Origin of the sequence: Bacillus salitolerans, from assembly GCF_042680805.1 — a bacterium.
GTDB classification, from domain to species: Bacteria; Bacillota; Bacilli; order Bacillales; family SA4; genus Bacillus_CJ; species Bacillus_CJ salitolerans.
This window is the reverse complement of record NZ_JBHUEM010000045.1, coordinates 189690-242124: the sequence shown is the minus strand read 5'-3', so window position 1 is coordinate 242124 and position 52435 is coordinate 189690. Positions and strand designations below refer to the sequence as shown.

55 protein-coding genes, 2 pseudogenes and 1 riboswitch are annotated in these 52435 nt (G+C 36.4%); of the genes and pseudogenes, 50 read left to right on the top strand and 7 right to left on the bottom strand.

What is annotated here, in order from left to right; translation table 11 throughout:
- Window positions 1–277: 277 nt before the first annotated feature.
- Entirely contained in the window at window positions 278–1099 is an 822-nt protein-coding gene (locus ACFSCX_RS19005; protein ID WP_377929819.1) for a DUF2935 domain-containing protein, read from the bottom strand.
- A 124-nt stretch (window positions 1100–1223) separates the two neighbouring features.
- Here ACFSCX_RS19005 and ACFSCX_RS19000 point away from each other — a divergent pair, with 124 nt between their 5' ends.
- From ACFSCX_RS19000 to ACFSCX_RS18910, 19 genes are all read left to right on the top strand, one after another.
- Window positions 1224–2114 (top strand): superoxide dismutase, encoded by an 891-nt coding sequence (locus tag ACFSCX_RS19000; protein WP_377929818.1) that lies wholly within the window; start codon window positions 1224–1226, stop codon window positions 2112–2114.
- A 140-nt stretch (window positions 2115–2254) separates the two neighbouring features.
- Window positions 2255–3412 carry a serine hydrolase gene (locus ACFSCX_RS18995; protein WP_377929817.1) on the top strand — a complete coding sequence of 386 codons (1158 nt, stop codon included), beginning with the start codon at window positions 2255–2257 and terminating at the stop codon, window positions 3410–3412.
- Window positions 3405–4004 (top strand): nucleoside recognition domain-containing protein, encoded by a 600-nt coding sequence (locus tag ACFSCX_RS18990; RefSeq protein ID WP_377929816.1) that lies wholly within the window; start codon window positions 3405–3407, stop codon window positions 4002–4004. Before ACFSCX_RS18995 ends, ACFSCX_RS18990 begins: the two co-directional genes overlap by 8 nt.
- The gene (locus ACFSCX_RS18985; protein ID WP_377929815.1) at window positions 4001–4531 is read left to right on the top strand and encodes a spore maturation protein; all 531 of its coding nucleotides are present in this window, start codon (window positions 4001–4003) and stop codon (window positions 4529–4531) included. Before ACFSCX_RS18990 ends, ACFSCX_RS18985 begins: the two co-directional genes overlap by 4 nt.
- Before the next feature lie 100 nt (window positions 4532–4631).
- Window positions 4632–5360, top strand: coding sequence for a pseudouridine synthase (locus ACFSCX_RS18980; RefSeq protein ID WP_377929814.1), 729 nt, complete (start codon window positions 4632–4634; stop codon window positions 5358–5360).
- A gap of 441 nt (window positions 5361–5801) precedes the next feature.
- Window positions 5802–6323 carry a thiol-disulfide oxidoreductase ResA gene (gene resA / locus ACFSCX_RS18975; RefSeq protein ID WP_377929813.1) on the top strand — a complete coding sequence of 174 codons (522 nt, stop codon included), beginning with the start codon at window positions 5802–5804 and terminating at the stop codon, window positions 6321–6323.
- Between the two features lie 219 nt (window positions 6324–6542).
- Window positions 6543–8159: a cytochrome c biogenesis protein ResB gene (gene resB, locus ACFSCX_RS18970; RefSeq protein WP_377929812.1), complete on the top strand. Its 1617-nt coding sequence runs from the start codon at window positions 6543–6545 to the stop codon at window positions 8157–8159.
- Between the two features lie 16 nt (window positions 8160–8175).
- Complete coding sequence (ccsB, locus tag ACFSCX_RS18965) at window positions 8176–9363, top strand: c-type cytochrome biogenesis protein CcsB (RefSeq protein ID WP_377929811.1); 1188 nt, start codon at window positions 8176–8178, stop codon at window positions 9361–9363.
- Between the two features lie 72 nt (window positions 9364–9435).
- On the top strand, window positions 9436–10152 hold the full coding sequence (locus ACFSCX_RS18960) for a response regulator transcription factor (RefSeq protein WP_377929810.1): 717 nt from the start codon (window positions 9436–9438) through the stop codon (window positions 10150–10152).
- Entirely contained in the window at window positions 10149–11921 is a 1773-nt protein-coding gene (locus tag ACFSCX_RS18955; RefSeq protein ID WP_377929809.1) for an ATP-binding protein, read from the top strand. Before ACFSCX_RS18960 ends, ACFSCX_RS18955 begins: the two co-directional genes overlap by 4 nt.
- Window positions 11922–12023: 102 nt before the next feature.
- A riboswitch (cobalamin riboswitch) is annotated at window positions 12024–12209 on the top strand.
- A gap of 117 nt (window positions 12210–12326) precedes the next feature.
- A complete protein-coding gene (locus tag ACFSCX_RS18950) occupies window positions 12327–14090 on the top strand; it encodes a DUF4430 domain-containing protein (protein WP_377929807.1) in 1764 nt (587 codons plus the stop codon).
- A complete protein-coding gene (locus tag ACFSCX_RS18945) occupies window positions 14056–14694 on the top strand; it encodes a class D sortase (protein WP_377929806.1) in 639 nt (212 codons plus the stop codon). The genes ACFSCX_RS18950 and ACFSCX_RS18945 overlap by 35 nt, the downstream gene beginning before the upstream one ends.
- A 23-nt stretch (window positions 14695–14717) precedes the next feature.
- Complete coding sequence (locus ACFSCX_RS18940) at window positions 14718–15428, top strand: DUF4430 domain-containing protein (protein ID WP_377929805.1); 711 nt, start codon at window positions 14718–14720, stop codon at window positions 15426–15428.
- A complete protein-coding gene (locus tag ACFSCX_RS18935; RefSeq protein ID WP_377929804.1) occupies window positions 15389–16303 on the top strand; it encodes an energy-coupling factor transporter transmembrane component T in 915 nt (304 codons plus the stop codon). The genes ACFSCX_RS18940 and ACFSCX_RS18935 overlap by 40 nt, the downstream gene beginning before the upstream one ends.
- The gene (locus ACFSCX_RS18930) at window positions 16291–17976 is read left to right on the top strand and encodes an ABC transporter ATP-binding protein (RefSeq protein ID WP_377929803.1); all 1686 of its coding nucleotides are present in this window, start codon (window positions 16291–16293) and stop codon (window positions 17974–17976) included. Before ACFSCX_RS18935 ends, ACFSCX_RS18930 begins: the two co-directional genes overlap by 13 nt.
- Window positions 17952–18635, top strand: coding sequence for an ECF transporter S component (locus ACFSCX_RS18925; RefSeq protein ID WP_377929801.1), 684 nt, complete (start codon window positions 17952–17954; stop codon window positions 18633–18635). The genes ACFSCX_RS18930 and ACFSCX_RS18925 overlap by 25 nt, the downstream gene beginning before the upstream one ends.
- A gap of 118 nt (window positions 18636–18753) precedes the next feature.
- Window positions 18754–19305 carry an RNA polymerase sigma factor SigX gene (gene sigX / locus ACFSCX_RS18920; protein ID WP_377929799.1) on the top strand — a complete coding sequence of 184 codons (552 nt, stop codon included), beginning with the start codon at window positions 18754–18756 and terminating at the stop codon, window positions 19303–19305.
- Window positions 19280–20533 carry a hypothetical protein gene (locus tag ACFSCX_RS18915; protein WP_377929798.1) on the top strand — a complete coding sequence of 418 codons (1254 nt, stop codon included), beginning with the start codon at window positions 19280–19282 and terminating at the stop codon, window positions 20531–20533. The genes sigX and ACFSCX_RS18915 overlap by 26 nt, the downstream gene beginning before the upstream one ends.
- A 95-nt stretch (window positions 20534–20628) precedes the next feature.
- Window positions 20629–21627, top strand: a complete 999-nt coding sequence (locus tag ACFSCX_RS18910; protein WP_377929797.1) for a M23 family metallopeptidase — start codon at window positions 20629–20631, stop codon at window positions 21625–21627.
- Between the two features lie 272 nt (window positions 21628–21899).
- Here the strand turns inward: ACFSCX_RS18910 and ACFSCX_RS18905 are convergent, their stop codons facing one another.
- On the bottom strand, window positions 21900–22148 hold the full coding sequence (locus ACFSCX_RS18905) for a 4Fe-4S domain-containing protein (RefSeq protein ID WP_377929796.1): 249 nt from the start codon (window positions 22146–22148) through the stop codon (window positions 21900–21902).
- A gap of 396 nt (window positions 22149–22544) precedes the next feature.
- On the opposite strand from ACFSCX_RS18905, the gene ACFSCX_RS18900 reads away from it, so the two are divergent.
- The 5 genes from ACFSCX_RS18900 to ACFSCX_RS18880 all read left to right on the top strand — a co-directional run bounded on the left by ACFSCX_RS18900 (window position 22545) and on the right by ACFSCX_RS18880 (window position 26896).
- A complete protein-coding gene (locus ACFSCX_RS18900) occupies window positions 22545–23588 on the top strand; it encodes a YpbB family protein (protein WP_377929795.1) in 1044 nt (347 codons plus the stop codon).
- Window positions 23585–25129: a RecQ family ATP-dependent DNA helicase gene (locus tag ACFSCX_RS18895; protein WP_377929794.1), complete on the top strand. Its 1545-nt coding sequence runs from the start codon at window positions 23585–23587 to the stop codon at window positions 25127–25129. The genes ACFSCX_RS18900 and ACFSCX_RS18895 overlap by 4 nt, the downstream gene beginning before the upstream one ends.
- On the top strand, window positions 25104–25691 hold the full coding sequence (locus tag ACFSCX_RS18890) for a CPBP family intramembrane glutamic endopeptidase (RefSeq protein ID WP_377929793.1): 588 nt from the start codon (window positions 25104–25106) through the stop codon (window positions 25689–25691). The genes ACFSCX_RS18895 and ACFSCX_RS18890 overlap by 26 nt, the downstream gene beginning before the upstream one ends.
- 4 nt (window positions 25692–25695) lie before the next feature.
- On the top strand, window positions 25696–26346 hold the full coding sequence (locus ACFSCX_RS18885; RefSeq protein WP_377929792.1) for a LysM peptidoglycan-binding domain-containing protein: 651 nt from the start codon (window positions 25696–25698) through the stop codon (window positions 26344–26346).
- Window positions 26347–26437: 91 nt separating this feature from the next.
- On the top strand, window positions 26438–26896 hold the full coding sequence (locus tag ACFSCX_RS18880) for a DUF2663 family protein (protein ID WP_377929791.1): 459 nt from the start codon (window positions 26438–26440) through the stop codon (window positions 26894–26896).
- A gap of 59 nt (window positions 26897–26955) precedes the next feature.
- Here ACFSCX_RS18880 and cotJC read toward each other — a convergent pair whose 3' ends face one another.
- The 3 genes from cotJC to ACFSCX_RS18865 are packed head-to-tail and all read right to left on the bottom strand — an operon-like array spanning window position 26956 to window position 28034.
- Window positions 26956–27525: a spore coat protein CotJC gene (gene cotJC, locus ACFSCX_RS18875; RefSeq protein ID WP_377929790.1), complete on the bottom strand. Its 570-nt coding sequence runs from the start codon at window positions 27523–27525 to the stop codon at window positions 26956–26958.
- 21 nt (window positions 27526–27546) lie between these two features.
- A complete protein-coding gene (locus tag ACFSCX_RS18870; protein ID WP_377929789.1) occupies window positions 27547–27807 on the bottom strand; it encodes a spore coat protein CotJB in 261 nt (86 codons plus the stop codon).
- A complete protein-coding gene (locus tag ACFSCX_RS18865) occupies window positions 27804–28034 on the bottom strand; it encodes a spore coat associated protein CotJA (protein ID WP_377929788.1) in 231 nt (76 codons plus the stop codon). Before ACFSCX_RS18865 ends, ACFSCX_RS18870 begins: the two co-directional genes overlap by 4 nt.
- A 236-nt stretch (window positions 28035–28270) precedes the next feature.
- Between ACFSCX_RS18865 and ACFSCX_RS18860 the strand changes: the two genes are divergently transcribed.
- The 7 genes from ACFSCX_RS18860 to ACFSCX_RS18830 all read left to right on the top strand — a co-directional run bounded on the left by ACFSCX_RS18860 (window position 28271) and on the right by ACFSCX_RS18830 (window position 34520).
- Entirely contained in the window at window positions 28271–28903 is a 633-nt protein-coding gene (locus ACFSCX_RS18860; RefSeq protein ID WP_377929787.1) for a CBS domain-containing protein, read from the top strand.
- Window positions 28904–28963: 60 nt separating this feature from the next.
- Complete coding sequence (locus ACFSCX_RS18855; protein WP_377929786.1) at window positions 28964–29368, top strand: hypothetical protein; 405 nt, start codon at window positions 28964–28966, stop codon at window positions 29366–29368.
- Window positions 29365–30132: a metallophosphoesterase gene (locus ACFSCX_RS18850; RefSeq protein ID WP_377929785.1), complete on the top strand. Its 768-nt coding sequence runs from the start codon at window positions 29365–29367 to the stop codon at window positions 30130–30132. Before ACFSCX_RS18855 ends, ACFSCX_RS18850 begins: the two co-directional genes overlap by 4 nt.
- Window positions 30133–30231: 99 nt before the next feature.
- A complete protein-coding gene (locus tag ACFSCX_RS18845) occupies window positions 30232–31140 on the top strand; it encodes a MerR family transcriptional regulator (RefSeq protein ID WP_377929784.1) in 909 nt (302 codons plus the stop codon).
- A gap of 124 nt (window positions 31141–31264) precedes the next feature.
- The gene (locus ACFSCX_RS18840; protein WP_377929783.1) at window positions 31265–31855 is read left to right on the top strand and encodes a genetic competence negative regulator; all 591 of its coding nucleotides are present in this window, start codon (window positions 31265–31267) and stop codon (window positions 31853–31855) included.
- Between the two features lie 303 nt (window positions 31856–32158).
- Window positions 32159–33436 (top strand): Glu/Leu/Phe/Val family dehydrogenase, encoded by a 1278-nt coding sequence (locus ACFSCX_RS18835; RefSeq protein WP_377929782.1) that lies wholly within the window; start codon window positions 32159–32161, stop codon window positions 33434–33436.
- Between the two features lie 94 nt (window positions 33437–33530).
- A complete protein-coding gene (locus tag ACFSCX_RS18830; RefSeq protein WP_377929781.1) occupies window positions 33531–34520 on the top strand; it encodes a YpdA family putative bacillithiol disulfide reductase in 990 nt (329 codons plus the stop codon).
- Window positions 34521–34642: 122 nt separating this feature from the next.
- Here ACFSCX_RS18830 and ACFSCX_RS18825 read toward each other — a convergent pair whose 3' ends face one another.
- Window positions 34643–35614: an asparaginase gene (locus ACFSCX_RS18825; RefSeq protein WP_377929780.1), complete on the bottom strand. Its 972-nt coding sequence runs from the start codon at window positions 35612–35614 to the stop codon at window positions 34643–34645.
- Window positions 35615–35762: 148 nt separating this feature from the next.
- Here ACFSCX_RS18825 and prsW point away from each other — a divergent pair, with 148 nt between their 5' ends.
- The 10 genes and pseudogenes from prsW to fni all read left to right on the top strand — a co-directional run bounded on the left by prsW (window position 35763) and on the right by fni (window position 43913).
- Window positions 35763–36434: a glutamic-type intramembrane protease PrsW gene (gene prsW, locus ACFSCX_RS18820; protein WP_377929779.1), complete on the top strand. Its 672-nt coding sequence runs from the start codon at window positions 35763–35765 to the stop codon at window positions 36432–36434.
- Between the two features lie 145 nt (window positions 36435–36579).
- Window positions 36580–36819 (top strand): annotated as a pseudogene (locus tag ACFSCX_RS18815) (peptidoglycan-binding protein); the annotation flags it as partial.
- Between the two features lie 693 nt (window positions 36820–37512).
- A pseudogene (locus tag ACFSCX_RS18810) lies at window positions 37513–37890 on the top strand (cell wall hydrolase); the annotation flags it as partial.
- A gap of 12 nt (window positions 37891–37902) precedes the next feature.
- Window positions 37903–39246: a germination protein YpeB gene (gene ypeB, locus ACFSCX_RS18805; protein ID WP_377929778.1), complete on the top strand. Its 1344-nt coding sequence runs from the start codon at window positions 37903–37905 to the stop codon at window positions 39244–39246.
- Between the two features lie 93 nt (window positions 39247–39339).
- Window positions 39340–39999 (top strand): flagellar brake protein, encoded by a 660-nt coding sequence (locus ACFSCX_RS18800; RefSeq protein WP_377929777.1) that lies wholly within the window; start codon window positions 39340–39342, stop codon window positions 39997–39999.
- 51 nt (window positions 40000–40050) lie between these two features.
- Window positions 40051–40230, top strand: coding sequence for a YpfB family protein (locus ACFSCX_RS18795; RefSeq protein ID WP_377929776.1), 180 nt, complete (start codon window positions 40051–40053; stop codon window positions 40228–40230).
- A gap of 72 nt (window positions 40231–40302) precedes the next feature.
- Window positions 40303–40992, top strand: coding sequence for a (d)CMP kinase (gene cmk / locus ACFSCX_RS18790; RefSeq protein ID WP_377929775.1), 690 nt, complete (start codon window positions 40303–40305; stop codon window positions 40990–40992).
- The gene (locus ACFSCX_RS18785; protein ID WP_377929774.1) at window positions 40979–41560 is read left to right on the top strand and encodes a lysophospholipid acyltransferase family protein; all 582 of its coding nucleotides are present in this window, start codon (window positions 40979–40981) and stop codon (window positions 41558–41560) included. Before cmk ends, ACFSCX_RS18785 begins: the two co-directional genes overlap by 14 nt.
- 155 nt (window positions 41561–41715) lie before the next feature.
- Window positions 41716–42858, top strand: coding sequence for a 30S ribosomal protein S1 (rpsA, locus tag ACFSCX_RS18780; protein ID WP_377929773.1), 1143 nt, complete (start codon window positions 41716–41718; stop codon window positions 42856–42858).
- A 14-nt stretch (window positions 42859–42872) separates the two neighbouring features.
- On the top strand, window positions 42873–43913 hold the full coding sequence (gene fni / locus ACFSCX_RS18775; RefSeq protein WP_377929772.1) for a type 2 isopentenyl-diphosphate Delta-isomerase: 1041 nt from the start codon (window positions 42873–42875) through the stop codon (window positions 43911–43913).
- A 183-nt stretch (window positions 43914–44096) separates the two neighbouring features.
- On the opposite strand, the gene ACFSCX_RS18770 is transcribed toward fni, so the two are convergent.
- Window positions 44097–44228, bottom strand: a complete 132-nt coding sequence (locus ACFSCX_RS18770; RefSeq protein ID WP_377929771.1) for a YpzI family protein — start codon at window positions 44226–44228, stop codon at window positions 44097–44099.
- 129 nt (window positions 44229–44357) lie between these two features.
- On the opposite strand from ACFSCX_RS18770, the gene ACFSCX_RS18765 reads away from it, so the two are divergent.
- From ACFSCX_RS18765 to spoIVA, 9 genes are all read left to right on the top strand, one after another.
- Window positions 44358–44957, top strand: a complete 600-nt coding sequence (locus ACFSCX_RS18765; RefSeq protein ID WP_377929770.1) for a YphA family membrane protein — start codon at window positions 44358–44360, stop codon at window positions 44955–44957.
- 1 nt (window position 44958) lies between these two features.
- Window positions 44959–45855 carry a YIEGIA family protein gene (locus ACFSCX_RS18760; RefSeq protein WP_377929769.1) on the top strand — a complete coding sequence of 299 codons (897 nt, stop codon included), beginning with the start codon at window positions 44959–44961 and terminating at the stop codon, window positions 45853–45855.
- Window positions 45852–46037 carry a capping complex subunit for YIEGIA gene (locus ACFSCX_RS18755; protein WP_377929768.1) on the top strand — a complete coding sequence of 62 codons (186 nt, stop codon included), beginning with the start codon at window positions 45852–45854 and terminating at the stop codon, window positions 46035–46037. The genes ACFSCX_RS18760 and ACFSCX_RS18755 overlap by 4 nt, the downstream gene beginning before the upstream one ends.
- A gap of 155 nt (window positions 46038–46192) precedes the next feature.
- Complete coding sequence (der, locus tag ACFSCX_RS18750; protein ID WP_377929767.1) at window positions 46193–47503, top strand: ribosome biogenesis GTPase Der; 1311 nt, start codon at window positions 46193–46195, stop codon at window positions 47501–47503.
- Window positions 47504–47560: 57 nt separating this feature from the next.
- Complete coding sequence (locus ACFSCX_RS18745; RefSeq protein ID WP_377929766.1) at window positions 47561–48595, top strand: NAD(P)H-dependent glycerol-3-phosphate dehydrogenase; 1035 nt, start codon at window positions 47561–47563, stop codon at window positions 48593–48595.
- A gap of 95 nt (window positions 48596–48690) precedes the next feature.
- Window positions 48691–48936 carry a stage VI sporulation protein F gene (locus ACFSCX_RS18740; RefSeq protein WP_377929765.1) on the top strand — a complete coding sequence of 82 codons (246 nt, stop codon included), beginning with the start codon at window positions 48691–48693 and terminating at the stop codon, window positions 48934–48936.
- Between the two features lie 431 nt (window positions 48937–49367).
- Complete coding sequence (locus ACFSCX_RS18735; RefSeq protein WP_377929764.1) at window positions 49368–49568, top strand: DUF2768 domain-containing protein; 201 nt, start codon at window positions 49368–49370, stop codon at window positions 49566–49568.
- A gap of 26 nt (window positions 49569–49594) precedes the next feature.
- On the top strand, window positions 49595–50314 hold the full coding sequence (locus ACFSCX_RS18730; protein ID WP_377929763.1) for a hypothetical protein: 720 nt from the start codon (window positions 49595–49597) through the stop codon (window positions 50312–50314).
- Between the two features lie 469 nt (window positions 50315–50783).
- Entirely contained in the window at window positions 50784–52262 is a 1479-nt protein-coding gene (spoIVA, locus tag ACFSCX_RS18725; RefSeq protein WP_377929762.1) for a stage IV sporulation protein A, read from the top strand.
- Window positions 52263–52435: the final 173 nt, after the last annotated feature.

Here is a 52435-nt window from a genome sequence, read left to right as displayed (position 1 = left end):
TCTTCTTCTTCACTCTAACCACCTCCTATTCACCAGAATCGACACTTTTAGTGTACTTTTATAACCTAGTTCGTGTCCAAATGAATAAGGGGGCTTAAAAGAAACCACGTTAAAATGTCGAATAACTCCTGTTAATGGAGACATTCTGTTCAAAAGTCCTTAGAAACCAATGAGATAAAAGACTATGGAGAACTTTCTCCACAGCCTGAGGGACCCGGTGGATTCTTTTTTTGTTTTAGACATACTGTTATGCTCCTAGTAAATTATTGAGAATGGATTAAGGTGAATTAGTCCTAGGTTTAGTTGGATCACATGAAGGCTGTTTCACAACATTTGTGGACTCTGATAACTTAGTTAAATAATAACATTCCTCTCTCGCCATATGGTCTGCCATTAGTGGTGACAATACACTCAATGTCTGTTTCGTAAGCTCCATTTCCTCTAATTCTCTCAAAAAGACATTAAAAATGGTTAATTCTAAATCTACATCATGGTGAAATTTTGATAAGGCTGGAAAGGTAGATAAATTTGTTCGGAGAAAACCAGCCAATTCGACTGCTTTTAAGTAAAAATCTTCAAATTGTTGTGAAAAGGCCTTACTTTTCATTTTTAAATCTTTTTCTGTAGCATCTAACCGATCATTAATGGCACCAGCATGACCAGCGGCATCTAGCAACCAAATTAAGTCGTGATGGAGCGGATGAACGACTGGTGGAACCGTCTCCTTTGTAAGATAGTCAAGGATTCGTAAAAACTCATCAAGTTCATTTACCATATGATTAATGAAAGAAGGAGGCAATGAAATGGTTATCTGTTTAAGTAGCAATTGTTCAATAATTGATAGTTTGAATGTTCGAAGTTGCAACGCTAATTGTTTAGATACTGTTGCCAGTTTTAAAATGTCAGAGTTAGATAGAGATTGTCTTGAAGTTTGGAGTAATTGATCAAATGTATGGATATACTGGGTTGCCATCTCTATTGACTCTTTTTCAGTTGGCGAGAGGGAATCACGAATAAAGCGGCCATGATCACCGAGTATTTGTAACCAAAACCGTAGCTCAAATAATGCAGTCGCTTGATAGTTTTTCAATAAGTCCACTCCTTTCCATACATTCTATGATGCTAAAACGGCAGTATGTAAGTCCAGTTCGGAAAATGGTGTAGGCACTTTTTTTTTCATCGTGAATAATATACTTAGCGTGAAGAAATTAGGGAGGGGTATGATGGAAAATCAAAAAGTGTTAACGTATTTTGAAGATGTAGCTGAGTGGGCGAAAAACATAAAAAGGATTCTTCAAGAAAATAATCTTGATTCTAATCCTTTAAGTCGAAGAATATCGAATCTTCTCTCACAGCTTGAAGAAATGAAAAAAAACCAAGAGAATCTGCCACATTATGTAGGGTTTGTTCAACAAGAGGTTGAAGGGTTGTTCATTGATACAGAGCGTATAGTTGATCAAGGTGTTAGTCGAAAGCTTCATAGCGGACGTGTTCCAATTGGTGAACATACACTGCCACCGTTACCATATCCTTATGATGCATTGGAACCATATATTTCAGAGGAAATTATGAGACTACATCATGATACACATCATAAAAGCTATGTAGATGGTTTGAATAAAGCTGAAAACATGATGGAGAAAGCAAGAGAATCGAAAAACTATGATTTATTAAAGCATTGGGAAAGAGAAGCTGCTTTCCATGGCTCTGGTCATTATCTACACTCGATTTTCTGGTTTGTAATGAAGCCTAATGGTGGTGGAAAGCCATCTGGTGCATTAGCTAAACAAATCAATCATGATTTTGGAAGCTTTCAAAATTTCAAAGAACACTTTTCTGAAGCAGCAAAAAAAGTAGAAGGCGTCGGGTGGGCTTTACTCGTTTGGTCACCTCGATCACATCGTTTAGAAATACTTCAAACCGAAAAACATCAACTTATGACTCAATGGGACACGATACCTTTATTAGTTCTAGATGTATGGGAGCATGCCTATTATCTTCAATATAAAGCTGATAGAGATAAATATGTGGAGAACTGGTGGAACATCGTGAACTGGGACGAAGTAGAAAAACGTTATAAGGAAGCATCGAAATTGGTGTGGCAACCATATTAAACGCGATTCTATCGCGTTTTTCAATTAGATGCCTATATATATATAGTAATTTTATTCACTTCTCTAAAAATTTCAGGTCATAAGCGGACATGTCTCGCATAAACTTGTACAAACAAGTAAGAAGCGGGGGAGATACATAGATGAGGATGAGAACATCGCTTATATACATAATCATTTTGGTTTTTTTTATTTCTGTTATTCCTACAAAGAAAGGGATAACGGCCCCTGGGGTAAGTGCTCAAAGTGCAATTGTCATGGAACAAGAGTCTGGTAGAGTAATCTTTGGGAAGCATGAGCATGAAAAACGAAGAATTGCTAGTATCACTAAAATAATGACCGCCATTTTAGCAATAGAGTCAGGAAAGATGAATGAAAACGTAGTCGTTAGTAAAAATGCAGAGGGTACTGAGGGATCCTCTCTATATTTAATTGCAAATGAAAAAATTAAACTGGAAGACTTGGTTTATGGATTAATGTTACGATCTGGAAACGACGCAGCCGTTGCTATTGCAGAGTTCGTGGGCGGAAGTGTCGATGGTTTTGCCTATATGATGAATCAAAAAGCTGAAGAAATCGGAATGAAGAATAGCCATTTTAGAAATCCACATGGATTAGATACACATGAAGATCATTATTCAACGGCATATGATATGGCCATACTGACAAGGTATGCCATGGGAAACGAACATTATCAAAAAATAGCCGGAACAAAAGTTTATAGATCGCCCCATCCAGAAGAAAAATGGGACCGTGTATGGAAGAACAAAAATAAATTAGTGACAGGCTTGTACCCCTATTCAACAGGTGGGAAAACAGGTTATACGAAGCGTGCAAAGAGAACTTTGGTGTCTACTGCTTCTAAGGATGGAATGAACTTAATAGCCGTCACATTAAATGCTCCAGATGATTGGAATGACCATATTTCCATGTTCAATTATACATTTAATCATTACGAGCTAGTTAAGGTTTTAAAGGAAGGAAAATTACGTAAGATTGAGGACACCTTTTATCAGAATAAGATTTACTATAAACATGATTTTCTATATCCCGTCGTGAATGATGAGGAAGAACAAATAAAAGTGAAGATTAGCCTCGTTAAACCAGATTCAAAAAAATGGAAAGAAGCAACTGATATTCCTGTTCCAATAGGCAAAGCCTCGATTTATTTAGGGGATAAGCTAATTGGTGAACAGTCTATATTCTTTGATATTGATAGTATGCCAGAGTCTAGGAAATCGTTTTTTGATTGGTTTAAGAGCCTGTTTTTCACATTTCTAGGTGTAGAGTTATATGGTTAATATTATTTGGATGTTACTAACGGTAATAGGGATCATCTTTGCTATGATAAATGGGACAATGGAGCAAGTAAATGAAGCAGTATTTACTGGTGCAAAGGAAGCGGTTACCATTTGTATTGGATTTATTAGTATTCTTGTATTTTGGCTTGGATTAATGAGAATCGCTCAAAATGCAGGACTACTAGAGTCTTTAGCAAGATTGTTTAAACCAATCGTTCGTAGGTTATTTCCAGACGTTCCGATTGAACACCCCGCAATGGGGTATATTTTATCAAACATGATTGCCAATATGTTTGGTCTTGGAAATGCAGCGACTCCAATGGGAATAAAGGCAATGGAACAGCTGAGGGAGCTAAACGGTGGAAAAGATTCTGCCAGCAGGTCAATGATTACCTTTTTAGCAATCAATACATCAAGCTTAACCCTCATCCCGACTACTGTGATCGCCATTAGAATGCAATATGACTCGGCAAGCCCTACAGAAATTGTTGGAACAACATTAGTTGCAACTATTCTATCTACGATCGGTGCCGTTCTAATAGATCGATATTTTTATCATCGCAGGATTAAGAAAGGAAGGAATTCAAGATGACCATCATAACTACAATTTCCTTATGGTTAATTCCTGTTATTATCGGTTTTGTATTAGTTTATGGAACGTTAAAAAAAGTTCCTACGTATGAAAGCTTTGTGGATGGTGGAAAAGAGGGCCTGACTATTGCATTCTCTATCATTCCTTACTTAGTCGGAATGCTTGTTGCCATCTCAATTTTTCGTGCATCCGGTGCCATGGAATTCTTTACAGGATTAATAGAACCACTCTTTACCATGATAGGAATCCCGGTTGAGATCGTTCCACTTGCTCTAATAAGACCAATATCCGGAACCGCAGCTCTAGGGCTTACGAGTGATATTATCAGTACGTATGGACCGGATTCATTTCTTGGAAGACTTGCATCCACTTTGCAGGGAAGTACAGATACAACGTTTTATGTGTTAACTGTCTATTTTGGTGCAGTTGGAATAAAGAAAATGGGCGATGCCCTAAAAATTGGATTGCTAGCGGATTTAGTAGGAATCATCGCGGCAATTGTTGTTGTAACCATTGTATTTGGGTAAGCTCGTTTAAAAAACGAGCTTTTTTTATTTTCTTACTAATTAGCTGATTCTTGTGTAATATAGATGGACAAGATAATATGTAGTGTGAGGTGAAAAAAGAATGGAACGTTTACAAAAAGTAATTGCTCAAGCTGGTGTTGCTTCGAGAAGAAAAGCAGAAGAACTCATAACAAATGGACATGTTTCAGTAAATGGAAAAGTTATGAAAGAACTTGGAACAAAAGTATCTACTAATGATAAAATTGAAGTGAACGGTGTTCCTATTGAGCGTGAACAACCAGTTTACTATATGTTGTATAAGCCAACGGGTGTCATATCAAGTGTCTCGGATGACAAGGGAAGAAAGGTTGTTACGGACTTTTTTCCACATGTTGATAAACGAATATTTCCAGTTGGAAGGTTAGACTACGATACATCCGGTCTTCTTCTACTAACGAATGATGGAGAATTTGCGAATCTTTTGATGCACCCTAAGTACGAGGTAGATAAGGTTTACATTGCTAAACTAAAGGGAATTCCGACTCGAGAACAACTAAAATCTCTTGATAAGGGAATTAAGCTAGAGGATGGAATGACAGCTCCTGCCAAAACAAAGTTCATTTCCTCAGATCGGAAGAAAAACACAGCGATTGTTCAAATTCTTATACATGAAGGTAGAAATAGACAAGTTAGAAGAATGTTTGAAGCAATAGGCTGTCCGGTGATGAAATTAAAAAGGGAACGATATGGATTTCTGACACTAATTGGCTTAAATCCGGGTGAAAAACGAGAATTAACTCCACACGAGGTGAAGCAATTAAGAACAATGGCTTCCCAACCTAGAAAATAGTAATAGATGTCACATAAGGTTCAAATTCTCGGTAAATGATTAATGAATTGAAATGTTATAATATAGTAATGATTAGAATGAGAATAGTAGCATATTACTGTTCTTTTCTTTTTTAAGGAACATGATTGAATATCTCATAACTATAGATTATTACGATTATACCGTAAAAAATCATTCCAAAGACAGGCAACATGGTTTTAGATTTTTCCCGTTCCAACTGGCGCTAAGACCCCCACTCCAAAACGTTAGATGAATCGAGAAGTTTAAGTGGGGGATAAGCGCCAGTAAGAACCCTGTATAGGAATATAGACTAAAGTCGCCAACTCCTGTGGCACGTCTGTGTGACCCACTGTGTGGGCCTCAACCAATCAGTGGGGGATGAGGAAAACCCCCACTGATTGAAGTTTCACTTTATTAGTAGTTGTAAAGGGAGAGTTATGAATGAAGAATAGACGACTCATAATTCGGTCTGTCATCTTAATCGTTTTAGGTGCAGCCTTATGTTATACGTTGTATGCTAACTTTTTTACAAGTAAGGAAAAAGTAAGAGTTGGAAGTCAAGCTCCGAATTTTGTGCTTCTAGATTTAGAGGGTAACGAATATGAACTTGAAGATTACAGAGGTAAAGGCGTGTTTCTTAATTTCTGGGGTACATATTGCAAGCCTTGTGAAAAAGAAATGCCTTACATGGTGAATCAATATAAACATTTTAAAGAGCAAGGTGTGGAAATTTTAGCTTTAAATGTTAATGAGGCGCCACTTGTCATAAAAAGATTTGCTGAGCGTCACCAATTAAATTTTCCAATTCCTATTGATAAGGGCGAGCAAGTATTGAAAGCTTATGGTGTAGGTCCGATTCCAACTACATTTCTAATTGATAAGGATGGGAAGGTAGTCAAAGTAATTACAGGGTCTATGACAGAGAAAATGGTGCATGATTATATGAATATGATTAAGCCATAAAGTAAATCTTTAATCAGTGAGTTGAGTCCTCACCCCACTGGTTGAACCCAACAGGATGTTGTGAAAATAGACATGGCTACAGGAAGTGGCGGTTTTAGTCTCTTTTTAACCAAGTTTATCCCCCGCCAAAGCTTCTTCGATACCTCTACTCATTGTTTTAGGGGGGATAAACGTGCGTAAATGTAGGATAAATACTAGTTTTTCTTGAAGGTGAGAGAGATGGAAAATATAAAGTGTGAATGTGGACATGTAAATCCACTTGGGACAGTACTTTGTGAATCATGTGGGAAACTACAGGAGGATACAGCGTCTACCAAGTTAGTAGACATGAGATATGATGGTAGTGCCCGCAGATCTCAAGTCTATAAAAAAACATTTGTTGATAAAGTATGGAATTTCTTTTCATCCGTGAAGGTTGGTGTATGGCTAATCTTTATTACATTAGCAGCATCTGCTTTAGGGACAATTTATCCCCAGCAAATGTATATCCCGCCAACAGTTAGCCCTGAAGAATTCTATAAGGATCAATATGGCTGGACGGGTGAGCTTTATTATATTCTTGGATTTCATGATTTATATGGATCATGGTGGTATATGATTTTGATAGCATCGATTGGAATATCATTAGTCATCTGTTCATTGGATCGTGTTATTCCTCTGTACCGTGCTTTAAACAATCAAGGTGTAATTCGTCATGAGGGGTTTCTAAAGAGGCAGAAGTTGTTTGGGAAATCAACAGTTAATGATCCTGAACAAACACTCTCGAAGATACATGAGAAACTGAAAGGGCGAAGATACAACATCCGAATGGAGAATGGAAGTCTCCTAGCTGAAAAGAACCGGTTCTCTAGGTGGGGGCCGTATGTGAATCATATTGGACTTATTATATTTTTAATAGGAGCCATGCTTCGTTTTGTTCCTTCTATGTATTTAGATGAAGTCCTTTGGATTAGAGAAGGGGACACTGAAGTGATTCCTGGAACAGAAGGGAAATACTACTTGAAGAGTGAAGCCTTTATACTTGAGTTATATGATAAAGAAAAAGATCCTGAGGTATTTAATGCAGCGTTGGAACGGGTTGGAAACGTAGTAAAGAATTATCAAACAGATGCGATTCTCTATAAACGTACAGACGAAATTGTACATGGTGCTGAGCCAGAGCTTGAGATGATTAAGGAGTTTCCAATTCGTGTAAATGAACCGTTAAAGCATGACGGCTATGCACTTTATCAAGTGGATTATAAATTGCAAGAATTTAATACAATGTCGTTTAATTTAATCAAAAAAGAAACCGAAGAAAGTTTTGGTACATTAACAGTTAATTTATTTGATCCTGAATCAGAATACGACCTAGGAAATGGATATCGTGTGGAGCTCATGAGTTATTTTGCAGATTTCTACTTTGATTCAGATGGAGATCCAGCATCAAAATCAAAAGTGCCAAATAACCCAGCCTTTGTATTTAAGATGTTTACTCCAAAAACTCCTGAAGGTGAAGTGAGTTTTGTTGCCATTCGAGAGAATATTGAACCACTTGGTGAAAACCAATATAAAATGCAGTTTGCTGGGATTGAAACGAAAAATGTATCAGGTCTAACTGTCCGAAAAGATCATACACTTTGGATCCTAGGCATTGGCGGAGCTATCTTCATGATTGGTGTCATTCAAGGGATGTATTGGAACCATCGCAGAATTTGGATTAGCAAACAAGGTAACAATGAATATTGGATTGCTGGTCATACGAATAAAAATTGGTATGGATTAAAGAAAGAACTAGAGTTAGTATTAGATGGAACAGATATTGCTGTTCCAATTGATCAATCAGAAGATTCTTAGGTTAAGGGGGATTGTAGTGGTTGCCTTAAGTAGTAATTTTTTATATATAGCTTTTATTCTTTATTTGGTCGCTACATTTATTTTTGGTGGAGCCATTCGTGACAAAAAAAGTGAAACAAAAGAAAATCGTTGGAGCAAAATTGGTATTATTGTAACAATTGGTGGATTCCTAGCACAGCTTGGATATTTTATCACAAGATGGATCGCATCTGGTCATGTTCCTGTGAGTAATTTATTTGAGTTTACAACGTTCTTTGGAATGGCACTAGTGTTATCTTTTATTGTCATTTACTTTATTTATAAAAGTAGTGTTCTAGGTTTATTTACGCTTCCTGTTGCTTTATTAATTATTGCTTATGCAAGTATGTTTCCTCGTGACATTGCACCATTAATTCCAGCATTACAGAGTGATTGGTTATTAATTCATGTTACGACGGCTGCACTTGGTGAGGCTATTTTAGCTGTCAGTTTTGCATCAGGACTTATCTATTTAATAAAGATGGTAGACCAGACGGTGAAAAGTAAAAGTACTTTTTGGTTAGAATTTGTACTATATAGTATTTTGAGCGTTTTTGGTTTTATCCTGTTAACAGTAGGGTTCTCGTCAGTTAAGTATGAAGCAGTCTTTACGTATACAGACCCGAACTTAAATCAGGAAGTAGAGTTAGTGTATAATATACCTCCTGTTATAGGACCATCTGGTGGTAAGGAACTAACAACAGAAACGATGCACCCTCTTGTTAATGCACCTGAGTGGATGAAAGGCAAAGACGCACCTAGAAAATTAAACACGTTAGTTTTATCTCTTTTAGCTGGTATCGTTCTATATGGAATACTACGATTAGCACTTCGTAAGAGAATTGCTGCCGCACTTCAGCCGTTAGTTAGAAATGTAAACCCTCAACTAGTAGATGAAATTACGTATCGATCAGTTGCGATTGGGTTTCCGATATTCACTCTAGGGGCTTTAATATTTGCCATGATATGGGCTCAAATAGCCTGGACTAGATTCTGGGGATGGGATCCAAAAGAAGTATGGGCACTAATTACGTTTTTATTTTATGCAGCGTTCCTGCATTTGCGCTTATCTAAAGGATGGCATGGTGAAAAATCAGCATGGTTAGCAGTTGGTGGCTTTGCCATTATTACATTCAATTTAGTAGTAGTTAATTTAGTACTAGCAGGCTTACACTCTTATGCCTAATGAATAGCCTTCACAATCGTGAAGGCTTTTTTATAAAAACGGTTTATACTTTTAAAAAGAGGTGTGGAAAAAATGGGACAGGTTGTTAATATTCTAGTAGTGGACGATGAGGAACGTATTCGCAGATTGTTAAAAATGTACTTAGAAAGAGAAGGATATCAAATTGAAGAGGCTGAAAATGGAAAAGAGGCACTCGAAAAAGCATTAGAGAATAACTATGATCTTATTCTTTTAGATTTGATGATGCCTGAGAAAGATGGAATGGAAGTTTGCAAGGAGTTGAGGGAAAAAAAGGCTACACCAATTATTATGTTAACAGCTAAAGGAGAGGAAGCCAATCGAGTTCAAGGATTTGAGGTAGGAACGGATGACTATATTGTCAAACCCTTTAGCCCAAGAGAAGTTGTTCTTAGAGTAAAGGCTCTTTTAAGAAGATCCTCAAAAGCGGTGTACATGCAGAATGATACAAATACGAAGGATGTACTTGTATTCCCTCATATAACAATAGATAACGATGCACATCGAGTAACAGCAGATGGAACAGAAGTCGGATTAACACCAAAGGAATATGAGTTATTATACTTTCTGGCGAAGTCACCAGATAAAGTGTATGACAGAGAGCAGTTATTGAAGGAAGTTTGGCATTATGAATTCTTCGGAGATCTTCGAACTGTCGATACACATGTGAAAAGACTAAGAGAGAAATTAAATAAAGTATCTGAATCAGCAGCTAGAATGATTGTAACGGTTTGGGGTGTTGGGTATAAATTTGAGGTTGTAGAAGAATGAAGCTCTGGAGAAGTGTGGTAGGAAAACTATGGATGACGATACTATTACTCGTATCATTCGTACTACTTATGCTAACCATCATGCTCCTCGAGTTTTTCGAACAATACCATGTGAATGAAGCGGAAAAAGATCTTACCCAAGTAGCCAATAAAATTGCCAAGATCATGGATACATACGGAGATAACGAACTTGCAAAATCGATTTCAGCAGAGGTAGTTGACCCGTTAACGAAGGTACTGATAGTAGATGATGAGGAACACTTTTGGTATTCAACTTCAGGTGACGAAATGGTTGAAATACCGCTGTCATATATTAAAGAGGATCCAGTACTTTCAAAGGTTTTCACTGACCAACGAACGGTTACGATGAAAACGGAACTCTCATCCTTTAAGATGGAGAATGACACGTATTATGAAATTATCATAGTAGGGGTTCCAATCGAATCACAGCCTAAAAGTGCTGTATTTCTATACCAATCCCTCTATGCAATTGAACAAACAACTAAACAAACGACTAAACTCATTTTCTTAGCAGCTGGAATAGCTTTTATGCTAACCACCTTCTTTGCCTTTTTCCTCTCAACGAGGATTACCTCTCCATTAATAAGGATGAGAGAGGCTGCTTTCCAAATGGCGAAAGGAAGATTTGAAACGAAGCTTCCTATTCTAACAAGAGATGAAATAGGCGAACTTGCCGTTGCCTTTAATAAAATGGGTACACAATTAAAATTAAATATTGACGCACTAAGACATGAGAAAGAACAATTATTTAGTATTTTAAGCAGTATGGCAGATGGAGTGATTACGCTAAATCGTAATGGTATGATGCAAATTTCAAATCCACCTGCAGAGAGGTTCTTACAAGCATGGTACTATGAACAAGGAATGGAATCTAGATCAGACATTGAGGTTCCGATAGAAGTAAAAGAACTTTTTGGACGTGTAGTTTCATCTGAACGTGAACAACTAATAGAGCTCAGCTTTCAAGGGCGTAATTGGGTTATTGTAATGGGCCCTTTGTATAATGGAACACAAATTCGTGGTGCTGTGGCGGTTATCCGTGACATGACAGAAGAAAGAAGACTAGATAAATTACGAAAGGACTTTATTGCAAACGTCTCGCATGAGCTACGAACCCCAATATCTATGCTACAAGGATATAGCGAAGCCATCATTGATGATATCGCAGCAACAGAACAAGAGAAAAAGGAAATTGCTCAGGTTATTTATGATGAATCCCTTCGAATGGGTCGATTAGTAAATGAATTATTAGATTTAGCTCGAATGGAAGCAGGGCATATACAGCTTCAAGAGGAACATACCAATATAAAGGATTTTGTAGACCGAGTGGTTCGTAAGTTTCATGGTTTAGCTAAGGAGAAGTCCATTTCCCTTACTTATACCTGTCAAAACTGTCAGGATAGTTTTATCCTTGATCCCGATAGAATGGAACAAGTGTTTACAAACCTCATTGATAATGCAATAAGACACACATCCACAAATGGGGAAGTTAATGTACGGGTTACACTCTTGTCAGATGGACTAAAAGTAGATGTTCAAGACTCTGGTACGGGGATTCCAAATGAAGATTTACCTTTTGTGTTTGAACGTTTTTATAAGGCTGATAAAGCAAGAACAAGAGGGAAAACAGGGACGGGACTCGGACTTGCGATCGTAAAAAATATTATTGAAGCACATAAAGGAAATATCTCGGTTCATAGCAAAATAAATGAAGGTACGACATTTTCTTTCTTTTTACCTCGAAAATAGTTGATTTGAGGCTACTCTTGGCGAATGTTCTTGTTTCATGAGAAACCAAAATGAGATTTGTCATAGACAAAATATGAATCTATTTGTTAAAATGAATGTAATTTCATAGTGTATAAAATAGGTATTAACATGTGATGATGTTAATTTAAAAGGGAAGTTCGGTGAAATACCGACGCGGTCCCGCCACTGTAATTGGTAGTAATCTACAATATGTCACTGTCAGACGATGGGAAGGCGTAGATTATGTTGATCATGAGCCAGGAGACCTGCCTGTTTTTCACACCGAAAGCCTACGCGGATAGGAGGGTGTTAAGTCGGCTTTTTTCCTTGATTGCCTCTTAACAGAATCATCCCCTCCCAGTGGGGATTTTTTTTTGGATTTCTAATGGTAAGGGAGAGAAGGAAATGATAGTAAGTAGAAGTTTGAAAGTTTTTACCTTGTTATTTCTAATGATAGCCTTTGTATCGAGTGGCTACCAGCCAACAATATTTGCAGCTGAAAATACAAGTATCGTTTCAATCGTAGGTTCACAAGAAAGTGGTACGTTAGAGAAAGAGGTTAGTTTTCCAGAAGGAGCTACAGCATTTGATGTTCTTAGTGATGCTGTTGGTGCAGAAAATGTACTATTTGAAGAAAGTGAATATGGGAAATATATTACATCCATTAATGAAATAAAGGCAGAGGGTACTCATTATTGGGGGCTTTATATTAATGGTATTACAGCGCAAGTGGGTGCTGATAGTTATATAGTTCAAGATGGAGATAAACTTACCTTTCAATATATTGATTGGAATGTAGCACCTGAAAAAACAGTATCATTGAATGTGATTGGAAATGATGAGAAAGGAACGATGAAAGAAGTTAGTGAAGTCTCTTTTCTGAATGAACCAACGGCATTTGAACTACTTCAAGTAATTCTAGGTGTAGAAAATGTTCTATTTAGTGAATCAGAATATGGAAAAATGATTACAGCTGTAAATAATCTAGCAGCAGAGGGTACTTATTATTGGGCATTCTATGTAAATGGAGAAATGGCAACTGTTGGTGCAGATAGTTATAAGCTACAATCTGGTGATAAGATAACATTCCAATATGAATCTTGGGAAACCTCAGCGCCAGAAAAGGAAAATTCAGGAGAAACTGAAACAAAACCGGAAACAAAACCAGTAGATGTTATTACTTCTGAAAAGCTACAATCTACCGTTAATCTTGCTACAAAGTATATATTAGCGAATAATATAGGTGAATGGGAAGTTATTGGGCTTAGTAAAGCAGGAAAAGAGATACCAGCATCCTATTTAGAAGAAGTTAAAAATGTGGTAACAACTAGTGAAGGTCAATTTACTAGAATAACGGATTATGAAAGATATACGTTAGGAATACTAGCAGCAGGAGGGAATCCTACAGACTTCGAAGGATATAACCTAGTTGAACATATTTATAATGGGGATGTTACGAAGCAAGGTTTAAACGGGGTTATTTTTGCTCTTCTTGCCTTAGATAGTGCTAAATTTGAAGTTCCAAAGACTGCTACTTGGACGAGAGAAAAGCTAGTTAGTTCTCTCATAGAGAATCAAAATCAAGATGGTGGCTGGGCATGGGATGGCAGCGAAAGCAGTGATATAGATACGACAGCAATGGTAATAACGGCACTTGCTCCCTATAAAAATCAAGTAGATGTCAACTCCAAGATTGATCTTGCTGTTCAATATCTATCAGCACAGTACTTAGATTCAAAAGTTAACAATAGCTCTACGGCTGCTCAAGTGATTATTGCATTAACAGCCTTAGGAATGAATCCAACGAGTGAACTTTTTTCAAACAATGGTCAGTCAATCGTGAGTTACTTATTAACCTTCCAAAACGCTGATGGTGGCTTTGACTATCAAGGAGGAGAGGTAAGTGACGTATTCTCAACTGATCAAGCCTTTAGAGGAGTCGTAGCATACCATTTATTCCTAAATGGTGAGGGCTCACTTTACAACTTACCATTGAAAACTACTGATAGTAACGACGAGACAGTGGTGGAACCTCAGCCAACACAAGAAGGAAAACCATTACCAGAAACAGCTACTAATGCATATAACATTATTCTTTTAGGTTTACTACTTTTACTAATTGGAGCTGTTATGTATGTTTCAAATAGAAAAAAACAAGGTACTATCTAAACTGAAAACTAAATCTCCCCTCTTGTTTATGGCAGGAGGGTTTCTTTTTATATTAATTGGATGCTTTGACCTATGGTCAAAAGCAGAATCCCAAGTCAACGCTTTAGAGCATGCAAATCGAGTTGTACAAAAACCAATTGTACAATTACAAATATCAGAGGATTTTCATGATAGAGTACAAGATACTAATTCTAATTCAGTTGAGACTAATAGTAAGGTATTAGGAATCTTGTCACTCCCTTCATTAGCCGCTAATTTGCCAATTGTAGCGGGAATTGATGAAGACGCACTAGACGTAGGTGTCGGCCATTACCCTGGGACCGCTTTACCTACCGAAAATGACCAAATCGTTTTATCTGGACATCGAGATACGGTGTTTAGGAGATTGGGGGATCTAGATATTGGAGAAGAAGTTATTCTTCAATTAGAAGAGGGAAAATTCTCATATAAAATAACGAAAACGAAAATTGTTGATAAAGATGATCGGACAATTATTATTCCAACGTATCCAACAGAAGAACTAGTTTTAATAACTTGCTATCCATTTCATATGATTGGTAATGCGCCAAAACGATACATTGTATATGCCACACCTACCTATTAATTAAAAATGAGGGATGATTAGGAATGAGAAATTGGTTCACTTCTATGTTTGTATGTTTCCTTTTACTAACTGGCTGTGGAAATGTACACAATGAGGACTATATAGCAAGAGAACATGTAACTGATAGTGTGAGTGATCAACCACAATCTCCTGTACTAAAAGAAACATTGGATTCAACTGTTTCTGATAAGGAAAACAGCGAATCGGAAGAAATGAAAGACCATCCAGGATCAGAGGAAGAACAGAACAATCAAAAACAAGAAAATCAAAAAACGGAGTTGCCAAAAGAGCAAGCTGATACGAGTTCAACTTCATCATCCAATAATAAAGAACAATCTAAAGATTCCAAGGTGACTAAACAAGACACACCAACTGAAAATAAAACTCCTACAACAGTAAAAAAAGATTATGTTACACTTTCAATTACTGGGAAGGATGGGGAAACAATTTTCGCTAAAACCACAGTCCCTATAGATGAAGGAGATACTGTGTTAAGTGTCTTAATGAAAATTGCAAAGGAGAAGGGAATACCAGTCAGTGTTAGAGGTAGAAACGCAAATGCTTATATAGAAGCAATAAACAACCTTTTCGAATTTGATCACGGTCCTATGAGTGGGTGGGTATTTAGAGTCAATAATCAGGTTCCTACAAAAAGTGCTGGAATCTATAATGTTGTAAATGAGGATGAAATACGTTGGGTATATACGGAAAATCTCGGAGAAGACGTGGAATAAAAAAATACTATTTTCAATCGATTCACCCAGTAGGAAGTTTCTTATACTATATAGGTGCAGCGTTATATCTTACTATATTTTTTCATCCGCTTTATTTATTCTTTTCTATCCTTATCATAATTGTAATAAATCTTGTTCATGGAAATCGAAAGAAACTACTTCGTACACTCCCTTTTCTGCTCTTGATGGGTTTGGTTATTTTCATCATGAATCCTTTTCTTAACCGAAGAGGATCACATCTATTATTTTATTTTTACAGTTATCCTATTATGCTTGAAGGAGTTCTCTATGGTTTTATGCTAGCTCTTTCATTAATGGGAATGATTATGTTGTTTTTTTCCTATCAAATCATAATTGATCATAAAAGGTTCTTATTTTTATTTGGGAAATTGTTTCCACAGACTTCCTTATTGGTTTTACTTAGTCTTCGCTTTATCCCAATACTAAGAAGAAGGTTAAGTGAGATCATGATTGTACAAAAACGGCGAGGAATTGTTCTTGGAGGGCAGAAGTTAAAGGGGAAGATACAGAATGGCTTACTATATATACAAGTTCTGTTAACTTGGTCTTTAGAAGAAGCTATACAAACCGCAGATTCAATGGCGGCAAGAGGATATGGACTAAAGAAAAGATCATCCTATGATCATTTCCAATGGAAAAAACGGGATACGATATATGTTGTTACTCTCGTTATTTTACTACTCATTCCTTTGGTGGGCATGTTATTTCTTTCATATGGAAAACTAATAATATATCCAGAATTAAGTAATGTTGAAATGGGCCCACAGCAATACATTCATTTATTGTTTTTTTGTTGTTATTTATTATTACCTTTATTAGTTGAAGGACGCGAGTGGATACGATGGAAATCATAACGTTTAATCAATATAATTTTACTTTTCCTAATGAAATGAAGCCAACCTTAAATAATGTTTCATTAAAGATTCATCAAGGTGATTTTGTTGTAATTTGTGGACCAAGTGGATCCGGAAAATCAACACTTTTAAAACAAATAAAAACACAAGTTGCTCCATACGGTCACAGATCTGGTGAGCTTTTATATAAAGGAGCACCGATTGCTGATATTGATTTAGAAATGTCTGTTTCCGATATAGGATTTGTATTTCAAGATCCTGAAAATCAGATCGTAATGGAAGATGTTTTACATGAATTAGTGTTTGGATTAGAAAACCTAGGATTAGCTACGTATGAAATGAAACGGAGAGTAGCAGAGCTTATTCAATTCTTTGGACTTCAGGACATTTTGGAGATGAAAACCTCCAATATATCTGGTGGACAAAAACAAATTCTAAATATTGCTTCGGTTTTATTAATGCAGCCGCAAATTCTATTACTTGATGAGCCAACTTCCCAATTAGATCCAGTAACATCAAAGGAATTAATTCAATTACTGAGACGATTAAACGAAGAATTTGGAATGACGATTGTAGTTGTAGAACATCGTTTAGATGAGTTTATACCGGTCGCTGACCAATTTATCATGATAGATAAAGGAACAGTGTTATGGGATGATACTCCGCGAGAAGTAATTAAAAAGTGCTGGGAACAAAGCGAGACTTACTTAACATCGTTACTCCCAACGATTCCTCAAGTTTACCTTAACTATGTTCCAACAGTAGATCAAAAAGAAATACCTTTATCAGTGAAAGAAGCAAGAGAAGCCTTCTTAAGTTTTTCAGCCCCATCTAGAAAAAACTTGCAAGATATAGATGACAAGAAGAAGCCTCCTTCTCATCTACCTATCTTATCCTGTAAAAATGTTTCATTTCGATATGAAAAAGGTGACGATGAGATATTTAATGATCTATCAATTTCAATTAACCAAAATGACTTTCTATGTATTGTCGGGCAAAATGGTACAGGAAAATCAACATTGATTAAGCTATTAGTTGGGATCCTAAAGCCTACTTCTGGAAAGGTGTATTACAAAAATAATCCAATTGGATCCCTAAAAAAAAGCGAGGCTCAGAAGTCTATTGGCTATTTGTCGCAATCACCTAAGGCTTATTTTCTTCACGATTCGGTTAAGGAAGAGCTTCAATATACAGCTAACTCCGTTGGGAAAAGCATGAAGACCCCTGAAATTAAGGAATTGGTTACGTTATTTGGATTAGAAAATCTTTTTGATCGTCACCCTCACGATTTAAGTGGTGGAGAAATTCAAAAGGTGGCATTGGCCTGTCTCTTATTTACTGATCCGTCCGTATTATTAATTGATGAGCCAACTAAGGGACTTGATCCACATGCTAAGACTGAGCTAGGAAAGTGGCTTTCGGTGTTACATCATAAAGGAAAGACCATTATAATGGTAACGCACGATTTAGAATTTGCAGCTGCCAATGCTCATACATGCGCGCTACTCTTTGAGAAAACCTTTGCTGCTGTAGAAAGAACGAGACAGTTTTTCAAGGGGAATTTTTATTATACGACTGTTCTCGGCAGACTTACGAGGAATTTAAAAGAATGGCCAGAGGTTATTACCCTTGAGGAGGTCTATCGAACATGGGATCATCCTTACTATTATTAATTATTTCTTCGATTCTTTTATTTCTTACTCTTATTGCTTCAGCTTTATTTTTAGAAAATTCCTTTATATGGATTAGTTTTCTCATGATTTGTTTAGCGATTGTTCCGTTTTTTCTAAGGTTTGAACGTAAGAAGGTGACTAGTAGGGAGATCGTTATCATTGCAATATTGGCTGCAATTGCTGCATTAAGTAGGGTGCCGTTTGCTGCGATTCCAAGTGTTCAACCAACTACTTTTGTCATTATAATTAGTGGCCTTGTATTTGGTGCCGAAAGTGGTTTTTTAATTGGGGCAACAGCAGCGTTAGTATCAAACATGCTACTTGGTCAAGGACCATGGACACCATGGCAAATGTACGCTTGGGGAATGATTGGTTTTTTTGCAGGCGTTTTTAGGAATCACCCTTTTATGAAGAAAATATTCGGTCAGAGTATTTTTGGAATTGTAGTTGGATTTGCATTTGGTTGGTTTATGAATTTGTGGTTTATTGTAGGCTTTATGGATTCAATTGATTGGAAAGTAATTCTCGTCTATTTTTCTTCCAGTTTTTACTTTGATCTTAGGCATGCTATTTCTAATGTCGTATTCATACTACTATTTAGTAAAAGTTGGGAAAAGATATTAACAAGGTTTAAAACAAAATATGGGATTTTAGTATGAGAAAGGTAAGAATATATGAAAATATTCTTCCTTTTTTTTTCATTTGATACTAGTATAGAAATGGAGTGTAACTTTTTAATCACAAATACGACTAATGTAATGAACGGGAGGGTAAGACATGAACACCGTTTTTCAAGAGCTCTATGAAAAATATCATCACGATTTGTTTCAGTTTCTCTTTTATATGGTAAGAAATCGTGAACAAGCGGAAGACCTCGTTCAAGAAGTATATATAAAAGTGTTAAAATCATATGATCGTTTTGAAGGTAAGAGTAGTGAGAAAACATGGTTATTTTCGATTGCAAGGCACGTTGCTATTGACCACTTTAGAAAACAAAAGGGTTGGAAGCAGCGTCTATTAGAGACGTTTGATTGGAGCACACAACAAGTGAAAGATGATAGTCCGCTTCCTGAAGAAGTGGCAATGCAAAACGATGAGATTAAGATGATGTATCAATGTCTAAACTATTGTTCAGTAGATCAGCGTACAGTAATCATTTTACGATATATCCAATCTATGTCGATTGCTGAAACTGCAGGGGCTCTTGGTTGGACAGAAAGCAAAGTGAAGACTACACAACACCGCGCTTTGAAACTATTAAAAGTTCATATGGAACAGCTTATGGAAAAGGAGGGTATGGATAGTGAAAAAATCAGAGTGGAGCGATAAGCAGCTAGAAGAACTACTTCAAAATCTACCACGAGTTAAAGATAGACAGGAGCAGCAAGAGTTATATAATAAGATTGCCTCACGGCTAGATAAAGAGCCAGCTCGATTTTCACGTAAACCTTCTTGGATCCTTCCTAGTCTTGCCACTGCTGCAGCAGTTACTCTTTTACTCGTTTTAGGATCTACATTTTTGAATAGTCCATTCGGCGGTGTGCAAGATATGGCTACAGAGAATTCAACGTCTGAATCAATTGAAGATGTCGGGATAACAGGCGCTAAAGATAAGAGTGAAAGTCGAATCATGGATAATGCAGATTCATTTGATGAAGGCTCCAAGAGTGATTCAAATAACATGATTATGATGACTGCGCCTGTCGCAAATACAAACGTTGTAACTGATTTTAGTGATCGAACGCTGATAACCATTGGAATCCCTGATACAAATGCACAGAATGTTATTCCAGTTAGTATACTTGCCCCTTTGGAGCGAGGTAATAGTCTTGAACAATTACAACAGCTGCTTCACAATATACGTGAAGAAGATATTGGACTTAGTGAAGCGATTATTAAAGGTATAACATTTTCAGAGGTTGAATTGGAAGATGGTAACAAGAAGGTTGTTGTGACAATTCCAATTGAAAATAATCTTGGTATAGGTACTGGGAGTCTAACGGAGAACGTATTTTTGCAATCCATTCAAGAAACCTTTAGATGGTTAGGCTATACAGAAGCTGAGCTTGTAACAGAGAAAGGCACAAAGGTGTTTTTTAGTCATTACGGAGAGGTAGATACGATTCCGATCCATTCAATTACGAATAAAGGCTACCATTTGTACCAATTCGATGCGTTGCAACCAATGTTCTTAGTTCCTTCACCAGACCCAAGAGAAAGTTTGGAACAAGCACTGCAAGATATGAAAAGCGAGATACCAGATTATGGACTACAGCCATCTATTCCTGCCGATATCATCATAAGTAACGTGGCGATTGAAGGGACAAATGCAACCATCTTCTTTGAAGAAGGTACTACGGTACTAAATGGTGAACCATATATTTCTATGATGCATGCGATTATGTTAACAGCAAAGGAATTTGGAATGGAGACGGTCCAATTTGAGAATGCTAACATTGAGATGATTGCAGATTATAAGTTGTCTACAGAAAATGGAGAACCCATTAAAAACCAAGTTCCCGTTTCTCCTAACCTACTTTCAATACCTGTCGAATAAGAGGTTCTTGTAACCTCTATTTTTTTTTGGTCTACTTTTTAACATGTCCTCATAAAGTGTTATCGATTGACTTACTACGTTTTAGGAGGATCATAATGCAGGACATTTCTAAAAGACTTTTAGTTGTAATAATTATGGGGTTTTGTATTGCCTGTATGTTTTTGAGTGTTAAGACGGTTAAAGCAGAACAAAATGAAAATACATATAAATTTCAGGAAACAAAAGATTGGGTCTGGCCAGCTCTTGGTGAAATCAGTGACTTATATGGTTCAAGAAGTGGTAATCATCACGGTTTGGATATAGCCGCTCCAACAGGAACCGAGACCGTTTCAGTTGAGGATGGAATTGTCACTAAATCATATTATTCTTTTTCATACGGACATGTAGTGTTTATCTCACATCCAAACGGCTTTGAGACAGTTTATGCCCATTTAAATAAGCGATTTGTAGTTAAAGGACAAAAGGTCAAAAAAGGAGAGTTAATTGGCCATGTCGGTAATACGGGTAGATCAAGAGGTGCACACTTGCACTTTGAAGTACACAAGGGAACATGGAATTATTCCAAATCTAATGCTATTGATCCTTTGCAAGCTCTGGATGTATCGGTATTAATCGAAATGAGAGTAAATAAAGAGATGGAAATGAAAAAGGAAGCTATCCAAGTAGCCAAACTCGAGGAAATTGATCAAAAGCAAGATCATTCTGGATGGATGATGGTTCAGCATTCAGAGGGGTTTATTCTTTCAAGTTCACTAGTGGTAGAATCATCTGATGTTGATCATTCCTTTCTTGAAAAAAGTGTAGAAATTGTTGTAACAGAAGGTATGACTTTATGGGAATTGTCTCAGGAATATAAGGTTGCCATCCAATCAATTGCTAAATGGAACAATTTAACTTCTGACATGTTAGTCCCAGGGCAGCATCTATCATTATATCCTAACATGGAGAAGGTATATATTGTGAAAAGTGGAGATACCTTGCCTAAAATAGGTAAGGAGCTTCAACTATCAGTTGAAGAAATTGTTCATCTAAATGGTTTAAAAAATGATCATGTATTTCCGAGCCAAATTTTACTTGTATCAAAAGGGACATAGCTGAACATATTCCGAATCGCTTTTTCCATGCATCTAATTGCCATTTTTATCAAAATAGATCGAAAGTATTACTTATATTTTGGGGGAAATGGCTTAGTTTTTGATGGAGTGAGACATGTATAGCCAGGGAATAATGGTCACAAAACACAGGTAGTCTAAAATGTTAATTGGAAATTTTTCAAAATCGAGCATCCTATATTGCAGATCACTTTCTGTTAACAGTTCGCAAAGAAAAAAGCCTCTGATTATCAGAGGCTTCCAAAGGATTACAACTATTCAAATTTAAGTGCGTCTCCATCAAATGGCTCATCTGCAACTTTAATTGAGTCAGTAGGACAACCTTCGAATGCATCCATCATATCTTCCTCAAGTACTTCCGGAATTTCTACGATACCTTGATTATCATCAAGGGTAACAAATGCAATACCATCATCATCGTAGTCATAAATATCTGGTGCAGCAGCACCACAAGCTCCACATGCAATACAAGTTTCTTTGTCAACAATCGTATACTTTGCCATTTGAAAAAACCTCCTGAATAATATTACACAATTAGTTTATGTTTGGATACCGCCTATTTGTGACATCTAGCTGTACTATTTATTTATCCCATATTAACATAGCCAGTAGACGAAAACGCATTCCACATTCATTATTGTAAAACTGTTTGGCCAACTTTTCAACAATAAAGTCATTGAGAATGCTTATCACACAAGGGTTTGGACCAGTTTAGCTTATTTTATAATATGTTTATAATATAACAATGTTTAAAAGCAGTAAGGATTAGCCAACAAATTAAGTCTTCTTCAAGTTGTGTCTTACACTATATTAATACCCAACACATCCAATTATAAACTAAACCATTTTCTCCAAAAGTTTGCTAAAATAGAAAGAAGAAAGTGGGAAGGGTGTATAATTTGAATCATTTAATAATGTTGGTTACTCTTCGTTGTTTAGATCAATTAAAGGGAGAGCGGTCTATTTATTCAATATTTCATTTATATAAAGGAAAACGATCATCCCAAACCCTTCAGGATGCGAATCTATACAATATTAAACCGTATTTTGGAATATTACCCCAAATATCTCGTACCGTGCTTGAGGAAATAATTGAGTATTTATACAAAAACAACTACATCGAAACATTTAAAAAGTCCTATATCATCACTACAAAAGGTAAAATGTATCTTCAAAGTGAACGAAGTCTATTTCTTAATGGGTGGCTTTATTCTCCAATCGCTTCTATCTTTTGGGACAGGCTTTGTGTATTGATACAAACCTTATCGAATATCATTCACTTTAATAACCGTTTTATTCCGATTGTAAGGGATCCAAACGTTTTGCAATGGGTCAAGAATTTTCTTACAAAACAATCACTTCCTAGAGAAGAGATAGCAAATACATTGTATCGTGAACTATATAATTGCCTAAGTAAATTAACCGATCAACAGGCTACAATTTTTGTTCGAAAATTAACAGGAAGAAAACGTATCGGTTCTACAAATGAACAGATTTCAAATTTATTATCTATTTCTTCCCATGAAGTGCAATTACAATTTATTTCAACCCTTCATTTTATATTACATCAAGTTGAAAAGAATAGGGAAGATTTTCAAATCTTAGGACAAATAATAACAGAGAAAAAACAACGTATCATGACTCTTACGGCATCAACTCAAAAAACTTACCAGTTATTATGTCGTGACTACTCAATTGATGAAATTTCGATGATTAGAAAATTGAAAAAGAATACGATAGAAGACCATGTTGTTGAAATTGCCCACCAATATTCAGAGTTTAGTATTTCTCATTTTGTGGATGATAACCAAGCTCGATTAATTGAGGATTGTATACGTACAATGAAAACAAATCAGCTCAAGGTAGTAAAAGAAGCTCTTTCAATTGATGTAAGTTACTTTCAAATAAGACTTGTTCTAGCAAAAGTAGGTGGTTCTGTATGAAACTACATGACATATTGCAAGAAAAATTTGGTTATTCATCTTTCCGTACTGGCCAGGAAGAAATAATAGGAGATGTGTTAAGTGGTCAGAATGTGCTTGCATTACTTCCAACGGGTGCAGGAAAATCACTTTGTTATTTATTGCCAGGGTATATGAGTACGGGAACAACTATTATTGTGTCGCCACTCTTATCATTAATGGAGGATCAGGTACAGCAACTTCAGTTAATTGGCGAAAAGAGAGCGGTTGCCATTAATAGCTTTTTACGGTTTGAAGAACGTCAGAAAGTATTAAATAATTTAAACCAGTATAGATTTATATACGTATCTCCAGAAATGTTACAAAACAAATATTTTATTAACAGATTGAAGCAATTAACGATCTCATTATTTGTTATAGATGAAGCTCATTGTATCTCGCAGTGGGGACATGAATTTAGAACCGATTATTTAAAATTACATGAAGTGCTCCAAGACCTAGACCATCCCACATGTTTAGCATTAACGGCAACAGCAACTGAGCAAGTCTTACAAGACATTGTTTTTGCTTTGAAATTAACCGATATTTCATTTCACATTCATTCAATTGATAGACAAAATATTTCAATAAAAGTGGAAGAACTCGCTTCAAATGACGATAAAAAAGAAAAGCTAATTCAGCTAGTAAAAAAGCTGCAAGGACCTGGAATGATATACTTTTCTAGTAGAAAGTGGGCAGAGCATATTTGTACATTGCTTCAGTCTGCTGGAGTTGAAGGCGTCGCTTTTTACCACGGCGGAATGGATAATGAGCAGAGACTTCTCATTCAGCAACAATTTATCAGTGACCAATTACAACTTATATGCTGTACCAATGCCTTTGGAATGGGAGTTAATAAACCAAATGTTCGCTATGTTATTCACTTTCATTACCCTGGTCAAATTGAGTCGTACCTTCAAGAAATTGGACGAGCAGGTAGAGATGGAGACAAAAGTACAGCAATACTTCTTTATTCACCTGATGACGATGACCTTCCTGAGATTTTAATGATGCAAGAATTCCCAAGTGTGGACGAGCTTGATCACATATTAACTATCATTAATGAACAAATAGTTCCTGGTAAAGAGATAAATGAAGAATGGCTACTCACACAATCAACTATTACAGAGACAGGGTGGAGATATATTAAGTACCATTTGGAGGATAATGGATGGATATTCAATAATCGTGTCTTAAAACAGTTGAACAAGAAAGACATTACGACTCATATCATGAATATGACCCATAAAAGAATTCAGTATAAACAGCTCAAGCTACATGAAATGAGGTCTTGGATAAAAAGTAAAACATGTAGAAGAAGGACCTATCTATCATTGTTTAATGAGAAACAGACGACCACTGTTTATCCTTGCTGTGACATTTGTGGCTATGAAGAAGAAATATATGTCAAGCAGTCGGACAAAAACTCGGAAAATAACCACTATTTGAATTGGCAACATGAATTAAAAATGATATTACTTAAAGAGAGTGGAGTACATGAAAAATCAGTCCGAAATAATTAAGCAAATGACCGACAGGGAAATTCTTTTTCATTTATATATGACGCAAGCTGTATTATTCCTAATCGCATCTATATTTGCCTTTTTTTTGTTCGATAGCCTAGAGGAAGTTTTATTCCTTTTTGAGAAGGATGGAATAGAGATCTTCGTTTATGGAGGAATTGCTGGAATATCTGTTGTATTATTAGATTTATGGCTAATGAAAGTATTTCCAATCTCCTATTTTGATGACGGTGGAATTAATAAAAAAGTGTTTGAAAACCGTTCTATTTTCCATATTTTTGTTCTGTGTTGGATTATTGCTATTACAGAGGAATGGTTGTTTAGAGGAGTGATTCAAACTCACCTTGGATTATCACTGGCAAGTATATTATTTGCCATTACACATATAAGGTATTTAAAAAAATGGTTATTATTTATCATTGTGACTGCTTTAAGCTTTTTACTAGGTTGGTTATATGAATGGACTGCTAATCTCTATGTTACGATTTTTGCTCATTTTTTAATTGATTTTTTCTTTGGGGTTAAAATACGAATGGAGTATCTGAAAGGAAAAAAGAGGTGAGGTTATGACAAATGAAAAGGATGTAAGGGATCAAGCTCAGCATCTACGGGAAAGAATGGACAATATTAAAGGGGATGAAACACCTAATCAAGATGTGCTCACGCTTCCCCCTAGAAGTAAAATTCATAAAGCGAAGGACGAAAAAAAGAAGACAAAAATAAAATTAAAGTATCCAATCATAAGAATGTTAATGTTGCTATTTATTTTGTTACCAATTGCTCTGCTTAGTATTAACTATTATTTAAATAACCAAGAACCTACTTTCAAGCCGGCGTCTAATCCGAATTCAGATTACAAGGAAGAAATATCATTAGATAAAAAAGAAGAAAAAATGCAAACTGAAACGAAGAACTCATCAAAAACGGAGTCGGTAGACCAGATAAGTCAAGATCAAGGATCGAGTGAATCTGATACAGTAAAAGAAGTAACTCAAGTGCCTGAACCCACTTCGACTCAGCAAGACAATGATGTAAAGAAGACAAATTATGATATTGTTTTTCATACAGTCAAGCAAGAAGAAACTTTATATTCGATATCGCAACATTACTATAAAAGTAGAACAGGTGAAGAGCTAATTAAGCAATGGAACAACTTAAATGGAAACGATATTGAGGTTGGTCGAGTTTTGAAAATTCCAATAAAGGCCCAAAAATAAGAATTCTCATTTAGGATTCTTTTTTTTATGACTATTTTTCTCATCAATCGAATATATATAGACAAGATATAGATTGTATAGGGGTGAGGATTTGGAAAAGTTTATCAAAGACTTTAATGATCTTACTGACGAACCAACTAAAATCATGCTTCAAAAAGTAACAGAGCATAAGATTAAATTTGATCGGTATAAGAAAAAACTCATCCTATGTACTTGGAGTTCGCTTTTTATCTTTTTATTGTTATTTGCCTATATGAATTATTTCATAATTGAACCATACTCAACGAATGCTGAAAAAATGTTTGTAGCGATTGTTCATGATTCTACTTTATTTGGACTATTTTTTTTATTACTATTTTTAGGTGGAACTGGATCTTACCTAAAAAAGAAGAAGGATAAGGCTGAAAAGGAGTACCATGATCTTAGAATAGAAATCATCCAAAAAAGTCCATTGCAATGGAAATATCCGTTTGGATGGGATGAAAGGAGTCATGTATTCCGTACAATGAAAAATGAAAAGGATATTAATTTATATCATGAGAGTAAATAGAAGCTGAATGAAACAATCATTCAGCTTTAAAGTCTATTAAATAGTACATACCTCTTTCATTAGAAAAACTTTTTCTTATCTCTTTCTTCTTTTAGGATTTCAACGGCTTCTCTAAACCTTTGTGAGTGAACGACCTCTCGCTCCCTGAGAAAGCGAAGACCGTCATTTAAATCGGGATCGTCGCTCATATTAATAATCCACTGATACGTTGCGCGAGCCTTCTCTTCAGCGGCGATATCTTCATACAAATCTGCAATAGGATCTCCCTTTGCTTGAATGTATTCAGTCGTAAATGGATTGCCTGCTGCATTGTGATAAAACAGGGCACTGTCATGGTTTACATAATGTGGAGCGAGACCTGCGGCTTTTAATTGTTCAGGCGTAGCATCCTTTGTTAACTTATAAATCATCGTCGCTATCATTTCTAAATGAGCAAACTCCTCAGTTCCAATATCAGTTAGTAATCCAATAACTTTGTCAGGAATAGTATACCTCTGATTCAAATAACGTAAGGCAGCAGCTAACTCTCCATCTGCTCCACCATATTGTTCTATCAAATATTTTGCAAGCGTCGGGTTACAAGTACTAACCTTAACGGGATATTGTAATTTTTTTTCGTAAATCCACATGTAAGTATATTCCCCCTTCGTTTATAACTGCCACGGCCACGGAGCATCATCCCAATTCCAAGGGTAGCCAGAGTAACTATTTCCATATTGCTGGAGCGGGCCATAACACGATTCTATTTTCTTTTTGAGGAGGCCACGTTGTTTTGCAAACGTATTATACTGCCTAATAGATTCATAGTCGTCAGGATGTGTATCCAAATAAAGAGTTAATTCAACTAAAACAAAGTCTACTGCTTGAAGTTCCTCCATTAATGAGTAAAACTCTGGTGGTAGTTGCTTCATTGAACTTCCTCCCTCATTGGTTTTTCATAAGGGTTGTAATAAGGATCATAGAATGCAGGCCATAATGTTCCCTTATAAAGAGCTTCTTTAGGTGAAAACTGTGGAAGGTTATAAGGCTGAAACCCAACGTAAAGATTTGGCGGAGTCGAGTAAGTTTTCACACGAATTGGTGGACATGGATCAAATGGGCCAACATATGGATAGTACTTTTTATACAATGTGTACATTGTAGACACCCTCCTTGTGATCTTGATGTGCTAGGTATCTGTCTTTATCGATAATGTCTCAATTCATTGTATGGTACTATATGAATAAAAATGTCATAGATGAGAAGGTTTTTATTACTCCCCTGTTGAATATACTTTAGAAGCTACATAACATAATAGGTACTGAATTAAAGGTGAGGGCTGGGGTTGGAAATTTTCAGAAGGACATTCTGATCAAATAAAAAGGAGTGTTTTACATGTTTGTTAAAAGTATCATGATCCCTAAACACAATAGCTTTACTGTAGATTTTACCGATTCAATTGAATCTACGTTAAAAAAACTAGAAGAACACTCGATTGATGGAGTACCAGTTCTTAAAGATGGGAAGTATGTAGGGATGGTAACTCGATATCATGTATATGAGTGCTTCTTTGAATCCCCACAAACGAAAGAAACATACTTAACGGAAACAAAAGCAGGAGATATCGCAACTAGACAGGATATATATTTGCAAGGGGAAGAAATTTTCGAGAAGACATTAGTTATGTTGAAAGACATGCCAATATTAGCTGTAGTTGATGAGAATTTAAATTATTTAGGCGTTGTCACTAGATCGGATGTGTTGGAACAATTCCAAAGTGCATTTGGAATGCATAGACCAGGAGTTCGAATCGCCTTCACATCTGTTGAAACAGAAGGAAGAATCGCAAGACTTGCTGAAATTACAAAGCATTTCAATGAAAAAATAATTTCCATTGCAACTTTTGATGAAACAGATAAGCTTGTAAGAAGAATTGTCATGAAAGTTGAAAAGAAGGATAATCTTGATAAATTTATCAAAAAACTTGAAAGTGCTGGATTTAGAGTTCTAGACATTTATGAAGACTAGATGATAAGTTTAATCATGTTCCCCCCCTTGTTTACATAAATGTAAGTAAGGGGGGGTTCTATGCTTACATACATATTATATTGGTTACTAGGGTTATGTGGAGGTTTTTTGGCGGCAAATTGGATACCTCCTATTTTTGAAATAGGGTTAGGTCCTTTTATCTCTACATTAATATTGGATCCGATTACCTTTTTCTTTGGAATGGGATGTTTTTTTGTTGGGTTTTTAGCAAATGCTGCGTTAGTTCGCAATGGTATAAGAGGTACCTTATTTTTAAGTAAAGGATACAAAATCCATATTCCCAAACTAGTGATTTCTTATTTAGTCATTGCTAATTTCTGTTTAGTATTTCTATTTAATCTATCAATAGCTGTTCTCTTTTTAATTTTTTCCATAGTCTATGGTATGATTTCTTTAGATATACGTCAAAACTGGCAGTATGATGGGAAGCAGGAGGATTTATGAGTTGGTTTTTATTAGTAATTCTATTTTGTTGCATGATGCTAATCGTCTATATGTACAGAGAGGCACATCGTAATACAATTCGGTACGAACAATTGAAGTTTGATTCGTTCCCAGAGAGCTTTGGTGAATTAAAGGTTTTCTTTATTTCGGATATACATAGGCGTATTGTATCTGAAGAAATCATAGCTTCTCTAACAGGTCGAGCAGATTTAGTCATCATCGGAGGAGATATTACAGAAAAAGGGGTACCATTTTCTCGAGTTTTAGAAAATATAAATCGATTAAAGAAAATAGGACCGCTTTATTTTGTTTGGGGGAATAATGATTATGAAGTTGACTATCATGAACTAGATGCTTTATTAATCAATCATGGAGTGAAAATATTAGACAATACAGCTTTATCCTTTGAATCTACAACAGGGGAGAAGCTTGCTCTTATCGGGGTCGATGATATGAACCGTAAACGAGATCGTCTGGATCTAGCCTTATCTGACTGTGATAAGGTAGGATTTAGAATGTTGGTTAGTCACGATCCAAGAATCATGAGAAAAATAAACAACGACGATCACATTCATTTCGTTATGAGCGGACATACACATGGAGGTCAAATTAGATTGGGCCGATTAGGTTTTTATCATAAAGGTGGCATTTCTCATCATGATAAGACTGTATTACTCATAAGTAATGGATATGGAACAACATCGGTACCTCTGCGTTTCGGTGCACCTGCTGAAACACATTTCATTACAATTTCGAAAAAATAGGAATATTTTCCTCCTACAAAACTTATACAAAGTTTACACACTATCACGTGTGGGCTATAATGCTAACAAGTATAGGATTGAGTTATTGGAGGATTTAATATGTCATCGGCTGTTGGTAAATATAATATAAAGGCAGTTTCTCAAATGCTTGGAATCCAGGCTGGTACACTTCGTGCATGGGAAAGACGCTATCAAATCATTGCACCTGTTCGAAATGATGCAGGTCATCGGTTATATACGGAAGAGCATGTTAAGATCTTAAAATGGCTCATTCAAAAGATAAATAAAGGATTTACTATTAGCCAAGCGATCAACTTATTAGAAACTAGTGGTCTAATTACAGAACCGACTTTCATGTCTGAAATCGAGAATCGGACTCAGAATGCTGATATAACAGATAAGTTACTTGAGTCGCTACTTCAATTTAATGAAGTGCAAGCACAGGAATATTTAAATCATGCGTTTAGCCTTTTTTCCATCGACAAAGTGGCGATTGACATACTTGGAACCGTTTTAGTTGAAATAGGAGACTTATGGGAAAGAGGTAAAATTACAAGTGCACATGAACATTTTGCTTCAGCCTTTCTCCGCTCGAAAATCGGTAATGTTTTACATACCATGCCGATAAATTCTTTTTTACCGAAAGTGCTTGCTTTTTGTGGTCCAAATGAATCACATGAACTAGGATTGCTAATTTTTACGATATATTTACGGAAAATAGGCTTTGATGTTGTTTATCTCGGGGGGAGTATTGCTAAAGCTGATATTGACATAGTGCTAAAGGAAGTAAATCCTAAATTTTTATTCTTATCTTGTACTTTAGTTGAAAATTTGCCGGAAACATTAGAACTTGTCAATTATTTGAAAAATAAATTTCCTGCATTAGAAATTGGATTAGGAGGCCCTGCCTTTATGTTCTTAAAAGAAAGCCTCCTCGAAACCTACCGATACCATTTAGTTGGAAAATCAAGGGTGGATTGGGACAAATGGTTAGAGAGTAAATTATAAAACAACTTGTCTTACATCCTGTTGGATATGAAGTATAGTCAAAAATGTGATGAACCATCTTGCTTTCCACTCATATACTAATGGATAGATGGATTTGCGAGTTGATGGTAGGAGGTTTTCATAAATGCGTTTAGAACGATTAACCTATAACAAGATCAAGGTCTTTCTCACCATTGATGACCTCCTTGATCGTGGCTTGAAAAAGGATGACTTATGGCATAATGCTCCCAAGGTTCAGGAATTATTTCAGGATATGATGGATGAAGCCAGTTTGGAACTTGGGTTTGAAGCAGATGGTCCAATTGCGGTTGAAGTATTTTCATTGCAAGCACAGGGAATGGTGGTCATTGTAACGAAAGAGTCATCAAATAATCCGATGGATGATGAATTACTTGATGAGTATATTGAAATGCAAGTTACTTTAGATGAAAGTGAAGATGTTTTTTATGAATTTAATTCCCTAGAGGATCTATTATCACTTTCAAAAAGATTAAGTTCGTTAGGAATGACTGGGGGATCTCTATACTTCTATAATAATTGTTACTACACTCTGTTGAATGAGGATCATTTAGAAGGATTTAATATTGAAAATGTGATTGCGATTCTTGCTGAATATGGGAATCCTTCAACATTAACTACTTACCGAGTTGGAGAATACGGTAAGCTTATAATGTCAAATAATGCGATTCAGCAAATAAACTACTATTTTAATTAATAATAGCTACCTCTAGAGTAATACTTACGATAGAGGTGTTTTTTTTTTGTAAACAGATTCTTGATAGAACAACCTTATAAAATCAAGAAAATATGGCAAGATAATAACAATCAATAGTAGTAATATTCTAAGTATTTTATATGTTGAAAACGTTGTGAATATTAGGGTGTAATCGTTTGCAAAAAAACGTAATTAATTGAAGAAAAGTCACTTTTTCATCTTTGCAGATACTAACTGAAGGTGTATACTATGTTACGAGTAGTAGACAATAACTTTTAGTGATAATTTTTGGGAGGTTTACAAATGGTAGCCGAAAAGAACACAGATCAATCTCATGACAGTGATAAACTAGATGTTCTAAGATCTACACAAACAGTAATACATAATGCTTTAGAAAAGCTTGGATATCCTGAGGAAGTTTATGAGCTATTAAAAGAGCCGATTCGTATGATGACTGTTAAGATTCCAGTACGTATGGATGACGGTTCTGTTAAAATATTTACAGGTTACCGTGCTCAACATAATGATGCAGTTGGACCTACAAAGGGTGGTATTCGCTTTCATCCAAATGTTACTGAAAAAGAAGTTAAGGCTTTATCAATATGGATGAGTTTAAAATGTGGAATCGTTGATTTACCTTATGGTGGAGGAAAAGGTGGTATTATTTGTGATCCACGTGAAATGTCCTTCCGTGAGCTTGAGCGATTAAGCCGTGGTTATGTTCGAGCGATTAGCCAAATCGTGGGTCCCACAAAAGACATTCCAGCTCCAGATGTTTTCACTAACTCACAAATCATGGCATGGATGATGGATGAGTATAGCCGAATCGATGAATTTAATTCTCCTGGGTTTATTACAGGTAAACCACTTGTACTAGGAGGATCCCATGGGCGTGAGGCAGCAACTGCAAAAGGTGTAACGATTTGTATTAGAGAAGCTGCTGCTAAGCGTGGAATCAAGCTTGAAGGTGCTAGAGTAGTCGTTCAAGGCTTTGGTAATGCTGGAAGCTTCTTATCTAAGTTTATGCATGATGCAGGTGCAAAGGTTATTGGTATTTCAGATGCATACGGTGGACTTCATGATCCTAATGGGTTAGATATCGATTATTTATTAGACCGTCGTGACAGCTTTGGAACAGTAACAAAGCTATTCAACAATACAATTTCAAATAAAGAATTACTTGAGCTTGACTGTGATATTTTAGTACCTGCTGCTATTGAAAACCAAATTATAGAAGAAAATGCACACAATATTCGTGCAAGTATTGTCGTGGAAGCAGCAAACGGTCCAACGACACTCGAAGCTACTAAGATCTTAACTGAGCGCGGAATCTTACTTGTTCCTGATGTTCTTGCTAGTGCTGGTGGTGTAACGGTGTCATACTTTGAGTGGGTTCAAAATAATCAGGGCTATTACTGGTCAGAAGAAGAAGTGGAAGAAAAGCTTGAAAAGGTAATGGTTAAATCATTTAATAACATTTATGATACGGCCCAAACTCGTCGTGTAGATATGCGTTTAGCAGCTTATATGGTGGGTGTTAGAAAAATGGCGGAGGCTTCTAGATTCAGAGGCTGGATTTAATCATTTGCATACACTTTAGAAATCCCCTATCATTACTATGATAGGGGATTTTTCTTCTATATTTCCTCACCTTTTATTGTACAAGGAGGATGTTATGAATAAAGAAGATATTATTATTGTGGGTGGAGGTCCATGTGGGATAGCAGCAGCCATTGAACTTAAATCACTTGGCTATAACCCATTAATCATAGAAAAAGGAAATATTGTAAACGCAATCTATCACTATCCAACTCACCAAACTTTTTTCAGTACAAGCGAAAAATTATCAGTTGGTAATATCCCATTTATTACTGAAAATCGAAAGCCTGTCAGAAGCCAAGCGCTAGCTTATTACAGAGAGGTTGTAAAATTAAAAGAGTTACGTGTTAATGCCTATGAACAGGTGTTAAACGTGAGCAAGGAAAGTAATAAACAGTTCCAAGTATATACAAAAACTTCGGATGGAGAGCAAAGGTACTACGAAGCCAAATATGTTGTTATTGCTACTGGTTATTATGATCATCCCAATTATTTAAATATACCAGGAGAAAATTTAGATAAAGTTTTTCATTATTTTAAAGAAGCGCATCCATATTTTCAAAAGGAAGTTGTTGTAATCGGAGGGAAAAACTCTGCCATTGATGCTGCACTAGAGCTAGAAAAAGTTGGCGCAAATGTGACGGTCATATATAGAGGAAGTGAATACTCAGCTAGCATTAAGCCTTGGATTTTACCAGAGTTCGAATCCCTTGTTAGACATGGTAAGATAACAATGCTTTTTAATGCAAGTGTTATAGAAATTACTGAAAAGAGAGTAACATATACTGTAGAAGATGTTGAATATTCTATTAGCAATGATTTTGTATTTGCAATGACAGGCTATCATCCAGACCACACGTTTTTAAGAAATATGGGAGTTGGAGTAGATGGCGAGACTGGTAGACCAATGTTTAATTCACAAACGATGGAAACAAACGTAACCGGTATTTTTATTGCTGGGGTTATTGCAGCTGGAAATAACGCGAATGAGATATTTATTGAAAATGGACGATTTCATGGAGAGCTCATTGCAAAAGAAATTCAAAAACGAAACAGGCCTACCTAATAGTAGGCTTGTTTCACTTTAATAAATCAGAATGAAATAAGTTTTCGTACATTAAATTTTATAACAGCTCCAGTACCAAGTCATCCGAGTTCAAAATGCTCAGAACGCCGCGAATGTATATCTTATGTTAAAAATAAATTCTGCAATTCCTTAATATCTGTTGTTTGTTCTAAAGCTACCATCAATTTAATTCTGGCTTTATGTCCACTTAATCCGTTTGAGAAAATGGCTCCAATCTCTTTTAGCTGTCTCCCGCCACCTTCATATCCATAAATATCCTGAACAATACCATTAAAGCATCTTGATACAATTACTATTGGTATTTGATGGTTAATAAGCTGTTTTACTCCATTTAGCATCGTCGGTGGTAAATTCCCCTGCCCTAATGCTTCAATAACTAATCCATCTATCTCCATGTTAAGTAGCGCAAGCAATAAAGATTCGTCCATTCCAGCAAATGCTTTTAACAACATCACCTTTTTGGAGATTCTATTTATGTCATAATGCTCTTGGTTCATAGGAAGATGATGGAACGAGACACCTCTTTTTGTAACAATACCAATTGGACCGTATTGTGGGCTTTGAAATGTGGCAATATTGCTTGTATGGGTTTTGGTTACGTTTCTTGCTGTATGAATTTCATCATTGAGTACCACTAATACCCCTTTCCCAATTGCTTCTTCACTAGCCGCTACTTTAACGGATGAAAGTAAATTGTATGGGCCGTCAGCTCCGATTTCATTACTCGATCGCATTGCCCCTGTTAGAACAACTGGGATATTTGAGTTGAGTGTTAAATCGAGAAAATAAGCTGTTTCTTCAAGTGTGTCAGTGCCATGTGTGATAACCACACCATCGATTTGTTCGTTACGAACTGCTCTTTCAATTCGATCTCGTAAGATAAGCATTTCTTTTGTTGAAATGTGGGGAGAGGGTAACTGAAATATCTCTTCAGAAAAAATTGTTGCAAGACTTCCTAATGCTGGAATTGCTTCATGTAATGGGTGCTTATCCCCTGGCTGAACCGAGCCTGTATGCTTGTCCTCACTCATCGCAATCGTACCGCCTGTATGTAGTAATAATATATTCTTCATAGGTCCTCCTAAAGATGTAAAGTTTTTTTAAACATTGATTTTCATATATCTATTATCATGTTACGATAAGAATGAAAACTTGACTAGAGAAGAGCAAGATATCCTTTTTGTAATTTGTAAATTATCATAATGGAAATGAGGAATTGATATGTTGGCAATTATTACAGCAGGGATTGCTCCAGGAGTTGCCTTACTAAGTTATTTTTATTTAAAGGATCAATATGAGGCAGAACCAATCTATATGGTGTTTCGTTCCTTTATTTTTGGGGCAATTCTTGTATTTCCAATCATGTTTATTCAATATGTATTGTCTGTCGAGGATATTTTACAAAGTGGACTTTTAAAAGCATTTGTAGCCACAAGCTTTCTTGAAGAGTTCTTTAAGTGGTTTATTTTATATTTTATTGCATACAAACATGGAGAGTTTGATGAGCTTTATGATGGAATTGTTTATGGTGTAGCTGTTTCCTTAGGTTTTGCAACTGTTGAGAATATTCTATATTTATTTGCACACGGAGTAGACATGGCATTTGGAAGAGCCTTACTTCCTGTATCTAGCCATGCACTTTTCGGGGTCATTATGGGCTACTATATTGGAAAAGGAAAATTTTCAACGAATCAAACTAAACGTAAGTATATTTATTTATCATTATTTATCCCGTTTTTCTTGCACGGTATTTATGATTATATCATTTACTCTATCGAAAAGTGGATAATTGTGATTGTTCCATTTATGATCTTTCTATGGTGGTTAGGACTTCGAAAGGTAAAACTAGCAAGATGTTTAACAGAAACTTATTCTAGACGCTTATCTCAGTGATTGAGGGGCGTTTTTTTATTTTCATGGCAACCAATTTTTCCAAAAATCTTGATTCTTTCCTTATAAATCCAAAGTTTTTGAATAAAAACTAATTCAATACAGAAAATACTTGTAAGACATCTTAGAAATTGGTTAGGGAGGTAAAATGATGAGGTTTTATTCAATCTGGAGAATTCCTCTTATCGTCATCATTGCGATAACATTTGTCGTGTCTCTATATCCAGTACATCACAGCTATGCATTTAGTAATCAAATTATACAACGTGGGGCAACTGGAGATGATGTAATCGAATTACAGGCTCGTCTTCAATACAATGGTTTTTATCATGGTCCTATTGATGGTGTATTTGGATGGTCGACATATTGGGCAGTTAGAAATTTCCAACATGAATTTAGTCTAGAAGAGGTTGATGGCTATGTTGGAGAAAAGACAAAAAATATGCTTAAAAAAGCAACAAAATATTATAAAGACTTTGTATATGAACAGATTAACAAAGGTTATAGGTTTACTCATTATGGAGGAGTTCCTTTAGACATCCAAACTTCTCCTACTCAGGAAATGATTGACAAGGCTAAAAGAACAGCAGAAAAAAAACGTGTAATCGAAAGACTGCGTCGAAATAAAGAATTGCAGCAACAGCAAGTAAAGCAAAAAGAAACACAAAAACAAAGTAGTCAGCAAGAACAAGGAGGACAATCCAAGCCTCAGAGTCAGCAAGGCAAAGGAGGACAAACTCCTCAGCAAGGCCAGCAAGGACAAGGAGGACAGCCAGAACCTCAAGGCCAGCAAGGACAAGGAGGACAGCCAGAACCTCAAGGCCAGCAAGAGCAAGGAGGACAGCCGAAGCCTCAAGGTCAGCAAGGACAAGGAGGACAGCCAGAACCTCAAGGCCAGCAAGAGCAAGGAGGACAGCCGAAGCCTCAAGGTCAGCAAGGACAAGGAGGACAGCCAAAGCCTCAAGGTCAGCAAGGACAAGGAGCTGAGTCTCAAGGTCAAGCCGGAGAAAGTCCAAAACAAGGTGGGCAAAAGCAAACTAAACAAAATAAAAAACAGGGTGCTCAAACACCTAAGCCTACAGCTGTAAACATGCCAAATGGTTTCTCACAGAATGATATACAGCTAATGGCTAATGCAGTTTATGGTGAATCTCGCGGTGAGCCATATATTGGTCAGGTTGCCGTTGCAGCTGTCATCTTGAATCGAGTAAATAGTCCTACATTTCCTAATACGGTATCAGGCGTTATTTTTGAACCACGAGCTTTTACGGCAGTTGCTGACGGTCAAATATGGTTAAAGCCAAACGAGCAAGCCAAAAAAGCTGTATTAGATGCTATTAATGGCTGGGATCCAACTGGCGAAGCCGTGTATTATTTTAATCCTGATACTGCAACAAGTGGATGGATTTGGGGTAGACCGCAAATTAAACGGATAGGGAAACACATCTTCTGTAAATAGAGGTGAAAGAACATGCTTAGAGGAATAATAATCGGAGCACTTGTAGTAGGAATATCGGGTACTGCTTACTGGGGCTACCAAGAACACATCGAAAAAAATGCAATCTTAATTCATGCCGAAAATAATTACCAGCGTGCCTTTCATGATTTAACATATCAAATCGATTTATTAAATGATAAGATTGGCTCGACGCTTGCTATGAATTCAAGACAATCGTTATCGCCTTCATTAGCTGAGGTATGGAGAATCACTTCAGAGGCACAGTCTGACGTTGGCCAACTACCATTAACACTTCTACCATTTAACAAAACGGAGGAGTTTTTAGCGAACATAGCTGAATTTAGTTACAGAGCTGCCGTACGTGACTTAGAAAAAGAACCATTATCTGATGAAGAGTATAATACCCTACAAGCACTTTATGAAAAATCAGGTGATATCCAGAATGAATTAAGGAAAGTTCAACACTTGGTGCTTGAAAATAATCTTAGGTGGATGGACGTCCAGTTAGCACTTGCAACTGACAATCAACAAGACAATACCATAATTGATGGGTTTAAAACAGTTGAAGAAAATGTAACTGCTTATTCTGAGGCAGATTTTGGTCCTTCCTTTACTAGTATGAATAAAAAGGAAGAGGGATTTAAATATTTATCTGGAAACGAAATAACTGAATCGGAAGCTAGAAAAATTGCTACCGACTTTCTAGGACTAAAGGGTCAAGAAGAGATGTCAGTGATTGAAAATGGTGATGGGTCAAGCTATGGTTTTTATAGTCTAACAATTGATGACCCAAAAGCTAAAACAGAGATTTATATGGATATCACTAAAAAGGGTGGTTATCCAATATGGGTGTTAAGAAATCGAGATGTAAAAGAGAAAAACATTAGCCTTAATGAAGCAACAGAAAGTGCACTCAAATACCTAAAGGATCATGATTTTAAAAACCTTGAATTATTCGAAAGCGCTCAATTCGATAACATAGGGATCTTTACCTTTGTATCAAAAGAAAACGATGTGCGCCTATATCCTGAATCAATTACAATGAAGGTAGCACTTGATGATGGTAACATTATAGGCTTCACAGCAAGGGATTACTTAATGGCCCATCATGAAAGAAATCTTCCGAAGCCAACCCTTTCTTTAGAGGAAGCTAGGAAGAAAATTAATCCTAGCGTCGAAGTAATGGAGGACAGACTAGCCGTAATTGTAAATGACCTTGGGGAAGAGGTTTTATGCTATGAGTTCCTAGGAACGATTAACAATGACACATACAGAGTCTTTATCAATGCAGAATCTGGATACGAAGAAAAAGTTGAAAAGTTAAATAATGCTGAACCGAAATACGGAAATATATAAACAATAGAAGGAAAGGTCATTATTGACTTTTCCTTTTTTTTATTCCATGAGATAATACATGTATGGAATGGTTTATACAAGTGGGGGATACTTATGATAAACATAGGGGATACAATTATATTAGAACCCAAATACTCTACAGATAATGAAAGGTATCGATGTAAGTTAGTAGAGAAAAAAGGGGAAGAACTGTATATAGATTATCCTGTTAATATGAATACAGGTAAGACTGTTTTTCTACTTGATGGTACACAGTTTAAAGCATCGTTTGTAGGAAAAGACAATACAGTTTACTTATTTGAAACAGAAGTACAGGGGAGAGTTAAACAAAATATCCCAATGATTGCTCTTTCGTATCCTGGGAATCAAGATTTAGTCCGAGTCCAGAGAAGGCAATTTGTTAGAGTGGAAACTGCGGTAGATGTAGCTTTACATCCTATAAATCATGATTTTTCTCCTTTTGTTACGATTACTGGTGATATAAGTGCAGGAGGAGCAGCAATTGTTCTTCCACTCAATACAACATTAGAACCAGAAACAATTTTTAATTGCTGGTTAGTATTACCTATGCAATCTGGTGATTATCACTACATTGTATTAAAATCTAGGGCGATAAGAATAATTCATGGACGTAATGGAGAGCGAGATAAAATGCCTATTGAATTCATTGGCATAAGTGATGCAGAGAGACAGCTACTTATCCGTTTTACCTTTGAAAGACAATTGAATTTTAAAAGAAAAGGCATGAAATAATTGTATAAAAAACGAGAAACCCCCTTAAACTAGTAGTTGAGGGGGCTTTCTATGAAAAGATTTGAATCGTTTCTAATAAAACTTGTGTTTGTACAATTGATTTTTTTAGTTTTAGCACAGTTGTTACTTACAAATCAAGACATTTCACCATATCTATCAAAGGTCATACACTATGAAGGTGTGACTAAAGATACATACAGCAAGATTCTAGAAACATTCGACCAACAATAGTCAGTGTGCTAGAATATAGAAGGCAGGTGGAACCTGCTTTTATTTATTACGTTCTATATTATAGGAGGAACTATGGAAAAGAAGATCTCCATTGCAATAGATGGACCAGCAGCAGCTGGAAAAAGTACTGTGGCAAAAAGAATTGCAGAACAACTTTCATACATATATATTGATACAGGTGCTATGTATCGTGCTTTGACGTATAAAGCACTTCAACATTTATTAGATGTACATGATGAATCTGCATTAGCAAAATTATTGCCAAATACGACGATCAAATTAATTCCTTCAACTGAAGGTCAGCTCGTATATTTAGACAATATAGATGTAACAAATGAAATAAGAACTAGTTCAGTTACGAATCATGTTTCCTTTGTAGCACAGCACCGACTCGTTCGTGAAGAAATGGTCCATAGACAACAGGAAATGGCAAAATTCGGGGGAGTTGTAATGGACGGTAGAGATATTGGGACAAAGGTTTTACCAAATGCCGAAGTAAAAGTATTTTTACTAGCTTCCGTAGAAGAACGAGCAAAAAGACGGTATGAAGAAAATGTAAGAAAAGGTTTTGAAGCTAATTTAGAGCGATTAAAGAAGGAAATTGAGGAGCGGGATCGAATAGATTCAGAAAGAGAAGTATCGCCTTTAGTCAAAGCACAAGATGCTGTAGAAATTGATACAACTTCTCTATCAATCAGTGATGTAGTGAATAATATCATGACATTAGTTCATGAAAGGATTGATGGGTGTGAATCTATATAATATTGGGAAAGTTATTTGTACAGGTATTCTAAAACCTCTATATAGAGTAGATGTAATCGGTGCTGAAAATATTCCAAGTCATGGTGGTGTACTCATATGCTCCAATCATATTGATAATTTAGATCCACCGATTGTTGGGATTTCAGCAAAACGGCCCATTCACTTTATGGCCAAGGAAGAAATTTTTCGTGTACCTATTTTAAAAAATCTTCTACCGAGTCTTAATGCATTTCCAGTGAAAAGAGGTATGAGTGATAAGCAAGCACTTAAGACTGGATTGCAAATACTTCGAGATGGAAAGGTATTAGGGTTGTTTCCAGAAGGAACTAGAAGTAAAACAGGTCAATTAGGTAAGGGACTTGCAGGTGCTGGATTCTTTGCGTTACGTACAAATGCATCAGTTATACCATGTGCCATCATTGGCCCATATAAGCCATTTAAAAGTTTAAAAGTTGTGTTTGGAGAGGCCATTAATTTTGAATCAATCCGAGCAGAAAAAGTATCTGCCGAAGAGGCTACTGACATCATTATGAATTCCATTCAATCCCTTTTGGAAAAATACCAATAGCTAAAAGTATATTACTTGACAAAAAGTAGTATTTATTAGAAGTTAGAAAAAAGAAGTTTTTTCGTGAAGGGTTTTTACCTTCCATTTTATACATATTAAGTAGTAAATGGTGTAAAATTCACTTTAACTGTGAGTTGCGAATTAAGGAGGTAGTGGTGATGGAAGAAATGAATCAAGAAGTTGTGGAATTAACAAACTTAGAAGTTGGGGATATTGTTACTGGACAGGTAACGAAAGTAGAGGAAAAGCAGGTCCTTGTCAACATTGGTTACAAGTCTGATGGGATTGTTCCGATTAGCGAGCTATCAAGCTTACACATTGAAAAAGCAAGTGAGGTAGTTTCTGAGGGGCAGACACTTGAACTTAAGGTAACTAAAATAGAGGATGATGCAGTCATCCTATCTAAAAGAGCAGTTGACGCTGAAAAGGCTTGGGATGATTTAGAAAATAAGTACCAAGCGGGTGAAGTGTTTGATGCTGAGATTAAGGATGTTGTAAAAGGTGGCCTAGTTGTTGATGTAGGTGTTAGAGGGTTTATTCCTGCTTCGCTTGTAGAGGCGTACTTTGTAGAGGATTTCTCTGATTATAAAGGGAAGACACTTTCTCTAAAGGTTGCAGAACTTGACAAAGAAAAAAATCGTGTGATTTTATCTCATCGTGCTGTTGTGGAACAAGAACAACAACAAAGCAAGAAGAAAACAATGGAGTCATTAAAAGTTGGATCTGTTCTAGAGGGTACTGTTCAACGCATCACTGATTTTGGTGCATTTGTTGACATTGGTGGAATTGATGGCTTAGTCCATATCTCACAATTGTCTCATGAACATGTAACAAAACCGTCAGATGTAATTAAAGAAGGAGAACAAGTAAAGGTTAAGGTATTAGGGGTAGATACAGATAATGAAAGGATTTCATTATCAATTAAAGAAACATTACCTGGACCTTGGGACCGTGTCACGGAACAACTAAAGGTTGGAGATGTGATTGAAGGTACAGTTCGTCGTTTAGTAACATTTGGTGCATTTGTTGAAGTAATGCCAGGTGTTGAGGGGCTTGTTCATATTTCACAAATTTCAAACAAACATATCAAAACTCCTCAAGAAGAATTATCTGTAGGACAACAAGTGAAAGTAAAGGTTCTTGATATTAATAAAGAAGACCAAAGAATATCTCTAAGCATTCGAGAGCTTCTGGAAGAAGAGGATCAAGGAGATTTCCGCGAATACCAACAGAAGGAAGAATCAACAGGGTTTAGCTTAGGTGATATGATTGGTGATCAACTAAATAAACTAAAATAAATGGTGATAATATAATGAGCAGAGCACAAAGAAAAATTGATCATATTAATAATGCAATTGAAACTGGTCAAGTCCGTGCTCATGGTTTTGATGATGTGCTTTTCGTTCATCAAAGTCTACCCAACCTGTCTATCAATGAAATTCAATATAGTACAAAAGTAGGCGAACTTTCATTAAGTTCGCCTATTATTATCAATGCAATGACAGGTGGAGGTGGTGAGCAAACCTTAAAGATTAATCAAGAACTAGCGATCATATCTAAAGAGTGTAATATTGGATTAGCTGTTGGATCCCAAATGTCTGCTATTAAAGATCCAAAGGAGCGAAGCTCCTATCAAGTGGTAAGAAGAGAAAATCCAACAGGAGTGGTTGTTGCTAACTTAGGAAGTGAGGCAACAGTAGACCAAGCCCTTGAAGCAATTGAGATGATTGAAGCAAACGCTTTACAAATACATTTGAATGTCGTTCAGGAACTTGTCATGCCAGAAGGAGACAGAGATTTTTCAGGAGCGCTTCGCCGAATAGAAAAGGTGGTAAAGCGTGTAAATATTCCGGTCATTGTAAAGGAAGTTGGATACGGAATGAGTAAGGAAACAGCAATAAAGTTAGAAGAGGTTGGAGTTTCAATCATTGATGTAGGTGGATTTGGAGGCACGAACTTCTCGAAAATTGAAAACCTACGTCGTAGTAGAAATCTTGGCTTCTTTGATGAATGGGGAATACCTACAGCTTCTTCTATTGCAGAGGTTCGCTCGGTATCTTCTTCCTTATCCATTATTGGTTCAGGCGGGATTCAAAGTGCACTAGATATGATTAAAGCAATACGATTAGGGGCAAGTGCTGTTGGGATGGCAGGATACCTGCTAAAGATGCTTATCGATAAAGGACTTCAGAGTACTATAGATGAAATCACGGAGCTTCATAATGATATTAGATTCATTATGACAGCTTTAGGTACGAGAAATTTGGATGAAATTAAGAAAGCGCCAATTGTCGTAAAAGGTGACACATATCACTGGCTACTACAAAGAGAGATTAACACTGAATATTTATAAATGAAAAACAGCTCAAATGAGCTGTTTTTTTTTGTTAATATTCAGTGTTGTTCCGTTACTTTGCTTTCGATAAGACCTCCATACCTAAACTAGTAAAAAGCCAGTGTTTAAAGTCTCGATATTACCACGGATTACTTACATATATGTTATCGGAGGGTATGGACGTAAGTCACTAGTTTTTCCTTATTTGTTTCTGTCTCGTGCTGTCTCCGGACTTTCCATTCTAGTAGCTCCAGGATAATCTAATTGTTGATCACGATCAGATTCCACTCGGCGTGATTCTTTAAGTTTCTTTTCTTGACGATCTTTACCCATCATTAAACCTCCTCTAAACAGTGATTAAGTCTTATCATTTCCATACGACAGTAATAGCATTCAATTCAATATATTTCTGATTAAATATCATGAATTGTAGCCATAATGGAAATGATAGGAGGGACAGTAGTGGAAGGAATTTGGTTCTATTGGATAGGGTGGATAGGCTGGGTCATTACAACCTTTATAGTAGGAAAGGGAAAAGTACGAACCCAAGTAGCCATTTTAATATTAGTCTTACTCAGTTTTGCACACATGAAGATCTCCATACTTAGTCATGAAATTTCAATAGGATTTCTAATCTTATTGTTCGTTTCTTATATGATGTCAGCCAAACTAAATAATATAACTCTCTTATATATATCTATCTGTACAATCATTCTCGGTTTGGCTTATGTGACCTTCTACTTGTTTAGTCTTTTTGATCCAGTGTGGATTGTATTTAATCCAACCTTCATGGTTAGTTTCATCCTTACATATCTAGTTTTACTTCTAACCAAACAATCATTAAAAAGGTACATTATTTTTATCATAGGTATTTGTCATGGAGAAGTTCTATATCGTGTTATTTTATCGAAAATTCAATTTACACAAACAATCGGAACATTACTCTTTTTTGATATCGTTGCGATTGGTATTTTTATGATATCCCTATGGAACGGACTTGAATTACTGTCTACGTACTTTAATCAATTACAACAAAAACAAGCACGTGAAAGGTTGGGATAGGGTGAATGAATATACATATCCAATATTATTTGGTGTGATAATTGGTACATTAACAAGAATCTATATGCTGAAAACGGACTACAGGCAATATCCTACATATCTACATGGAAGAATTATTCATATTGCATTAGGGTTTATTGCTGCTGGCCTCGGTACTGTTGCTGTTCCATCCATAATGGAAGAGGATTTTACGGCGATTACATTTTTAACGTTAGCCGCATCTCAGTTTAGAGAAGTAAGAAATATGGAGAGGAATACACTGGCTCAATTGGATAGCTATGAACTAGTTCCAAGAGGTAATCCCTATATTGAAGGGATTGCCGTGGTCTTTGAAGGAAGAAATTATTTAGTTATTTTTACGTCATTTGTCTCAACTTTAAGTTACTTAGTCTGGAACGTGTGGGCTGGGATTGGAGTGGGATTAATTGCTCTATTACTATCTAAAAAACTTATGAGTGGTGGTAGGCTTAAAGATATTGTCGATATTGAATATGTAGAACCAAGGTTCGATGGACCGGGTTTATTTGTAGATAATATTTATATTATGAATATTGGTATTCCTGAAAGGCAAGAAGAAGTCCTTAAGTATGGAATGGGGTTCATTTTAAAGCCCAAAAATTTTGATGCTCGATCAACGATTGCAAATCTTGGACAGAGACAAGCCATTCTACATGATGTTTCTGTTGCTCTTGGGGTTTATAGAGATTCAGGTACACCTGCTCTCGTCCCACTTGCTAAAAGAGATTTAGATGATGGCAGAGTTGGGATATTCGTACTTCCACAGGTGAAGGACTACCAAAAAGCAATTGAAGTTATTGGACTTGTTCCAACTTTAGAAAACGCTATTCGTATGCCGACCGAATCAAAAGCAAACGAAAAGGGGCAGAAAATACAATGAATTTAGAAAAGTATATATTAGCAATTATTACAGTAAATCCAGCTAGGGTAGCAGGTGGCACTTCAATATTCACATGTGAATCCGTTGAAGAAATGGATCACTTCGCGAAAAATCTAGAAGCGATTTTAGATGGAATAGCTCATAAGCTGAGTGAAGAGGTGTATGTTATTGTCAAGCATTAAGGAAATGATTGTCCTTAATGCACATTTTTGGTAGGATAAGAAAGTTAAAGAATATGAATCCCTTCTTTTGATTAGAAGGGATTTCCTAGCTTTTTTACATACAATCCTATTTATATACATTTTTACTTTTAGGATATTAGAAAGGATGTTTTGCTGTGCCAAAACCAATTATTGCGATTGTAGGAAGACCGAATGTAGGGAAATCAACCATTTTTAATCGAATTGTTGGCGAACGAGTATCTATTGTAGAAGATATTCCAGGAGTGACAAGAGATCGAATATACAGCTCGGGGGAATGGTTAAACCAGAATTTTAATATTATAGATACAGGTGGAATAGAAATTGGTGATGCACCTTTTCTTGCTGAAATAAGAGAACAAGCAGAAGTGGCAATAGATGAAGCTGATGTGATTATTTTTATGGTTAATGGACGTGAAGGAGTAACATCGGCTGATGAAGAAGTGGCTAAAATCTTGTACCGTTCTGACAAGCCAGTCGTTCTAGCAGTAAATAAAGTCGATAATCCCGAAATGAGAAATGATATTTTTGACTTTTACGCACTAGGGTTCGGTGAACCGATTCCAGTATCGGGATCCCACGGATTAGGCTTAGGAGATTTATTGGATGCTGCAATCCATCATTTTCCAAATCGAGAGGAAGAGGATTATGATGAAAGCACGATACGATTTTCATTAATTGGTAGACCGAACGTAGGGAAGTCATCTTTAGTTAATGCGATTCTAGGGGAGGAACGCGTTATTGTAAGTGATATCGCGGGAACGACTCGAGATGCGATTGATACACCATACTCAAAAGATGGACAAGATTATGTCATTATCGATACAGCTGGAATGCGAAAAAAAGGGAAAGTGTATGAGAGTACAGAAAAATATAGTGTATTGCGTGCTTTAAAGGCAATTGAACGCTCTGATGTCGTACTTGTCGTGATAAATGGAGAAGAAGGAATTATTGAGCAGGATAAAAAAATTGCTGGTTATGCACATGAAGCTGGAAGAGCTGTTGTAATTGTAGTGAATAAATGGGATGCTGTTGAAAAAGATGAAAAAACTATGCAAGAGTTCGAACGAAAGATTCGGAATCATTTTCTATTTCTCGATTATGCTCCTGTTGTATTCTTATCTGCAAAAACGAAGAAGCGGATTCATACCCTTATGCCAATGATTAACATGGCTGCTGAAAACCATAATATGAGGGTTCAAACGAATGTACTCAATGACATTATTATGGACGCAGTAGCGATGAATCCTACTCCAACTGACAAAGGAAACAGATTAAAGATATTTTATGCGTCACAAGTGGCCGTAAAACCACCAACGTTTGTCATTTTCGTTAATGATCCAGAGCTATTACACTTTTCATATGAAAGATTTTTAGAAAACCAAATTCGTGCTGCTTTTGGATTTGTTGGTACTCCAATAAGAATTATTGCGAGACCAAGAAGTTAAAACGAGAAGTATAAAAAAGGCTTGTTGACAAAAGAGTAGAGAAGGGATGGATGAGAAGTGAACCACATTGCGGTTGTTGGGGCTGGTAGCTGGGGAACCGCACTGGCTATCGTCCTTGCTGATAATCAGTACTATGTAAGGCTTTGGGGACATAAAGGGGAGCAAATTAAAGAAATTAATGAACGTCATACGAATTCGAAATACCTTCCGGGAGTTGAATTACCGGAGCTGATTAAAGGCTATACAGATTTAGAAGATGCTTTAATTGGAATTGAGACAATTATCCTAGCTGTACCAACAAAAGCAATTCGTGAGGTGCTAGGGAAAATTCGCCAGTTCCAACAATCACCTATAACGATTGTTCATGTAAGTAAGGGGCTTGAGCCAGATACATTTAAACGTGTGTCTGAAGTCATAAAGGAAGAAATGCCAAAAGAGCTTTTAAAGGACGTTGTAGTCTTATCGGGTCCAAGTCATGCTGAGGAAGTAAGCCTGAGACAACCTACCACCGTGACGGTAGCGTGTGAGAACCTATCATCGGCCGAAAAAATCCAAGATATGTTTATCAATCAACATTTACGTGTTTACACAAATCCAGATGTGATTGGTGTTGAAATAGGAGGCTCTCTAAAAAATATTATAGCGTTAGCGGCTGGAATTACAGATGGCCTTGGATATGGAGACAACGCAAAAGCAGCTCTTATTACGAGAGGACTTGCCGAAATCGCCCGGTTAGGTGTTGCACTTGGAGCCAATCCGTTAACGTTTGCGGGATTAACAGGAATCGGTGATTTGATTGTTACGTGTACAAGTGTACATAGTAGAAATTGGCGTGCCGGAAACCTTCTTGGTAAAGGTCAGAATTTAGATGAAGTTCTTGAAAATATGGGAATGGTCGTAGAGGGTGTAAGAACGACAAAAGCTGCTTATCAATTAGCAAAGCAAATGAATGTGAGCATGCCGATCACAAATGCACTCTATGATGTCTTATTTAATCAGCGCAACCCTAAGGACGCTGTTGATTCATTAATGGCTAGAGGGCGAACACATGAGATGGAAGATCTGTCTTCTATTATCTTTAAACTAGACTAGCATAGTACAGTAGTAAACATTCGCCCATATTGTAATCACAGATTCTCTCCATTTGCATACGATATTTTGAGTGTAAATGCGAAGGAGGATTTAGAATGAGCCTATTTGATAATATTGAGAAAAAAACAAATGTAAAAATGGACGATGTTTTTAAACTAGCTGACTCAGTAAAAGATGCTAATTTTAAAGATGAGCAAACCGTACGTAACCTCATAAAGCAAGTTTCTATGCTTGCAGGTAAACCTGTTAACAAAGAAAAAGAAGATAAAATTGTCAAGGCAATTGTTGAAAATAATATGCCTATGGACTTAAATACGATCGGAAAAATGTTTAAAAAATAAGTCTCAATAATAGGCAATCGATGATGCAATTTAGTTACAAGATGCATAGAATGCTACGAAGCAAACTTTGAGTTGAGCTGTTTTAATGGGATATTTTTTAGTCGTGCTGAAGTAAAGTGCCCCCTTTACTTCAGTTTTTTATTGTTTAATGTACAATGTCAAATACATTTTACACGCTTTAGGAAATTATCGAAGCTCATCATATGTGGATAACTGAATGATGTGCATACTAATCCGGCTCCAGTGCCTTTTGTTTTGTAGGATAAATATGTAAATAGAAAAGAGTTTAGTTACAGAGTAATCGCTTTTCCGCTTCATTCATCATCCTCATTATAAACCGACTATTTTTTGAACGATTTCTTTGTCGTAGTGTTTCTATGGTTAATTTATGGTATAATGTTTCACGATTTAAGACAAGGAGATGGAGAACAATGTCAACAGGATTAATAAAGATGTGGTTTGCATTAGGGTCAATGGGACTCATGTTTCTTGCAGTTATAACCATCATGTTAAGTAGATACAAACTTAAAGGTGTATTTAAGTGGATAACAGCTTTTGTGGCCTACTCATTTATGATCATTGCTGGAATCGTGATCGTATTTGTAGTTTTTAGTGGACCTGTTAATGAGTAAATTCAACCTAGTAAAGGCGGAATAAAATGAAGAAGATGTTAGTAATAAGCGTTCTATGTTTGTTCACTTTAACGGGGTGTCTTTATCCTGATGAACGACTTGTTCAAAACCAAATACCATACGAGGACCAGATTGCCTCTGTTCAAAGCGCAGTAAATCAGTATAGGGAAGCCAATAGTGGACTTCTCCCAATTCAAGATCGGGATATGGAAACACCTATATATCAAAAATATCCTATTAATTTCAATAAGATAATTCCGCGTTATCTACAGGAGCCTCCATCATCAGCATTCGAAAGTGGTGGAATATTTCAGTATGTCTTATTGGATGTTGAAACAAATCCAACTGTAAAATTAATTGACCTTAGGCATGCGGATATCATTAGGGATATAAAAACAAGAATCTATGTGTACAAAAGATCAAATGGCTACCCACCTTTTGAAAAGATGATTGTAGAGAATGTGTTTACAGTCGATTTCAAAAAGCTGGGCTATGATGAGCCTCCTCATGCAGTTAGTCCATATTCAGGGAATAATTTACCATTTGTTATAGATGGAAAAGGGGAAATATATATAGATTACTCAATTGATTTGTACAAGCTCTTGCAAGAAAATAAACATCATTTTAAACATGGGGAAGATATAAGGCCAATTCTATATGAAAATTCTCCCATCATCCCAGCCTATTCCTTACCATACACGGTTGAGAATAATGAACCAGTTTTCTTCGTTACTAATAAATACTAGTTTTCATTTCTACTAAATGTAAATGAGTATCAAATCGAATAAAAAATAGTCATGAACCCTTTTGTTAAAGAATACTCTCTAACAGAAGGGTTTTGTTTTTTGTGCTATTTTGGAAGAAGATAACGATAGCCATCGAGAGTGTCCTGGGACTTGGCCTCAGCCAAGTTTTTCTGAGTAAAACAATCCTTCCAATTTTGTTGTGCTTTGTTAAAGGAATGACTGTTTTTGTACCTTTAATAGTCATAAGGGGTGATTAATGGGTTTGATAAACAATGGTATACAGGCTTGTCAATTAGCCCTATTAACGAATGGCTTTAACATAGCAAGAAAAACATCGGATTCAAAATTTTTCTATAACATTAGTCATAATTAAATAGGACAACATCATAAGATATACTGTCCTAGATTACTAGTCATGTATTGGATAGTTTATTATCCCAAACAGTTATGAAGATCGGGAGGGGATCACTTGGAAAAGGTAGATATTTTTAAGGATATCGCTGAGCGCACTGGTGGCGATATATATTTAGGAGTTGTTGGTGCAGTTCGTACAGGTAAATCTACTTTCATAAAAAAGTTTATGGAATTAGTAGTATTACCAAATATTCAAAATGAAGCTGATAAAGCGCGTGCTCAAGATGAATTACCACAGAGTGCTGCTGGAAGAACGATTATGACAACCGAGCCTAAGTTTGTTCCGAACCAAGCTGTATCACTTCATGTAGCGGATGGCTTGGATGTAAATGTTCGTCTAGTTGATTGTGTTGGGTATACAGTTCCTGGAGCAAAAGGATATGAGGATGAAAATGGTCCAAGAATGATTAACACGCCTTGGTATGAGGAGCCAATTCCATTTCATGAGGCGGCTGAAATCGGGACACGAAAAGTTATTCAGGAGCATTCAACTATTGGAGTTGTCATCACTACAGATGGATCCATTGGAGAAATTCCTAGGAATGATTACTTAGAAGCTGAAGAAAGAGTAATCGATGAACTAAAAGAAGTAGGAAAGCCATTTATCATGGTCATTAACACAGTACATCCACATCATCCTGAAACGGAGCAATTACGACAAAAGCTTTCTGAACAGTATGATATTCCAGTGCTAGCAATGAGTGTTGAGAGCATGAGAGAAGCGGATGTATACAATGTTCTACGTGAAGCTCTTTATGAATTCCCAGTATTAGAAGTAAACGTAAACTTACCAAGCTGGGTAATGGTTTTACGAGATAACCATTGGTTACGTGAAAGCTATCAAGAAGCTGTAAAAGATACAGTTAAAGATATTAAGCGACTGCGAGATGTTGATCGAGTAGTGGGGCAATTTAGTGAATATGACTTTATTGAACATGCTGGATTAGCGGGTATTGAAATGGGGCAAGGTGTTGCTGAGATTGATCTTTATGCGCCAGATACCTTATATGATCAAATTTTAAAAGAGGTAGTGGGAGTAGAAATTAGAGGAAAAGACCACCTTCTACAACTAATGCAAGACTTCTCTTATGCGAAAGCAGAATATGATCAAGTCGCAGATGCATTAAAGATGGTAAAACAAACAGGCTATGGTATTGCTGCACCGTCACTAGCAGATATGGCACTAGATGAGCCAGAAATTATTAGACAAGGATCTAGATTCGGTGTCCGCTTAAAGGCAGTAGCACCATCGATTCATATGATCAAAGTGGATGTGGAATCAGAATTTGCCCCTATTATCGGGACAGAAAAGCAAAGTGAAGAGCTAGTTCGATACTTAATGCAAGACTTTGAAGATGATCCATTATCTATTTGGAATTCAGATATCTTTGGTCGTTCATTAAGCTCAATCGTACGAGAAGGAATTCAGGCAAAGCTATCGCTAATGCCAGAAAATGCTCGCTACAAGCTAAAAGAAACCCTAGAACGAATCATAAACGAAGGCTCTGGCGGCTTAATCGCCATCATCCTCTAACCGACTCCTACATAGGGGTCTTTTTTTTGGGCACAGGATGTGCCTACTGGGCGTTGCGCACAGGACGTGCGCGCTTTTAGCCGAGTATCCATAATCAGGATGTGGGTACCGGGTGTGGCAGGCAGGACGTCGGCGTTCTTAGCCGGGTCTCCTTTGAAGGATGTGCCTAGTCA

Excerpts from the sequence above, each read along its gene's own strand:
- prsW (WP_377929779.1), top strand. The coding sequence starts at position 35,763 with ATGTTGGCAATTATTACAGCAGGGATTGCTCCAGGAGTTGCCTTACTA.
- ACFSCX_RS18865 (WP_377929788.1), bottom strand. The coding sequence starts at position 28,034 with ATGTACACATTGTATAAAAAGTACTATCCATATGTTGGCCCATTTGAT.
- ACFSCX_RS18955 (WP_377929809.1), top strand. The coding sequence starts at position 10,149 with ATGAAGCTCTGGAGAAGTGTGGTAGGAAAACTATGGATGACGATACTA.
- ACFSCX_RS18850 (WP_377929785.1), top strand. The coding sequence starts at position 29,365 with ATGAGTTGGTTTTTATTAGTAATTCTATTTTGTTGCATGATGCTAATC.
- ACFSCX_RS18740 (WP_377929765.1), top strand. The coding sequence starts at position 48,691 with ATGAGCCTATTTGATAATATTGAGAAAAAAACAAATGTAAAAATGGAC.
- ACFSCX_RS18755 (WP_377929768.1), top strand. The coding sequence starts at position 45,852 with ATGAATTTAGAAAAGTATATATTAGCAATTATTACAGTAAATCCAGCT.
- sigX (WP_377929799.1), top strand. The coding sequence starts at position 18,754 with ATGAACACCGTTTTTCAAGAGCTCTATGAAAAATATCATCACGATTTG.
- cotJC (WP_377929790.1), bottom strand. The coding sequence starts at position 27,525 with ATGTGGATTTACGAAAAAAAATTACAATATCCCGTTAAGGTTAGTACT.
- ACFSCX_RS18895 (WP_377929794.1), top strand. The coding sequence starts at position 23,585 with ATGAAACTACATGACATATTGCAAGAAAAATTTGGTTATTCATCTTTC.
- ACFSCX_RS18840 (WP_377929783.1), top strand. The coding sequence starts at position 31,265 with ATGCGTTTAGAACGATTAACCTATAACAAGATCAAGGTCTTTCTCACC.
- ACFSCX_RS18990 (WP_377929816.1), top strand. The coding sequence starts at position 3,405 with ATGGTTAATATTATTTGGATGTTACTAACGGTAATAGGGATCATCTTT.
- ACFSCX_RS18930 (WP_377929803.1), top strand. The coding sequence starts at position 16,291 with ATGGAAATCATAACGTTTAATCAATATAATTTTACTTTTCCTAATGAA.
- ACFSCX_RS18825 (WP_377929780.1), bottom strand. The coding sequence starts at position 35,614 with ATGAAGAATATATTATTACTACATACAGGCGGTACGATTGCGATGAGT.
- ACFSCX_RS18885 (WP_377929792.1), top strand. The coding sequence starts at position 25,696 with ATGACAAATGAAAAGGATGTAAGGGATCAAGCTCAGCATCTACGGGAA.
- ACFSCX_RS18910 (WP_377929797.1), top strand. The coding sequence starts at position 20,629 with ATGCAGGACATTTCTAAAAGACTTTTAGTTGTAATAATTATGGGGTTT.
- ACFSCX_RS18995 (WP_377929817.1), top strand. The coding sequence starts at position 2,255 with ATGAGGATGAGAACATCGCTTATATACATAATCATTTTGGTTTTTTTT.
- ACFSCX_RS19000 (WP_377929818.1), top strand. The coding sequence starts at position 1,224 with ATGGAAAATCAAAAAGTGTTAACGTATTTTGAAGATGTAGCTGAGTGG.
- fni (WP_377929772.1), top strand. The coding sequence starts at position 42,873 with ATGAGCAGAGCACAAAGAAAAATTGATCATATTAATAATGCAATTGAA.
- ypeB (WP_377929778.1), top strand. The coding sequence starts at position 37,903 with ATGCTTAGAGGAATAATAATCGGAGCACTTGTAGTAGGAATATCGGGT.
- ACFSCX_RS18830 (WP_377929781.1), top strand. The coding sequence starts at position 33,531 with ATGAATAAAGAAGATATTATTATTGTGGGTGGAGGTCCATGTGGGATA.
- ACFSCX_RS18835 (WP_377929782.1), top strand. The coding sequence starts at position 32,159 with ATGGTAGCCGAAAAGAACACAGATCAATCTCATGACAGTGATAAACTA.
- ACFSCX_RS18730 (WP_377929763.1), top strand. The coding sequence starts at position 49,595 with ATGAAGAAGATGTTAGTAATAAGCGTTCTATGTTTGTTCACTTTAACG.
- ACFSCX_RS18890 (WP_377929793.1), top strand. The coding sequence starts at position 25,104 with ATGAAAAATCAGTCCGAAATAATTAAGCAAATGACCGACAGGGAAATT.
- ACFSCX_RS18855 (WP_377929786.1), top strand. The coding sequence starts at position 28,964 with ATGCTTACATACATATTATATTGGTTACTAGGGTTATGTGGAGGTTTT.
- ACFSCX_RS18735 (WP_377929764.1), top strand. The coding sequence starts at position 49,368 with ATGTCAACAGGATTAATAAAGATGTGGTTTGCATTAGGGTCAATGGGA.
- ACFSCX_RS18795 (WP_377929776.1), top strand. The coding sequence starts at position 40,051 with ATGAAAAGATTTGAATCGTTTCTAATAAAACTTGTGTTTGTACAATTG.
- ACFSCX_RS18905 (WP_377929796.1), bottom strand. The coding sequence starts at position 22,148 with ATGGCAAAGTATACGATTGTTGACAAAGAAACTTGTATTGCATGTGGA.
- ACFSCX_RS18860 (WP_377929787.1), top strand. The coding sequence starts at position 28,271 with ATGTTTGTTAAAAGTATCATGATCCCTAAACACAATAGCTTTACTGTA.
- cmk (WP_377929775.1), top strand. The coding sequence starts at position 40,303 with ATGGAAAAGAAGATCTCCATTGCAATAGATGGACCAGCAGCAGCTGGA.
- ACFSCX_RS18800 (WP_377929777.1), top strand. The coding sequence starts at position 39,340 with ATGATAAACATAGGGGATACAATTATATTAGAACCCAAATACTCTACA.
- ACFSCX_RS18980 (WP_377929814.1), top strand. The coding sequence starts at position 4,632 with ATGGAACGTTTACAAAAAGTAATTGCTCAAGCTGGTGTTGCTTCGAGA.
- resB (WP_377929812.1), top strand. The coding sequence starts at position 6,543 with ATGGAAAATATAAAGTGTGAATGTGGACATGTAAATCCACTTGGGACA.
- ACFSCX_RS18985 (WP_377929815.1), top strand. The coding sequence starts at position 4,001 with ATGACCATCATAACTACAATTTCCTTATGGTTAATTCCTGTTATTATC.
- ACFSCX_RS18845 (WP_377929784.1), top strand. The coding sequence starts at position 30,232 with ATGTCATCGGCTGTTGGTAAATATAATATAAAGGCAGTTTCTCAAATG.
- resA (WP_377929813.1), top strand. The coding sequence starts at position 5,802 with ATGAAGAATAGACGACTCATAATTCGGTCTGTCATCTTAATCGTTTTA.
- ACFSCX_RS18950 (WP_377929807.1), top strand. The coding sequence starts at position 12,327 with ATGATAGTAAGTAGAAGTTTGAAAGTTTTTACCTTGTTATTTCTAATG.
- ACFSCX_RS18960 (WP_377929810.1), top strand. The coding sequence starts at position 9,436 with ATGGGACAGGTTGTTAATATTCTAGTAGTGGACGATGAGGAACGTATT.
- ACFSCX_RS18940 (WP_377929805.1), top strand. The coding sequence starts at position 14,718 with ATGAGAAATTGGTTCACTTCTATGTTTGTATGTTTCCTTTTACTAACT.
- ACFSCX_RS18770 (WP_377929771.1), bottom strand. The coding sequence starts at position 44,228 with ATGGGTAAAGATCGTCAAGAAAAGAAACTTAAAGAATCACGCCGAGTG.
- ACFSCX_RS18925 (WP_377929801.1), top strand. The coding sequence starts at position 17,952 with ATGGGATCATCCTTACTATTATTAATTATTTCTTCGATTCTTTTATTT.
- ACFSCX_RS18945 (WP_377929806.1), top strand. The coding sequence starts at position 14,056 with ATGTTTCAAATAGAAAAAAACAAGGTACTATCTAAACTGAAAACTAAA.
- ACFSCX_RS18870 (WP_377929789.1), bottom strand. The coding sequence starts at position 27,807 with ATGAAGCAACTACCACCAGAGTTTTACTCATTAATGGAGGAACTTCAA.